This window comes from Micromonospora sp. NRRL B-16802 (genome assembly GCF_001279555.1).
GTDB lineage: Bacteria > Actinomycetota > Actinomycetes > Mycobacteriales > Micromonosporaceae > Micromonospora > Micromonospora profundi.
On sequence record NZ_LGEB01000086.1, the window covers coordinates 279902 to 336054 of the forward strand.

At 71.6% G+C, this 56153-nt stretch carries 57 protein-coding genes, 2 tRNA genes and 2 pseudogenes (1 of these 61 cut by a window edge); 43 read left to right on the forward strand and 18 right to left on the reverse strand.

What is annotated here, in order from left to right:
- Nucleotides 1-363: a thioredoxin gene (gene trxA, locus ADK66_RS24465; protein ID WP_030329190.1), complete on the reverse strand. Its 363-nt coding sequence runs from the start codon at nt 361-363 to the stop codon at nt 1-3.
- Between the two features lie 551 nt (nt 364-914).
- On the opposite strand from trxA, the gene ADK66_RS24470 reads away from it, so the two are divergent.
- The 11 genes from ADK66_RS24470 (at nt 915) to ADK66_RS24515 (ending at nt 9506) form a co-directional block, all read left to right on the forward strand.
- Entirely contained in the window at nt 915-1430 is a 516-nt protein-coding gene (locus ADK66_RS24470; RefSeq protein WP_053659194.1) for a MaoC family dehydratase, read from the forward strand.
- Between the two features lie 111 nt (nt 1431-1541).
- A complete protein-coding gene (locus ADK66_RS24475) occupies nt 1542-2045 on the forward strand; it encodes a hypothetical protein (RefSeq protein ID WP_053659458.1) in 504 nt (167 codons plus the stop codon).
- An 86-nt stretch (nt 2046-2131) separates the two neighbouring features.
- Complete coding sequence (locus tag ADK66_RS24480) at nt 2132-2755, forward strand: RNA methyltransferase (protein ID WP_053659460.1); 624 nt, start codon at nt 2132-2134, stop codon at nt 2753-2755.
- An 82-nt stretch (nt 2756-2837) separates the two neighbouring features.
- Entirely contained in the window at nt 2838-3515 is a 678-nt protein-coding gene (locus ADK66_RS24485) for a DUF6758 family protein (RefSeq protein WP_334548377.1), read from the forward strand.
- A gap of 116 nt (nt 3516-3631) precedes the next feature.
- Nucleotides 3632-3790, forward strand: a complete 159-nt coding sequence (locus ADK66_RS31990) for a hypothetical protein (RefSeq protein ID WP_007455302.1) — start codon at nt 3632-3634, stop codon at nt 3788-3790.
- 6 nt (nt 3791-3796) lie between these two features.
- A complete protein-coding gene (locus ADK66_RS24490; protein WP_053659197.1) occupies nt 3797-4672 on the forward strand; it encodes a PH domain-containing protein in 876 nt (291 codons plus the stop codon).
- 104 nt (nt 4673-4776) lie between these two features.
- Nucleotides 4777-5601, forward strand: a complete 825-nt coding sequence (locus ADK66_RS24495; protein WP_053659462.1) for a SigE family RNA polymerase sigma factor — start codon at nt 4777-4779, stop codon at nt 5599-5601.
- A complete protein-coding gene (locus ADK66_RS24500; RefSeq protein ID WP_157552886.1) occupies nt 5598-6854 on the forward strand; it encodes a hypothetical protein in 1257 nt (418 codons plus the stop codon). Before ADK66_RS24495 ends, ADK66_RS24500 begins: the two co-directional genes overlap by 4 nt.
- A gap of 160 nt (nt 6855-7014) precedes the next feature.
- Nucleotides 7015-7887, forward strand: coding sequence for a PHP domain-containing protein (locus ADK66_RS24505; protein ID WP_157552889.1), 873 nt, complete (start codon nt 7015-7017; stop codon nt 7885-7887).
- A gap of 40 nt (nt 7888-7927) precedes the next feature.
- Entirely contained in the window at nt 7928-8542 is a 615-nt protein-coding gene (locus tag ADK66_RS24510) for a MarC family protein (protein ID WP_053659201.1), read from the forward strand.
- A gap of 13 nt (nt 8543-8555) precedes the next feature.
- Nucleotides 8556-9506: a RecB family exonuclease gene (locus ADK66_RS24515; protein ID WP_369814823.1), complete on the forward strand. Its 951-nt coding sequence runs from the start codon at nt 8556-8558 to the stop codon at nt 9504-9506.
- Nucleotides 9507-9523: 17 nt separating this feature from the next.
- Here ADK66_RS24515 and ADK66_RS24520 read toward each other — a convergent pair whose 3' ends face one another.
- Both ADK66_RS24520 and ADK66_RS24525 read right to left on the reverse strand, forming a co-directional pair.
- Nucleotides 9524-10387 (reverse strand): oxygenase MpaB family protein, encoded by an 864-nt coding sequence (locus tag ADK66_RS24520; RefSeq protein WP_053659203.1) that lies wholly within the window; start codon nt 10385-10387, stop codon nt 9524-9526.
- Nucleotides 10388-10454: 67 nt separating this feature from the next.
- Nucleotides 10455-10883 (reverse strand): Fur family transcriptional regulator, encoded by a 429-nt coding sequence (locus ADK66_RS24525; protein WP_053659205.1) that lies wholly within the window; start codon nt 10881-10883, stop codon nt 10455-10457.
- A 201-nt stretch (nt 10884-11084) separates the two neighbouring features.
- Between ADK66_RS24525 and ADK66_RS24530 the strand changes: the two genes are divergently transcribed.
- A complete protein-coding gene (locus tag ADK66_RS24530; RefSeq protein WP_053659468.1) occupies nt 11085-11567 on the forward strand; it encodes a DUF2231 domain-containing protein in 483 nt (160 codons plus the stop codon).
- A gap of 72 nt (nt 11568-11639) precedes the next feature.
- Here ADK66_RS24530 and ADK66_RS24535 read toward each other — a convergent pair whose 3' ends face one another.
- Nucleotides 11640-11972 (reverse strand): hypothetical protein, encoded by a 333-nt coding sequence (locus ADK66_RS24535; protein ID WP_053659470.1) that lies wholly within the window; start codon nt 11970-11972, stop codon nt 11640-11642.
- 185 nt (nt 11973-12157) lie between these two features.
- Here ADK66_RS24535 and ADK66_RS24540 point away from each other — a divergent pair, with 185 nt between their 5' ends.
- Nucleotides 12158-12346, forward strand: a complete 189-nt coding sequence (locus tag ADK66_RS24540) for a hypothetical protein (protein ID WP_053659207.1) — start codon at nt 12158-12160, stop codon at nt 12344-12346.
- Nucleotides 12347-12436: 90 nt separating this feature from the next.
- Here the strand turns inward: ADK66_RS24540 and ADK66_RS32415 are convergent, their stop codons facing one another.
- Nucleotides 12437-13144, reverse strand: coding sequence for a hypothetical protein (locus ADK66_RS32415; RefSeq protein ID WP_231640174.1), 708 nt, complete (start codon nt 13142-13144; stop codon nt 12437-12439).
- Nucleotides 13145-13203: 59 nt separating this feature from the next.
- On the opposite strand from ADK66_RS32415, the gene ADK66_RS32420 reads away from it, so the two are divergent.
- On the forward strand, nt 13204-13737 hold the full coding sequence (locus tag ADK66_RS32420; RefSeq protein WP_231640189.1) for a hypothetical protein: 534 nt from the start codon (nt 13204-13206) through the stop codon (nt 13735-13737).
- A 62-nt stretch (nt 13738-13799) separates the two neighbouring features.
- Here the strand turns inward: ADK66_RS32420 and ADK66_RS32590 are convergent.
- Nucleotides 13800-13928 (reverse strand): annotated as a pseudogene (locus ADK66_RS32590) (FmdB family zinc ribbon protein); the annotation flags it as partial.
- 27 nt (nt 13929-13955) lie between these two features.
- Entirely contained in the window at nt 13956-14633 is a 678-nt protein-coding gene (locus ADK66_RS24555; protein WP_053659211.1) for a 5-formyltetrahydrofolate cyclo-ligase, read from the reverse strand.
- A gap of 85 nt (nt 14634-14718) precedes the next feature.
- Between ADK66_RS24555 and ADK66_RS24560 the strand changes: the two genes are divergently transcribed.
- From ADK66_RS24560 to ADK66_RS24595, 8 genes are all read left to right on the forward strand, one after another.
- Nucleotides 14719-17151, forward strand: coding sequence for a diguanylate cyclase (locus ADK66_RS24560; RefSeq protein WP_053659213.1), 2433 nt, complete (start codon nt 14719-14721; stop codon nt 17149-17151).
- Nucleotides 17152-17160: 9 nt separating this feature from the next.
- Nucleotides 17161-18123 (forward strand): UTP--glucose-1-phosphate uridylyltransferase, encoded by a 963-nt coding sequence (locus ADK66_RS24565; protein ID WP_053659215.1) that lies wholly within the window; start codon nt 17161-17163, stop codon nt 18121-18123.
- Entirely contained in the window at nt 18120-19433 is a 1314-nt protein-coding gene (gene glp, locus ADK66_RS24570) for a gephyrin-like molybdotransferase Glp (RefSeq protein WP_053659217.1), read from the forward strand. Before ADK66_RS24565 ends, glp begins: the two co-directional genes overlap by 4 nt.
- 106 nt (nt 19434-19539) lie before the next feature.
- Nucleotides 19540-20190 (forward strand): GNAT family N-acetyltransferase, encoded by a 651-nt coding sequence (locus ADK66_RS24575; RefSeq protein WP_053659219.1) that lies wholly within the window; start codon nt 19540-19542, stop codon nt 20188-20190.
- A gap of 177 nt (nt 20191-20367) precedes the next feature.
- Complete coding sequence (locus tag ADK66_RS24580; RefSeq protein ID WP_197281626.1) at nt 20368-21150, forward strand: hypothetical protein; 783 nt, start codon at nt 20368-20370, stop codon at nt 21148-21150.
- Between the two features lie 245 nt (nt 21151-21395).
- Nucleotides 21396-21472: transfer RNA gene (locus ADK66_RS24585), tRNA-Ala, on the forward strand.
- A 246-nt stretch (nt 21473-21718) separates the two neighbouring features.
- On the forward strand, nt 21719-22039 hold the full coding sequence (locus tag ADK66_RS24590; RefSeq protein WP_197281627.1) for a helix-turn-helix transcriptional regulator: 321 nt from the start codon (nt 21719-21721) through the stop codon (nt 22037-22039).
- The gene (locus ADK66_RS24595; RefSeq protein WP_053659223.1) at nt 22036-22518 is read left to right on the forward strand and encodes an SRPBCC family protein; all 483 of its coding nucleotides are present in this window, start codon (nt 22036-22038) and stop codon (nt 22516-22518) included. Before ADK66_RS24590 ends, ADK66_RS24595 begins: the two co-directional genes overlap by 4 nt.
- 245 nt (nt 22519-22763) lie before the next feature.
- On the opposite strand, the gene ADK66_RS32635 is transcribed toward ADK66_RS24595, so the two are convergent.
- The gene (locus tag ADK66_RS32635; RefSeq protein WP_082377640.1) at nt 22764-23939 is read right to left on the reverse strand and encodes a DUF4352 domain-containing protein; all 1176 of its coding nucleotides are present in this window, start codon (nt 23937-23939) and stop codon (nt 22764-22766) included.
- Between the two features lie 122 nt (nt 23940-24061).
- Nucleotides 24062-24718, reverse strand: coding sequence for a 4'-phosphopantetheinyl transferase (locus tag ADK66_RS24605; protein WP_053659227.1), 657 nt, complete (start codon nt 24716-24718; stop codon nt 24062-24064).
- A 210-nt stretch (nt 24719-24928) separates the two neighbouring features.
- Here ADK66_RS24605 and ADK66_RS24610 point away from each other — a divergent pair, with 210 nt between their 5' ends.
- Nucleotides 24929-25189 (forward strand): hypothetical protein, encoded by a 261-nt coding sequence (locus tag ADK66_RS24610; protein ID WP_053659229.1) that lies wholly within the window; start codon nt 24929-24931, stop codon nt 25187-25189.
- Nucleotides 25190-25265: 76 nt separating this feature from the next.
- On the opposite strand, the gene ADK66_RS24615 is transcribed toward ADK66_RS24610, so the two are convergent.
- The 4 genes from ADK66_RS24615 to ADK66_RS24630 all read right to left on the reverse strand — a co-directional run bounded on the left by ADK66_RS24615 (nt 25266) and on the right by ADK66_RS24630 (nt 29854).
- A complete protein-coding gene (locus ADK66_RS24615) occupies nt 25266-26048 on the reverse strand; it encodes a hypothetical protein (protein WP_053659475.1) in 783 nt (260 codons plus the stop codon).
- Nucleotides 26048-27331 carry a VWA domain-containing protein gene (locus ADK66_RS24620; RefSeq protein WP_053659477.1) on the reverse strand — a complete coding sequence of 428 codons (1284 nt, stop codon included), beginning with the start codon at nt 27329-27331 and terminating at the stop codon, nt 26048-26050. The genes ADK66_RS24615 and ADK66_RS24620 overlap by 1 nt, the downstream gene beginning before the upstream one ends.
- Nucleotides 27332-27407: 76 nt before the next feature.
- Nucleotides 27408-27863, reverse strand: a complete 456-nt coding sequence (locus tag ADK66_RS24625) for an MmcQ/YjbR family DNA-binding protein (protein WP_231640175.1) — start codon at nt 27861-27863, stop codon at nt 27408-27410.
- Nucleotides 27864-28138: 275 nt separating this feature from the next.
- On the reverse strand, nt 28139-29854 hold the full coding sequence (locus ADK66_RS24630; protein ID WP_053659233.1) for a phospholipid carrier-dependent glycosyltransferase: 1716 nt from the start codon (nt 29852-29854) through the stop codon (nt 28139-28141).
- A gap of 93 nt (nt 29855-29947) precedes the next feature.
- Between ADK66_RS24630 and rsmI the strand changes: the two genes are divergently transcribed.
- A complete protein-coding gene (rsmI, locus tag ADK66_RS24635; protein ID WP_053659235.1) occupies nt 29948-30787 on the forward strand; it encodes a 16S rRNA (cytidine(1402)-2'-O)-methyltransferase in 840 nt (279 codons plus the stop codon).
- An 87-nt stretch (nt 30788-30874) separates the two neighbouring features.
- Here rsmI and ADK66_RS24640 read toward each other — a convergent pair whose 3' ends face one another.
- Nucleotides 30875-31861: a hypothetical protein gene (locus ADK66_RS24640; RefSeq protein ID WP_231640176.1), complete on the reverse strand. Its 987-nt coding sequence runs from the start codon at nt 31859-31861 to the stop codon at nt 30875-30877.
- Between the two features lie 158 nt (nt 31862-32019).
- Between ADK66_RS24640 and metG the strand changes: the two genes are divergently transcribed.
- The 7 genes from metG to ADK66_RS24675 all read left to right on the forward strand — a co-directional run bounded on the left by metG (nt 32020) and on the right by ADK66_RS24675 (nt 40110).
- Nucleotides 32020-33822 (forward strand): methionine--tRNA ligase, encoded by a 1803-nt coding sequence (gene metG / locus ADK66_RS24645; RefSeq protein WP_053659481.1) that lies wholly within the window; start codon nt 32020-32022, stop codon nt 33820-33822.
- A gap of 107 nt (nt 33823-33929) precedes the next feature.
- Nucleotides 33930-34829 (forward strand): TatD family hydrolase, encoded by a 900-nt coding sequence (locus tag ADK66_RS24650; RefSeq protein WP_053659236.1) that lies wholly within the window; start codon nt 33930-33932, stop codon nt 34827-34829.
- 46 nt (nt 34830-34875) lie between these two features.
- Nucleotides 34876-35745 (forward strand): 16S rRNA (adenine(1518)-N(6)/adenine(1519)-N(6))-dimethyltransferase RsmA, encoded by an 870-nt coding sequence (gene rsmA / locus ADK66_RS24655; protein ID WP_053659238.1) that lies wholly within the window; start codon nt 34876-34878, stop codon nt 35743-35745.
- Between the two features lie 95 nt (nt 35746-35840).
- Nucleotides 35841-36791 carry a 4-(cytidine 5'-diphospho)-2-C-methyl-D-erythritol kinase gene (locus ADK66_RS24660; protein WP_053659240.1) on the forward strand — a complete coding sequence of 317 codons (951 nt, stop codon included), beginning with the start codon at nt 35841-35843 and terminating at the stop codon, nt 36789-36791.
- A gap of 226 nt (nt 36792-37017) precedes the next feature.
- The gene (locus ADK66_RS24665; protein ID WP_053659242.1) at nt 37018-38823 is read left to right on the forward strand and encodes an ABC-F family ATP-binding cassette domain-containing protein; all 1806 of its coding nucleotides are present in this window, start codon (nt 37018-37020) and stop codon (nt 38821-38823) included.
- 101 nt (nt 38824-38924) lie between these two features.
- Nucleotides 38925-39380, forward strand: coding sequence for a DUF4383 domain-containing protein (locus ADK66_RS24670; protein WP_053659244.1), 456 nt, complete (start codon nt 38925-38927; stop codon nt 39378-39380).
- Between the two features lie 253 nt (nt 39381-39633).
- Nucleotides 39634-40110 (forward strand): DUF4383 domain-containing protein, encoded by a 477-nt coding sequence (locus ADK66_RS24675; protein WP_053659246.1) that lies wholly within the window; start codon nt 39634-39636, stop codon nt 40108-40110.
- A gap of 31 nt (nt 40111-40141) precedes the next feature.
- Here ADK66_RS24675 and ADK66_RS24680 read toward each other — a convergent pair whose 3' ends face one another.
- On the reverse strand, nt 40142-40822 hold the full coding sequence (locus ADK66_RS24680) for a TetR/AcrR family transcriptional regulator (RefSeq protein WP_053659483.1): 681 nt from the start codon (nt 40820-40822) through the stop codon (nt 40142-40144).
- A gap of 220 nt (nt 40823-41042) precedes the next feature.
- Nucleotides 41043-42008 carry an acyl-CoA desaturase gene (locus ADK66_RS24685; protein ID WP_053659249.1) on the reverse strand — a complete coding sequence of 322 codons (966 nt, stop codon included), beginning with the start codon at nt 42006-42008 and terminating at the stop codon, nt 41043-41045.
- Nucleotides 42009-42275: 267 nt separating this feature from the next.
- Here ADK66_RS24685 and ADK66_RS24690 point away from each other — a divergent pair.
- The 8 genes from ADK66_RS24690 (at nt 42276) to ADK66_RS24725 (ending at nt 50019) form a co-directional block, all read left to right on the forward strand.
- A tRNA-Gln gene (locus ADK66_RS24690) sits at nt 42276-42347 on the forward strand.
- A gap of 110 nt (nt 42348-42457) precedes the next feature.
- Entirely contained in the window at nt 42458-43990 is a 1533-nt protein-coding gene (gene glmU / locus ADK66_RS24695) for a bifunctional UDP-N-acetylglucosamine diphosphorylase/glucosamine-1-phosphate N-acetyltransferase GlmU (RefSeq protein ID WP_082377641.1), read from the forward strand.
- A gap of 57 nt (nt 43991-44047) precedes the next feature.
- On the forward strand, nt 44048-45028 hold the full coding sequence (locus ADK66_RS24700) for a ribose-phosphate diphosphokinase (RefSeq protein WP_053659251.1): 981 nt from the start codon (nt 44048-44050) through the stop codon (nt 45026-45028).
- A gap of 347 nt (nt 45029-45375) precedes the next feature.
- Nucleotides 45376-46074 carry a 50S ribosomal protein L25/general stress protein Ctc gene (locus ADK66_RS24705; protein WP_053659253.1) on the forward strand — a complete coding sequence of 233 codons (699 nt, stop codon included), beginning with the start codon at nt 45376-45378 and terminating at the stop codon, nt 46072-46074.
- A 94-nt stretch (nt 46075-46168) separates the two neighbouring features.
- Nucleotides 46169-46759, forward strand: a complete 591-nt coding sequence (pth, locus tag ADK66_RS24710; protein ID WP_053659255.1) for an aminoacyl-tRNA hydrolase — start codon at nt 46169-46171, stop codon at nt 46757-46759.
- A 133-nt stretch (nt 46760-46892) separates the two neighbouring features.
- A complete protein-coding gene (locus ADK66_RS24715; RefSeq protein ID WP_053659257.1) occupies nt 46893-47723 on the forward strand; it encodes an inositol monophosphatase family protein in 831 nt (276 codons plus the stop codon).
- Between the two features lie 74 nt (nt 47724-47797).
- Nucleotides 47798-48709, forward strand: coding sequence for a sulfate adenylyltransferase subunit CysD (cysD, locus tag ADK66_RS24720; RefSeq protein ID WP_053659260.1), 912 nt, complete (start codon nt 47798-47800; stop codon nt 48707-48709).
- Nucleotides 48709-50019 (forward strand): sulfate adenylyltransferase subunit 1, encoded by a 1311-nt coding sequence (locus ADK66_RS24725; protein ID WP_053659262.1) that lies wholly within the window; start codon nt 48709-48711, stop codon nt 50017-50019. The genes cysD and ADK66_RS24725 overlap by 1 nt, the downstream gene beginning before the upstream one ends.
- A gap of 179 nt (nt 50020-50198) precedes the next feature.
- Here ADK66_RS24725 and galK read toward each other — a convergent pair whose 3' ends face one another.
- Both galK and galE read right to left on the reverse strand, forming a co-directional pair.
- Nucleotides 50199-51359 (reverse strand): galactokinase, encoded by a 1161-nt coding sequence (galK, locus tag ADK66_RS24730; protein WP_053659264.1) that lies wholly within the window; start codon nt 51357-51359, stop codon nt 50199-50201.
- The gene (galE, locus tag ADK66_RS24735; protein ID WP_053659487.1) at nt 51356-52342 is read right to left on the reverse strand and encodes a UDP-glucose 4-epimerase GalE; all 987 of its coding nucleotides are present in this window, start codon (nt 52340-52342) and stop codon (nt 51356-51358) included. Before galE ends, galK begins: the two co-directional genes overlap by 4 nt.
- 187 nt (nt 52343-52529) lie before the next feature.
- Here galE and ADK66_RS24740 point away from each other — a divergent pair.
- From ADK66_RS24740 to ADK66_RS24755, 4 genes and pseudogenes are all read left to right on the forward strand, one after another.
- A pseudogene (locus ADK66_RS24740) lies at nt 52530-53504 on the forward strand (hemolysin family protein); the annotation flags it as partial.
- A gap of 231 nt (nt 53505-53735) precedes the next feature.
- Complete coding sequence (trpS, locus tag ADK66_RS24745; RefSeq protein WP_053659268.1) at nt 53736-54761, forward strand: tryptophan--tRNA ligase; 1026 nt, start codon at nt 53736-53738, stop codon at nt 54759-54761.
- A 70-nt stretch (nt 54762-54831) separates the two neighbouring features.
- Nucleotides 54832-55356, forward strand: a complete 525-nt coding sequence (locus tag ADK66_RS24750) for a 2'-5' RNA ligase family protein (protein ID WP_082377642.1) — start codon at nt 54832-54834, stop codon at nt 55354-55356.
- 79 nt (nt 55357-55435) lie between these two features.
- A protein-coding gene (locus ADK66_RS24755) for a YihY/virulence factor BrkB family protein (RefSeq protein ID WP_053659272.1) crosses the window boundary here: on the forward strand, nt 55436-56153 show its 5' portion. Its footprint extends 206 nt past the window's final position; the window shows 718 of its 924 coding nt (coding positions 1-718); the start codon lies at nt 55436-55438; its stop codon lies beyond the right edge, outside the window.

Sequence of the window (56153 nt, forward strand, 5' to 3'; positions counted from 1 at the left end):
TCAGTGGTTGTGCTCGGCCAGCTGCTTGCGGACGTCGTCCATGTCCAGCGCCTCGACCTGCTCGATCAGGTTTTCCAGCGCGGACTCGGGCAGAGCGCCCGGCTGGGCGAAGACGATGACGCCGTCACGGATCGCCATGATCGTCGGGATCGATCGGATGTCGAACTTCGCGCCCAGCTCCTGCTGAGCCTCGGTGTCGACCTTTCCGAAGACGATGTTCTGGTGCTTCTCCGAGGAACGCTCGTAGACCGGGGCGAACCGCTTGCACGGACCACACCAGTCGGCCCAGAAGTCGACCAGGACGATGCCGTCGTTGCCGGTCACCTCGTCGAAGTTCGCCGAGGTCAGCTCAACGGTTGCCATTGCACTCTCCGATCACCGCGGTTTACCTACGTCCCGTAGAACCAGGGCTGACCGTATCGAATTCCCGGGCGGTGGGGCACGAAACGTGCTCCGGGCTACCCCGGGATCACGAAGGGTCATCGACAAACATCTGTTCATCTCGGTCCTGGCGGATCGCAAGTGCACGGTGCACTTGCGTGACCTGCCGTGATGGGAGCGTTTCCAGAGAGATCCACTCGATTGAGCTCTACGAATCGGTAACTTGAGCTCTGACGAGGACGTATCCAGCCTGCGGAGATCGCTGATCAACCCACATTTCATCACCCACAGTAATGTTACGAAAAGATAAATGTGACCTCGATCTCTGTCGGACCTACGCCACCGTAGGGCAGAATTCACCGCATCAGAGCGTGGGCGGCGGGTGCCGGGGAGGGCCCCGCCGCTCATTGCGTCTCCCCCCGTGCGAGTGACCGGTGTGACATTTCCGCCGAGGTCGCGCCCCGCCGGTCGCCTTAACCACCGGTAAGGCATGCTGTCCCGAACTCCATCGCCGCCCGTCGGAGGGGACCAGCATGCAGTTCGGCCGCTACTACGAGGAGTTCGAGGTCGGCGCGGTCTACCGGCACTGGCCGGGCAAGACCGTCACCGAGTACGACGACCACCTCTTCTGCCTGCTCACCATGAACCACCACCCGCTGCACATGGACGCGCACTACGCCGAGACGGCCAGCCAGTTCAAGCGCAACGTCGTGGTCGGCAACTACATCTACTCGCTCCTGCTCGGCATGTCGGTGCCGGACGTCAGCGGCAAGGCCATCGCCAACCTGGAGGTCGAGTCGCTGCGGCACGTGGCGCCCACCTTCCACGGCGACACCATCTACGGCGAGACCACAGTCCTGGACAAGCGGGAGTCCGGCTCCAAGCCCGACCGGGGCGTGGTGTCGGTGGAGACCCGCGGCTACAACCAGGACGGCACCATGGTCTGCGTCTTCCGCCGCAAGGTCATGGTCCCCAAGCGGGAGTACGCGGCGAGCGCCGTCGCCGAGGGAGTGGACCCGGAGCGGCCCAGCTTCCCCGACCCGCGCTGAGCATCGAAGCGGAGCCACTCCGCCGAGCAGGGCCTCTTTCCGGCAGCAGTATCTGTTGGGGAAAGGGGCCCTGCTCCCGTTTCGCGGCTTATGCTGACGCCGGAGGTGCCGATGAGCCACTCCGTCGCCGGAGAGCCGCCAGCAACCGGGCGCCGCGCCGCGCCGTTGACCACCGCTGTCTACTCCGCCGCCGAATGGGACCTGCTCACCGGCCTGCCCGGTCGCGTCCTCGTGGCCGCCACGGCACCCGGTCCCGGCCGTCCCGAACGCGGGGTGCAGGCGGGCCTGGCCGGCCTCGACGCCGTGGCCGCCGGCCGTGGGTTCGACAGCGATCTGGTCCGGGCGGTCGTCGCCGCCATCTACGCCCGCCACGACGGCGCACCTGCGCCCACCGAACGCCTCACCGACATGGTGGATCTGCTGGCCGCTTGCCGGGCTGCGGTGCGGGTCCTCCAGCGGCGCGCCGACCCGGCCGACTCGGCCGCGTACCGCCAGTGGGTGCAGTCCGTCGCGGGCCGCGTCTGCCGGGCCGCGCCCGCGCCCGACGGCGTTGCGGCCAGCCCGGCGGACCGGCGCTTCCTGGACCGGCTCGGTGGCGCGCTCGGACTGGGCTGACCGGCCGGCTCTCCCGCCGGACCCTCGCCCCGGGCCGGGCAGGCCGTCGCGGTGGTCGCCGCGCGGGGCCGTACCCTCTGATGACCGTGACCGACGACCAGCTTGAGGTGGGTGTGGGTCCCTGGCCGGGGGACCCGCCGCAGGACCCGCTCTACGACCCGCAGTTGCTGGCCGAGGGGGACCGGCGCAACGTGGTCGACCGCTACCGCTACTGGCGGCACGAGGCGATCGTCGCCGACCTGGACCAGCACCGGCACGGCTTCCACGTCGCCATCGAGAACTGGCAGCACGACTTCAACATCGGCACCGTGGTGCGCAACGCCAACGCCTTCAACGCCGCCGAGGTGCACATCGTCGGACGGCGACGGTGGAACCGGCGCGGCGCGATGGTGACCGACCGCTACCAGCACGTGCGGCACCACGAGACGATCGAGGAGTTCGTCGACTGGGCCGCCGGACGGCGGCTGCCCGTGGTCGGCATCGACAACCTGCCCGGCTCCCGGCCGCTGGAGACGGGCACCCTGCCGCGGGAGTGCGTACTGCTGTTCGGTCAGGAGGGACCCGGCCTCTCCGAACCCGCGCGCCACGCGTGCGACCAGCTCTACTCCATCGCCCAGTACGGCTCGACAAGGTCGATCAACGCGGGGGTGGCGAGCGGCATCGCCATGCACGCGTGGATCCGTACCCACGCTGGGCCGCCGCCGGACTGAAACCGCGCCACGCCGACGCAATCGGACGATCCGACTTGACGTGCCGACGGTCCGGGGTGACGGTGGGGATGTGAGTGTCGCGGTGAGTTGTCCGAGATGCGGAGGCCCGGTACGGGCGCCGGATCTGATGCACACCGAGTCGAGGTGCCTGCGCTGTGGCCCGGTGCCGCCACTGCACGTACCCGAGCACATCGGAGCGGAGATCGTCGCGAGCGTGGTGGAGCGGATCACCGCGACAGCCGGTCCACCCGGGACGCCGCTGTGGTGCCCGTGGCCGCTGCCGCCAGGCTGGACTCTCACCGGAGTGGCGTACGCCGGGGACGACCGCACCGGAGTGCGGGCGACGGCGGTGGCCTGCGCCGGCCCCGCGCCGCTCGGTGGTGGGCCGGCGGACCTTGTCTTCGTGGCCGAGGAGCCCGGCGTCGGCCTGGGCACCAGACTTGCCGGTCTGTCCGGGCCGGACCCGGGGCCGGAGTTGGCCGACGCGTTGAGCGACCCCGGGCCGGGGCATCCGGAGCATGTTGGGCAGGCCAGGATCCGTGTGGGCGGTCATCCGACTCCACTGTGGTTGGTCAATTCGCCGACGGATCGAAGTGCGTACGCCGGCGAAGCTCGGGGAATGTGGCTGCATGCGATAGCCTGGCCGGCGAGTGCGGGTCACCTGCTCGCGGAAGAAGTCGTGCTACACGACCTGACCGAGTGGACTCCCCCCGAGCTCGTGTACGGCGCACCGTCCCCGTACCTACCCGGCAGGGCTTGACAACCCCTACGGATTGACGGAGAACGGACGCAGATATTCACTGTACGACACCACACTGATACTCTGGGTGCCGCTGCGGTAATGGGACCCGGCGCCGCGCGAGAGGATGGCCCGCCATGGTCAAGAAGGTCCTCACCTGGGCCGGAATCGCATTCTTGATCTTCTTCGTCGCCTATAGGCCAAACTCTGCGGCTGACGTGTTCAAGTCGCTGGGCGGCGGGATCATGGACATCGCCCAGGGGTTCGGCGACTTCTTCACCAGCCTCGTCGCCTAGCCGTCGATGGGAAGCCCCTCCGGACCACCCTTCGACCCGGACGACCCTGACCGGGAACGCCGCGAGCGCGACACCGAGCCGATCCCGCGGATCGACCCCGATGACGGCCCGGGCTACGGAGCTGGCCCTGGCCTGTCGGACGGTCCGTCCCTTTCGGACGACGTCGGCTACGGCGCTGGGCCCGGCTATGCCGGCGAAGGTCGGTCCGGTCGGGCCTGGATCCGTGATCCGGAGGCTGCCTATCAGCCACCCCAGATCTCCGAGGACGAGCTAGCGGGGCTGCGTGCCGACGCGACCGGCTCGACCCCCCGTCGGGTCCTTCCGCTGGAGGACGAGCCCAGCTCACTTGTCGCCCGTTACCTCTTCCCCACCGAGCGTTACCGGGGTGAGTGGAAGCGGCACTGGATCCACCTCACCACCCCGCTGTTGATCGGCATCGGGGCGACCTTCGTGCTCGGCTACCTGTCCGGTTTCCTCGCCGGGCAAAATGTGGGCGCATTGACCACCATCGCCGTGCTGCTCTGGTTCGCGGTGATGGGATGGGTGGCCTGGAAGGTCGCCGACTGGTGGTATGACCGTTTCATCCTGACCAACAAGCGGGTCATGGTGGTCAACGGCATCATCACCCGGCGGGTCGCCATGATGCCGCTGGTCCGGGTCACCGACATGAAGTACGAGCAGAGTCCGACCGGTCGCGCGCTCAACTACGGCACCTTCGTGCTGGAGTCCGCGGGCCAGGAGCAGGCGCTGCGCGAGATCAAGAATCTGCCCAACCCGAACGAGCTCTACCTGCGCGTCGTCGAAGAGATGTACGAGCCGCAGGCAGTCGAGGCGCGGCTCGGCAAGGAGGCCGACGAGGCCAAGGCCGACGACGGGGCGTGAAAGTTTTCGTCCGAACATCGGAGGAAGTGCGCACCTTTCGTCATGGACCGGAACGCCTCTGACGTGGCACTCTGCCAGGACAGCTTTGGGCGCGGAGGTGCGTGGTGGCGAGCAGGGACCCGTTGGAGGAGGAGTTTCGCGAGTTCGTCGCGGCTCGCTCCGCCGCCCTGCTCCGCACCGCCTATCTGCTCACCGGCGACTGGGCCACGGCCGAGGATCTGCTCCAGACCGCACTGACAAAGACCTACCTCGCGTGGAAGCGGCTCGGCGGAATCGAGGCCGTCGAGCCGTACGCCAGGCGTGTGATGGTCAACACGTCCACGAGCTGGTGGCGGCGTCGCTGGCACGGTGAACGCCCCACCGAGGTGCTGCCGGAGCGGGCCGGCGTCGACGAGATCGAGCAGCAACTCGACCGCGATCTGCTCTGGCGACACCTCAAGGAGCTGCCCAACCGGCAGCGGGCGGTGCTCGTGCTGCGCTACTACGAGGACATGTCGGAGGCTCAGACCGCCGCGATGCTGGACATCTCGCCCGGCACCGTGAAGAGCCAGGCATCCCGGGCGCTTGCCACGCTGCGCCGGCGGATCGGTTCCGCCACACCCGATCTGGTCGACGACGCTGCCAGGCAGGCTCAGGGCGACGCTGCCAGGCCGGCTCGGGGCGAGGCTGCCGGCACCGGCCGTACGGCCCGCACCGGCACCGGCCGTACGGGTGGCGGGGATGCCCCGGGCAGGCGGATTCCCGCAGCGACGCCAAGAGTTGACGCGGCAGCCCGGTCCAGAGCCGACGCGGCAGCCCGACCTCGGCCCGACGCGATCGACCGGGCTGCGCCCCGCCCGGCCGTACCCCGTCCGGCCGCCCTGGCCGCCGACCTGCCCACCGCCCCGGCAGCCGTGCCCGTCGGCACCGGCCCCGGGGACCGGCAGTGAGCGCATTCCCCCGCTCGTCGGACAACCTGAACGGCGGGCCGGAGCGTCCTAACCAGGTGCGACGTGACGAGCTGGAAGGTGCGGTGCGGGAGACCCTCTCGCACCAGGTCGCTGTCGCCCACCCACTCAGCGCCGACCCCGCCGGGCAGGCCATCCGCCGGGCGAACCGGATCCGGCGGCGGCGTGCAGGTGTCGGTCTCGCCCTCGGGGTCGCCACCACAGTGCTGATCAGCAGCGGCATGGCGCAGCTCGCCGAGGACACCAGCCGGCAGGGTCCACCCATCGTCGTTATCGGCGACCCCGACCCGTCGGACCGGTCGATCCCCTCGGCCACCCCCGTTGCCCCCACCACCGCACCGTCCGCTGGTCGGCTCCTCGCCGGGGTCCTGATCACCGCGGACGGGAAGCGGCTGGCCCAGCACACCGTCGGCCCGGCGGAACGGGCCCACCCGCTGCCGAACGGCGGGGGTCTGCTTGTGGTCGGCGCGGAAACCACAGCGGGCCGTTCCCTGTGGGTCACCCAGAACGACGGGCTGGTGCAGGTGCTGCTGGCCGGCGCGAGCCAGATCGTCCTGGCACCCGACGGCACCCAGGTCGCCTGGCGCGACGGCGCAGACCTGCTGGTGGCGGGCGTGGTCGGCACCCAGCTCATCGGGACGGTGCGCACTCCCGCACCGGACGGCGCGGAGCCCGTCCGGTTCGTCGGCGACCACGTCCTGGTCCGGCTCGACCCGAGCAGTCCCGGCCACGTCCTGTGGCGCCCCGGCACCGGCGACCTGGTTGTGGGCTCCGAGCGGAGCACCCTGAACGTCTACGGCGCGCTGCCGGACGGACGGCTGGTCGGTCAGGTCACCACGAGTGACCCGCGCGGCGCCTGCCTGGCCGTGCTCGACCCGGACCGGGGCCTGAAGCCGGTACGAACCGCCTGTGGCCCGCAGTTGAGCCGGGACGGCGTCGGCGAAATCTCCGCCGATGCGCGATGGCTGCTGGTGAACGGGTCGCTCGGCAAGACCGACAAGGCGCTCCTTGTCGACCTGCACCGGCTCGAGACGCCACTGACCGTCGTGCCAGCCGGCCCGCCGGCAACCGGTGCTGTCGCCTGGCGCACCGAATCGGAAGCTTCCTACGTCGACAGCTCCGGAAACCTCGTCCGGGTCGACGTGAAACGGGCGTTGGCCGGAAAGTCGGCCGAGACGAGTCCCGTGCCCGGCCTGCAACCCGGCGACCGGCCGGTCCTGGTCACCGGCTCCTGACCGTACGTCTCGGTCGCGCTACCTTGCCTGTTCGCGACGTACCGGTGCTGCTGACCCTTTGCGGTGACCGGGAGGGCGGTCGCCTGCCGGGAGTCGCGCGGGGCCGGCCGATCGGCGGGCCTGGCGACCGCGGCCGGCGGTCCTCGGTAGCGTCGGGGTGGTGACCTCGCGTACCGGCCCCGCGCCACGAATCGACCTGCACACCCACTCCACTGCCAGCGACGGCACGATGAGCCCGGCGGAGCTGGTCCGCGCCGCCGCCGACGCGAGGCTGGACGTGGTGGCCATCACCGACCACGACACCACCGCCGGCTGGGCGTCGGCCCTGCGGGCGCTGCCCCCGAGGCTGTGCCTGGTCCGGGGCGCGGAACTCTCCTGCCGTTGGACCGGCGCGCATCGGGAGGTGTCCCTGCACCTGCTGGCCTACCTGTTCGACCCGGACCACCCGGAGCTGGTCGCCGAGCTGACCCGGCTGCGCGCTGCCCGGGAGGAGCGCGGCGAGCGGATCGTGACGTTGCTGCGCGCCGACGGCGTCGACGTGAGCTGGACCGAGATCCTCTCCGGCGCGGGCGGCGGCACGGTGGGGCGTCCGCACATCGCGCAGGCGTTGATCCGGGCCGGTCTGGTCGGCAGCACCCGGGAGGCGTTCGGCCCGGACTGGCTGGGCGAGCGCTACCGGCTGCCGAAGGAGGACATCGACATCTTCCGGGCGATCCGGCTGGTCCGGGCGGCCGGCGGCGTACCGGTCTTCGCCCATCCCCGCGCCAGCCGGCGCGGGCCGATCGTTTCCGACGAGCTGATCGCCGAGCTGGCCACAGCCGGGCTGGCCGGGCTGGAGGCCGACCACGAGGACCACAGCCCCGCCGAGCGCTCGCACGTCCGGGCGCTCGCCGGCGAACTGGGGCTGCTGGTAACCGGTTCCTCGGACTTCCACGGCACCCACAAGACCGTCGGGCTCGGCGCGTTCACCACAAGCGTCGAGGCGTACGAGCGGATCGTGGCCGAGGGGGTGACGGATGTCGCTTCGATCTGATCCGAGGTTCGGCCCGCATCGGCAGGGCTAGGTTGATCACGTGGATCTGAAGCTGTTCGGCGAGGTTTTCGTGACCCTGCTGGTGATCACCGACCCGCCGGGCATGATGCCGATCTTCCTGGCGCTGACCGGCCCCCTGCCCGCCCGCGACCGCCACCGGGCGGCCTGGCAAGCCGTCGCGCTGGCGCTCGGCGTCATCGTGATCTTCGCGGTGGCCGGGCAGACCCTGCTCGACTACCTGCACGTCGACCTGCCAGCCCTCCAGGCCGCGGGTGGCCTGCTGCTCGTGCTGGTTGCCCTGGAACTGCTCACCGGCAAGGCCGACGACCCCAGCAAACAGGTCACCTCGAACATCGCGCTGGTGCCGCTGGGTACCCCACTGCTGGCCGGCCCGGGCGCCATCGTGGCCACAATGCTCTTCGTCCAGCAGGCCGACGGGATTGGCGACTTCAGCGCCATCGCCGCCGCGATCCTCGCCGTGATGGTCACTGTCTGGATCGTGCTGCGTTTCTCCGGCGGCATCGTGAAGGTCCTGCGCCCCGGCGGCATCGAGGTGCTGACCCGGATCGCCGGCCTGCTGCTCGCCGCGATCGCCGTGCAGCTCATCGCCGACGCGGTGGCCGCCTTCGTCAGGCAGTACGTGAACATGGCCTGACCGGTACCTCCGGATGTCGGAGGTGGATGGCAGGATCGCAGGCGTGCGACGAGCCTCTTCAGCCGGACGACCCGCCGCAGGCGGCAGGGCCCCCCGACAACGCCCGGGTGGCGCCGAGCAGCTCGGCTTCGAGGGCATGCCGGAGCGGCTGTTCGTCTGCACGCCGAGCAAACTCGGCGCGTACGCCGACTGCCCCCGCCGCTATCGCTACTCCTACGTCGACCGGCCCGCCCCGCCGAAGGGCCCGCCGTGGGCGCACAACTCGCTCGGCGCCAGCGTGCACACCGCCCTGAAGAACTGGTACGCGCTGCCCGCCGACCGCCGCCGCCCCGAGGCGCTGGCCGTCCTGCTCAAGGGCACCTGGGTCCGCGAGGGCTACCGCGACGACGAGCAGGAGCGGGCCGCCTACCGGCGGGCGTTGGGCTGGCTGGAGTCGTACGTCGAGACGCTGGAGCCGGACGCCGACCCGCTCGGTGTGGAGCGGGTGGTGGCGGTCAAGACCGCCGTTCTCGCCTTCAACGGCCGGGCCGACCGCATCGACTCCCGCCCCGGTCCGGACGGTCCGGAGCTGGTCATCGTCGACTACAAGACCGGCCGCACCGGGCTCGACACCGACGACGCCCGAGGCTCGCAGGCGCTGGCGCTCTACGCGTACGCGGCCGAGCGGGTTTTCCGCAGGCCGTGCCGACGGGTGGAGCTGCACCACCTGCCGACCGGCACGGTCGCCGGCCACGACCACACAGTCGAGTCGCTGGCCCGGCAGCTGACCCGTGCGGAAGAGACAGCACGCGACATCATGGCCGCCGAGCGGGTGGTCGCCGACGGCGGCGACGCCGACGAGGCGTTTCCGGTGGCGCCCGGCCCGCGCTGCGGCTGGTGCGACTTCCGGCGGCACTGCCCGACAGGGGCGCAAACGCCGGGCAAGGAGCCGTGGGCGGCCGTGGACCGGCCGGCCGAAGGCTGACCCGGCGGCCGTCGTGGTCAGCCGGCCTGCGACGTCACTGGGAGCCGTGCCGCCCGCTCCTTGGCGGCCTGCAACAGCGGCCCCTCCAGATAGCGGCGGGGCACCGCGCCGAGCCCCAGCCTCAGGGCGCGCACGGTCAGATCCGCCGACAGCGCGGTGGTCGGCAGCCCCAAGCCGCCGTACAACCGGCGGGCCCACGCCGGCAGCAGGGCCAGCGCGGTGCCGGCGATCCCCAGGTACGCCCAGCGCGGTGGACCCAGTGTCAGCCCCAGCCGGGCCGGCAGGCTGAGCTTCCACGGCAGCGGCGGTGCGGTGAGGAACAGCGCCGTCTCGGCGGCCTCCCGGGTCATCCGCAGCTCCGGCCGTACCTCTTGGTAGTACGCCTCCACCTCGGCGGCCGTTCCCGGCACAGTGGCCGGGTCCAGGCCGACGAGAGCGGCCGAGCGGCGCTGCTCGGTGTAGTAGCCGTCCACCTCGTCGTCGGTGAGCGGCAGGCCCGCCCGCCGGGCGGTGCTGAGGAACGACTCGACCTCGGTGACGTGCACCCAGCGCAGCAGGTCAGGTTCGTCGACCCGGAACTCCTCGCCGGTGAGCTGGTCGGTGGCCCGCATCCGGGCGTGCAGCCGGCGCAGCCGCGCCCCGGCGGCCTCCGCCTCGGCAGTCGTCCCGTAGACGGTGGTCGCCACGTAGGTGGCAGTGCGGACCAGACGTCCCCAGGCGTCGGTGCGGTAGTTGCTGTTCTGCGCGACCCCGGCCATGGCTCGGGGGTGCAACGCCTGGAGGTAGAGCGAGCGCAGGCCGGCGACGATCAGGATCGGCTCCTCGTGCACCTTCCACGTGACCGAACCCGGACCGAAGAGGCCGAGGTCATCGGAGTCCACCGACCAAGAGTGCCACGGCCCGCCCGACGGTGCCCCTCGCGCGGAGGTGGAGGCGGGTGGTCGCCTGTCAGCTGTCGGCGGAGCGGCGGGACTGGCAGGCCGGGCAGAGACCCCAGAAGGTCACCTCCGCCTCGTCCACCTCGAAGGCGTGTGCGACGCCCGGCTCCAGGCACGGCGCGCTGCCCACCGCGCAATCGACGTCGGCGATCTCGCCACAGCCCCGGCAGACCACGTGGTGGTGGTTGTCGCCGGCACGTGCCTCGTACCGGGCCGGACTGCCAGCCGGCTCGATCCGGCGGGACAGGCCCGCCCTCGACAGCGCCCCCAGCACGTCGTACACCGCCTGGGTGGAGACGGAGTCGAGGCGTTCGCGGACCCGCCGCGTGATCTCGTCGACGTCCAGGTGACCACCACCGGCGAGCACGTCGAGCACCGCGAGGCGCGGTCGGGTGACCCGCAGACCCTTCGATCGCAGTTGCTCCTCGGCACCGGACATGAGCCCAATGACAGCACGCGCGGTCGGCATCGACAACCGTCCGCCCGTCGCCGTGGTCACCGACACAACCTGGGATTCCCGGCGCAGGACCATGTCGCGCTGAACCCGATGGCCGCACCGCACGTGTCCTTCAGAAGAGAGCCCGGGAACAACCCGCGGTCCGTTTGCGGTCCCGTGACCGTGATTCACCAGGAGGAGTCGATGTTCGAGGAGATCCTGGGTCTACCGGCTCACGTCCTCGTCGTACACGCGGTGGTCGTCTTCGTACCGCTGCTCGCGGTGCTGGCCATCGGGTACGTGGGACTGCCGCGTTGGCGGCACCGGTTGGACTGGGCGCTGGGCATCCTCGCCGTGACCGCGCCGGTGACCGCCTTCGTGGCCGTCAAGTCCGGCGAGGCGTTCACCGATGCGCTGGTGGCCCGCGGTTACCAGGGCCAGATTCTCAACCAGATCTTCGAGCACTCCCGGTACGGCGACATCCTGTTCCGCATCGTTCTGCCGCTCGGGATCGTGGCCATCCTGCTGCTCGTGGTGACCAGCGGGCATCCCCGGGTGCCGCAGCTGCCGAACCTGGTGACGCCGGTGCTCGCGGTGGCGGTGGTCGCGTTGTCCATCGGCGCCCTGGTGTACGTCTACCTGACCGGCCACTCGGGCGCCGAGGCGGTCTGGGGCACGACCCTCTGATCGGCCCTGCTCTTTGGCTGGGCCGTGGTGCCGGGCTGCCTCCTCGGGCGCGGTGGCGGCGCGGCCAGGGGATCAGAAGATGACCCGCGAGCAGAGCAGGCAGACGAGTACCACAAGCACCACGCCGGCCGCCGCGCCGAAGCCGTAGGTGACCCGCTGCGAGCGCTGCTCGGCGGCGTCCAGGTCGGCCATGTCCTGCTGAGGCAGCCGTCGGGGCGGTGCCGGCTGAAGGTGAACGGGAGGGCGCCAGCCAGCCGGAGGCGGCACGCTCGGCGGTGGCCCCGGGTAGGCGCTCGGGGAGGCACTGGCGGGCGCGGCGGGTGGTCGGCCCGTCTGTTCGCCGTCACCGGTTTCGGGTCGACGCCAGTAGTCGTCCGGAGTGCTGCCACCGCTGGGGGTCGTCACGCCGTCCGACGCTACCAACGTGGCGGTCGGTCCGGTCACTTCTGGCCGGTGTGGCCCGCTTGGTCCGGTTGCCCGTTGGAGTGCCTCCGCTGACCGGGCCTCGTGCCTCCGCGCCCATTGGTCCGTTGCTTCCTGGTCAGCGCGGATGTCGGCGTACGGTTCGCTGCCCGCCGGCTGCGCTAGTCTTGCCGCTCGTGAGCACCGACCCCGGTACGCAGGGCACGCGCGGCGACGACGACCGCACTGTCGACCTGAGCGACGACTTCGTGGTGCTGCCCGAGCAGACCTCGGACGACACCGATCAGGGCTGGGGCGAGCGGGCCAGCGGCAACGACGACTGGCTTCTCGCGCAGCGCCCCCCGCACTGGGACTGACTCCCGCCTTTCCGCCAGCCGCTGCCGCCGGCTTGTGGTCAGCACCCGGTTCGGCGTCCGTCTACCTCGGGCCTCGTTCGAGCTGTGCGGTCAGCCGCGTACGACGATCGCGAAGCGGCTGCCCTCGGGCAACCCGACAGCGCGTTGTGCCTGGTCGGGGCGAAGTGCCAAATACAGCGCAGCGGAGCCGTCGGTCGCACCGGCACCCAGTACGTCCAGGACCAGGGCACCCGGTGCCAGCACTGTCGCCTCGGCGGCACCAGCCCCGCCGGGCGGCGCGGCCAGCAGGTCGACCCGGGCACCGGGCCGGACCACTGCCAGGGCTGCCGGCTCGGCCAGCCGGATCGGTACCCCTACCGCGCCGCTGGGCAGCGGTAGGGGACCCGAGGACGGGTGCGTGCCGCCCTCGGCAGTGCCGCTCCGCCCCTGCCCGGAGCCGGTTTGCCCGGTGCCGTTCTGATCCGTGCCGTTCTGTTCTGTTCCGGGCTGCCCAGTGCCGGTCTGACCGTTCCCGTTCTGGTCGGTGCCGGGCTGGTCGTCACCCGTACCGGCCCGGCCGTGGCCCGTGCCGGCCGGCCCGTTCGACGAGAGTGGTCCCGCGTTGGCCCCGCCGGAGCGCCCTGGGGACCGGTCGGCGGCATCGGTTGGCGGGCAGGTGGGCGGGGTGTGCAGGACGGCGGCGGCCAAGCCCAGCAGCGCGGCGACGAGCGCGGCCCGGAGCAGGGTACGCCCGCCGGGTAGGGCCAGCCGACGCAGCGGGCGCAGTGCCCGCGCCGAACCCGGATCGCCTGTCGCCATCTGGCGCCTCCCGTCCCGGGCGCCGCGGTGGCACCCGTGGACGGCAGGTTAGGCCGGTCGTGGCCGCCAGATCCGCCCCTGCGCGGGTGCCTGTGGATAACCCGCCGGCCTGTGGACAACGCCCATCCAACGGCCAGACCTGCTATGGCGCGAGAAGCTCCGCCGGCGCTGATCCACTCGGGTTCCTGGAAATCGGGGTATCCGAGCGGCTCGGAAAGGCCGCTTTCCAGGAACCCGAGTCGATCAAGAGGCTGGTGCGCCTGAAGAGGTTCGCGCGCCTCAAGAGGTTCGCGCCTCAAGAGGTTCGCGTGACTCGCGTGGGTCAGGAGGCGGAGCTGCCCGCCGGGGCCTTCCCGCCACTCGACCCGCCGGACGAAGACGACCCGGACGAGGAAGACGATCCGGACGAAGACCCGCCAGACGAAGACGATCCGGACGAGGACCCGCCAGACGAGGACCCGGACGACGACGCGCCCGAGGACGAGCTCGACGAGCCGGAATCCCCACCCGAGGTCGACGAGGACGACTCGGTCTTGCTCGCCGTGCCGGCGGTCGCACCTTCGGAGCCGGCCGCGCGGGAGTCGGTGCGGTAGAAGCCCGAGCCCTTGAAGACGATGCCGACGGAGTTGAAGACCTTGCGCAGCCGCCCCTGGCACGTCGGGCACTCGGTCAGCGGCTCGTCGGAGAAGGACTGCACCGCCTCGAGTTGGTGACCGCACGCGGTGCAGGCGTACTGGTACGTAGGCACGTTCTCCTCCGGTATCGGGCTCGGGCCAGTTGGCACTCGACGTATTCGAGTGCCAATGGTGCGTCATTCGCCCCGGGTTCGTCCAGCGGACGTGTGGGGCGCGACACCATGCGCTCTACCCGGGCCGTCATCAAGCGTACGCACCCCGTCGGCCGGGGTGACGACCGCTCGGACCGGAAGGTCGTGCGCCTCGGCGGGAATCGTCTCGACCAGCTCTCCGTCGTGCAGTGGCACAACGGTCAGCGCGGTGGTCGGCACCCGTGCCAGCGCCCTGTCGTACGAGCCGCCGCCCCGGCCCAGCCGCCGGCCGCGCAGGTCGACGGCGAGCGCCGGTACGACCACCAGCTCCGCGCGGGCCACCGCGTCCACCCCGAGCCGTGGCCCGACCGGCTCGCGGATGCCCCGGCCGGCCGCCACCAGAGCGTCGGGCCCGGTGTACGCCGCCCAGTCCAGATCCAGGTCGTCGCGGAGCACCGGCAGCAGCAACTCTGCGTCGGCGGGCAGCGCCGCCCGCAGCACCTCCGGCAGGTCGGCGCCGCCCGGCTCGGAGCCGACCGGCACGTACGCCGTCATCCGGTGGGGGCGCAGCCGGCGTACCAGTGTGACCAGTTCAGCCTGGACGCGCCCGGCTGCGGCGGCCCGCGTCGGACCGGGCAGGGTCCGGCGGCGGGCGAGCAGGTCGACGCGGGTCTTCCGCTTGGCCTCTCGGGCCGCTTCCGCTTCATCCGAAAATTCCGGCACGCAACACTCCTGACGCAACACCACTACCACGGTCGCTCTGTGTCAGCATCGCAAGCAACGGAGGCGGAACTTCCGGGGGGACCGAGTGACGCTACGCGGACGGCTGACGGGAGCCTTCCTCGTTGTGGTGCTCGGACCGGTCCTGCTCGGGGCCTTCTTCGTCGCCTCCACCGTCGCGACCGTCGACCACAGTCGATCAATTGAGCGCCTCGCGGTCGCCGCATCCACGGTGCGTACCTCGGTCGACGCCCTCTGCCAGCAGCTACGTGCCACGGCCGACGCGGTCGCCCTCACCGGCGAACCCGCCGTCGCCGCCGGCCAGCTCGTCGGCCGAGGACTGGCCGCCGCCGTCCTGATCACCGACGTGACCGGTCAGGTCACCTACGCCTCACCAGGCGCGCCGCCGATGCCGTGGCGGGACTGCTCCGGCCCGGCCGCCGCGTCGCCCGGCCCGGTCCGCGCGCTGGCCGCCCGGGTCGACCTGCACGACCGGGCCGGGGCCCTTGTGGGTACGGTGGCCGCCGCGCAGCTGGTCGACCCCGCCTTCGTGGCCCGGCTCGCGGCGGTCACCGGGGTGGCCGTCACGCTGCTCGACGGGGGTGCGAGTGCCGCCAGGTTCACCCACACCACCGAGTCCCGCGAGGTACGCGACGCGGTGCTTGCCGCCGCCAACGCCACCCACGGCGAACGGGTCACGGAGACCACCGACGGTCGGTACGTGCGGCGGATCGGGCCGTCCAGCGGGCAGCCGCTGCCGTTGGTGCTCTCGGTGCCCAGCGAGCGGCCACCCGGTCTGCCCGCCACGCTTGCCGGCGCGGTCGTGCTGGCCGGGCTGCTCGCCGTGCTGGCCGCCTGGCGACTCGCCCGGGTGACCACCCGACCGCTTGTGGAGCTGGCCGGTGCCGTGGACCGGGTGGCGCACGGAGACCTGACCGCCCGGGTGCCGGTGCGCAGCCGGGACGAACTGGGCCGCCTGGCCGTCGCGTTCAACCGGATGACCCGGGAGACCGGGTCGTACGTCGCGGCGCTCACCAGCAGCCGCGACCAGTTACGCGGGCACCTGGCGGTGCTCGGCGACACCCTGGCCAGCACCCATGACCTGCAACGCATCCTGCGGGTGATCCTGCACAGCGCCATCGCGGCCACCGGTGCGCGGGCCGGCGCGGTGCTGCTTGTGGAGTCCGGCGGGGTGCTCGTCGCGCAGTGCAGCGAAGGGCTGGACGGGCGCTGGCCGGCGGGGGACCAGGACGGCCCGGAGCCGCTGCGGGTGCCGGTGGGCGTCGGCGTGGTGGGCGCGGTGGCCGCAACCGGTGTGCCGCAGCGGGGACGCGTGGAGGCGACGGAGATCCCGACGGGGGAGCCACGCTGCCGCACGTACGTCGCGGTGCCGTTCGCCACCCCCGGCGGCGGACCAGCAACCCCCGGCGGCACGACCGCCGTGGGCGGCGGCACAGTCATCCCCGGTGGCGGCACAGCGACCCTCGGCGGCAGCGGGACCGCCGTGGGCGGCGGGACCACTGCCGGTTCGGGTGGAACGGCGGAGGCCGACGAGGCCGGCGCGCCGGCGGCGGCGCTGGGAGTGCTGGCCCTCTACGACCGGCTGGGCGCCGACGAGTTCGACGACGACGACCTCGTCACCCTGCGGACCTTCGCCGGGCACGCGGCAGTGGCGGTGGACAACGTCCGGGTGCACGAGGAGGCGCAGCGGCTCTCCCTCACCGACCCGCTCACGGGGCTGTGGAACTACCGCTACCTGAGCGAGTCGATCCGGCGGGAGGTGGAGAGGGCCAGCCGGTTCGGCCGGATGCTCAGCGTGCTCGCCCTCGACCTGGATCGCTTCAAGGACGTCAACGACACGTACGGGCACGCGGCCGGGGACACGGTGCTCGCCGAGTTCGCCCAGCGGATGCGCGGCGAGATCCGCGAGGTGGACCTCGCCTTTCGCCAGGGCGGCGAGGAGTTCGTGCTGCTCCTGCCGGAGACCGACGCCCGGGGCGCGGCGATCGTCGCGGAACGGCTGGGCGCGGCGGTACGGGAGACGCCGGTGGTCGTCGAGGCGTACGCCGGGCCGATCGTGGTGACCGTGTCGGTGGGCATCGCCGTCTACCCGCACCACGGCACCACCGGCCGGGAGGTGCTGGAAGCCGCCGACGACGCCCTCTACGCGGCCAAGGCGGCCGGTCGGGACACCTATCGGGTCGCCGAGATCCGCCCCGACGTGCCGATGTGCGAGATCCCGGTGCCCTCGGGTGCCGTCAGCCCACCCGACGGGCTGCCGCGCGCCGGCCGGCCCGTGCACGCCCAACGGGAGCCGGGCGGGCCCGCCCGGTCGGAGTCGGCTGCGGGCGTACCCGAATCGGACCCGCCGGGGCCGGCGCACGCCCGGCCGGAGCCGACCGACGACGCGGCCGCCACCACCGGGGACGGCTCGCGGGCCGGCCCGGACGCCGGGCGGCCGGGGCCGGGCGGCGGCGCGTCTTCTGGGCCACACCCGCCGCGGCAGAGCCGTGGCCGATAGTCTCGCGGCATGTCGGAGCACTCAGCGAACCCCTCATCGACGGTCGCCGCAACCGGCCGTCCCCTGGCGGTCAAGGCCGTCATCCCGGCCGCCGGACTGGCCACCCGCTTCCTGCCGGCCACCAAGGCGGTGCCCAAGGAACTGCTACCGGTGGTGGACCGGCCGGTGTTGCAGTACATCGTCGAGGAGGCGACCCAGGCCGGCATCGGCGACGTGTTGCTGATCACCGGACGGGGTAAGACGTCGATGGTGGACCACTTCGACCGTCGCCCCGACCTGGAGGCCAGGCTTGAGGAGAAGGGCGACGCCGAGCGGTTGGCCGCCGTACGCCGGCCCAGTGAGCTGGCCGAGATCTACACCGTCCGGCAGCCGGAGCAGCTCGGGCTCGGTCACGCCGTCGGGTATGCCGAGTCGCACGTCGGCGACCAGCCGTTCGCTGTGTTGCTCGGCGACGAGTTCGTCAAGCCGTCCGAGCCGCTGCTGCCGGCCATGTTGGAGTTGCAGGCCCGCACCGGCGGCGTGGTGCTCGCCTTCTTCGAGGTCGACCCGGCCGACACCAAGCGGTACGGCATCGCCTCCGTCGAGCCCGCCGAGTCGGAGCTCACCGACATCGGCGAGGTCGTCAAGGTGACGGGCATGGTGGAGAAGCCGCAGCCGGAGGACGCCCCGAGCAACCTCGCCGTGCTCGGCCGGTACGTCCTGCCGGGGAAGATCTTCGACGCGATCCGGCGGACCAAGCCGGGCAGCGGCGGCGAGATCCAGCTGACCGACGCCATGGAGTTGCTGCGTACCGAGGGCACGCCGGTGCACGCGATCGTCTACCGGGGCACCCGCTACGACACCGGCATGCCGCTCGGCTACCTCCAGACGGTCGTGCAGATCGCCGCCGAGCGCGAGGACCTCGGCACCGAGTTCCGTTCCTGGCTGGCCGAGTTCGTGAAGGCCGACGCGGCAGGCGGATCTGGTACATGACAGCTACGGCCGACGCCGAGGCGGCCGCGAACGAGTTGACGCCGCTCGCCGACTACCTGGGCAGCGTGCTGCGCAGGTTACGAGCGCTGCCGCCACTCGACCTCGACCTCACCCAGGCGCACGGCAACGTCCTCGCCGAGGACGTCGTCGCGCCGCACGCCTTCCCGGCCTTCGATCAGGCGGCCGTGGACGGGTACGCGGCACGCTGGGAGGACATCTCCGGAGGGGGCCGGGGCCCGAGCTACGTCCCGGCCCCATCGGGTACGCCCGGTGGGCGGACCATCCGGCTCAACGTGGTGGGCGACCTGGGCGCGGCGAGTTGGCGACCGGTGCGGCTCACCCCGGGCTCGTGCTTCTCGGTGGCCGCCGGGGCGCCGCTGCCGGTCGCCGCCGACGTCGTGGTCCCTGTCGAATGGACCGACCAGGGCATGGCCGCCGTGGAGATCTTCCGCGCCCCCAAGCGGGGGTACGGGGTGCGCCGCGCCGGTGAGGAGTTGGCCGTCGGCACCCTGCTCGCCCGTGCCGGCACATACGTCTCCCCGGCGCTGGTCGCCGTCTTCGCCGCCACTGGCATCGGGCACGTGGTGGTCCGGCCCAGCCCACGGGTCGTCATCGTGGCCACCGGCGACGAACTTGTCGACGTCGGCCGGGGCAGCCAGCCTGGGCAGGTGGTGGACGCCAACTCGCACGCCTTGACCGCAGCCGCGGCCGAGGTGGGCGCGCTGGCGTACCGGGTGGGTATCTGCGACGACGACCCGGAAGGGCTGCGCGGGCTTCTGGAGGACCAGACCCTGCGCGCCGACCTGATCATCACGACGGGCGGTACCGGCACCGGCCCCGGCGACATGGTGCGCCGGATCCTGTCCCGCCGCGAGGGCGGCCGGGCCGGCCCGGTCACCTTCACCGATGTGGCGCTCTACCCGGGCACCGCGCTCGGCTTCGGCACTGTCGGCGCCGAGGAGGTGCCGGTGGTCTGCCTGCCCGGCGATCCCGGTGCCGCGCTGATCGGCTTCGAGGTGCTGGCGCGTCCCGCCATCCAACTGCTTGCCGGCGCCGAGCCGGTGTTCCGTCCCAGCGTCCGCGCGCACCTGTTGGAGACCGTGTCGTCCCCGGGCGGGCTGCGGGAGTTCCGGCCCGCGCACGTCGCCGAGCGGCGTGGCGGCGGGTACACGGTGCAGCCGCTCAGCGGCGGGCCGTTCACCCTGTCCGGACTGGCCGAGGCGAACGGGCTGCTGGTGCTCGGGGAGCGGGTCACCACCGCCGCCGCCGGCTCCACCGTGGACGTACTGCTGCTCGACCGCCGTCGGTGACGGTTGCCCTATCTGCCCGCTCGCGGTCCGCTCCCACGATGGGCGGTCAGCGGTTCATCGCGGGTCTACTTGCGCGCGACAGGGTCCCGCGCGGGAGACTGTGCGTGTGAGTCTCTTCGGACCCGTGCGGGCACCCGGCTGGCCGGCGGTGCTGGCCGACGGCCCGGTGCTGCTGCGTCCCTACCGGCGCTCCGACGCGGCGGCCTGGTCTGAGGTACGCCGGGCCAACCGGGCCTGGCTGGCGCCCTGGGAGTCGTCGCTGCCCGGAAGTTGGGACGAGCTGAACTCGCCTGCCGCGTTCCGCTGGGTGCACCGCGACCAGCGCCGGTCCGCCCGGGAGGGCGAAGGCATGCCGTTCGCGGTCTGTCTGCGTGAGGGCGACCGGGATCGACTGGTCGGGCACATCAACGTTGGCAGCATCGTCCGGCGTGCCTTCTGCTCCGGATACGTCGGCTACTGGGTGGACGCCCGGGTCGCCGGTCAGGGCGTGATCCCGACGGCGCTGGCGCTCGCCGTGGACCACGCGTTCGGGCCGGGCGGGCTGCACCGGGTGGAGGTCAACATCCGACCGGAGAACCGGCCCTCCCGGCGGGTTGTGGAAAAACTCGGCTTCCGCGAGGAGGCGTACCACGTGCGCTACATGCACATCGACGGCGCCTGGCGGGACCACATCGGATACGCGATGACGAGCGAGGAGATCGCCGCCGAGGGCGGTCTTTTGGCCCGCTGGCATCGGGTACGCGCAAACGCCCGGTGAGCCGTCCCACGCACGGGATCGGCGCGGCGCGGTGGCATCCCGGTCGGCGAGCCGTAACCTCAAGTAACTGCAAGCTGTGGCAAGCGTTCCCCCACCCGGACGATCTACGCACCCAGGCGCGATCGGTGGAAGATCCTGCGGTCGGGTGGCGGTTGCTCCGAATTGGTGACGGGAGGGGTGAGGGTGCCGACCTCGGTGCTCCTCGCCGTCCTCGCCGCCGCCGGCCTGCTCGCCCTGGCCCCGGCGCTGGTTCGCCGGTACGACGCCACCGAGCGGCTGGTGGCGGAGCGGGCGCAGTCGACGGCGCGGGTGCTCCAGCGCCGCCGACGGCGCCGCACTGTGCCCGGACGGCGACCCGTCCACCCTCCGCGCTCCCTCACCATCACCCTGAGTGAGGACGCGACTACAGGTAGGTTGGCCGCGCCGGTCTCCGCGCCCCCGGCAGCCCGCCGCTCCGGCCGGCTGCGCGCCGTACCGCCGGCCCCCAAGCGGTCCCGTCGCCGCCCGCCGCCGCGCCGACAGCACACCCCCGCCGTGTACCGCCGCCGCCGCGTACTCGCCGCCCTGCTGCTGCTCAACTTCGTCGAGTTGATCGGCGTGCTGTTCGTCAGCCCCGGCTTCTGGATCAGCTTCTCGGTCACCTTCCTGCTGCTTGCCATGTACGTCGTCCACCTGCGCGGTCAGGCCCTGGCCGGTCGCCGCCGACGCCGCGCCCGGGCCCGCGAAGCGGCCTGGTTGGCCGCCCGCCAGGCCGAGGTCCGCCGTGAACAGGCCCGCCGTGCCGCTGCCCGCCGCGAGGCGCAACGCCGCCTGGCGGCCCAGCGCGAAGGGGTACGCCGAGCCGCCATGGGCCTCGACCGCCCCGGAGACCTGCCGGCGGCCGTCAACGGTGGCTCGGTGTCGTACCGACGCTCCGGCGGGCTACGTGGCCGCCCCTATGAGGCGGGCCGAGGAGCCTGAGGCTCTTGGTCGGGCGGCGCTTGCTCTTGATCGACTCGGTTTCCTGGAAATCGCGGTGTCGTGGCGTCCCGGATGCCCCGGTTTCAAGGAAGCCGAGTCGATCTTCGGTGCGGCGTTGGCGCGGCGTCGGCTTGATGGCGGCGCGGCGGCGGGGGCGGATTCGCGGTGGAGGCCGGCGACCTGTTAGCCTTGCTGCCGGCCCGCCCGGTGTAAGCCGGGTGGGACCGAAGCCGGTTCGCCGGTGGGGGGCTGTGGCGCAGACTGGTAGCGCACCTCGTTCGCATCGAGGGGGTCAGGGGTTCAAATCCCCTCAGCTCCACCAGCAACACGTACGACCAGGGGGGCCCGCAGGCAAGATCAGCGGGCGCAGATCAGCGAGAATCCAGGGCCTTCGGGCCCTGTTTTCGTTTGGGCGCGCGTATCGCGGAGCGCCGCTGATGATTGCCCCTCAGGGCCATTCTTCGGCCACCAGTAGCGCGCCGGTTTCAGGTGATCCGCAGGCTGTCGGGGCGTCGAGGCGTTCAATTCTCGCCTTGACGCCAGCATCGGTAAGTCGTAGCTTACGTTCGTGGTGACTTACGGAGTGCATCCAGGCTGGGAGGCGCTGGGTGATCCCAGCAGGCTCGCCATCGTTCAGCGCCTGGCCGAGAGACCCTGCGCCGTGGGGGAGCTGGCAGACGAGCTGCCCATCAGTCGACCAGCCGTGTCGCAGCACCTCAAGGTGCTCAAGAGCGCGGGCCTGGTGGTCGACCACCCGATGGGAACCCGTCGCGTCTACCGGCTGAGTCCGGATGGGCTGGCCGCACTACGGGACCAGCTCGACACGTTCTGGCGACGGGCGCTGGACGGCTATCAGGACATCGTCGAAGAGACCGAGGAGCGTCCATGACGCAAGCAGCTACGGCGGTGGTGCGCCGGCAAATCGTCGTCGATGCGCCCATCGAGCAGGCTTTCACCGTATTCGTCGAGCGGTTCGGCGACTTCAAGCCCCGCGAGCACAACCTGCTCACGGTCCCCATCGCCGCGACAGTGTTCGAGCCGAGGGTCGGCGGGCACATCTACGACCGGGGTGTCGACGGCAGTGAATGCCGGTGGGCGCGCATCCTCGCGTACGAGCCGCCGACCCGCGTCGTCTTCAGCTGGGACATCGGGCCGACCTGGCAACCCGAACCCGACCCGGACCTCGCCAGCGAGGTCGAAGTCGCCTTCATCGTCGAGGCACCGGGCCGGACCCGGATCGAGCTGGAACACCGGCATCTTGAGCGGCACGGCCCTGGCTGGGAGTCCGTTCGAGACGGAGTCGACAGCGACGCCGGATGGTCGCTCTATCTCGGCCGCTATCTCTCCCTCTTCGGCGGCGACAGCTAGCGCGCGACAAGGCCGCCAAAGGGTGCCGGCACGGCGGCGGAGCCGGGCGGCCGCGCCCTCCAGTTGGTAGGGCTTGGTGACCACCGGGAACGACTGCCTGCTCGGGCCGAAGTCGGCGCGGGGAGTACGGCAGGCTGCTTGGGCCGAAGTCGGCGCGGGGAGTACGGCAGTCGGGCCGCCGGGACGAGGCGGCCAACCTGTTCGAGCTGGGGCCGGCCCCGACGGGCCGGCCCCACGTCACAGCGTCACGGCTTCCAGCTGGCGGCGGTCCTGAACCTGTGCTGGTACTCCAGGGTGCCGTTGGTGTCTGGCACGTTGAATACGATGGTGCCGGTGTGGGTGGTGCCGGCGGGCAGGTTGGTGCCGGCCCGCAGCGACGTACCGCAGCCGGACAGGACCCCGGCGATCGCGCTGGTCTTGGTGCCGTCGGCGGCGATCCACCAGAAGTACAGCTGGTTGATCGTGCCGGTGCCCTCGACGATCGACACGGTCACGTCGGCGATCAGGTACATACCCTTGTCGGGCTTGAGGCCGCTCGTCCTGCACGGTTCGGTGGCGGTGCTGAACTTGGTCACGGTGACCTTCATGACGCCCCGGTCGTCGTCGATCTGCGCGGAGTTCCCCGCCGGCATGTTCATCGACGGGCCGCCGGTGGACGACGGGGCGGGCGCCGGCCCCCCGAGTTCGGGTATGGACTCGATCGTCTCGTTCGCGGTGCGGTTCGCACCGACGACCATCGTCACGATGCCGCCCACGCAGCACAGCAGGGCGAGCACGGCTGCGATGACCACGATGATCAGCACGGTCTTCGTGGAGTTCGCCCCCGTCGCGGGCGGCGGCATGCCGGGCGGATAGCCCGGCCCGGTCGGCGGCGGGTAGCCCGGCCCGGCCGGCGGCGGATAACCACCGCCGCCGGCGGGCGGGTACCCACCGGCTGCGAACGGCGCCTGCTGCTGCCAGTGCGGACCCGGCGGGGACGAGTACGGCGGGGAGGAGTACGGCGGGGTCGGCTGCGGTGCGCCGGTGAACGGCGGCTGGTCGCTAGCGAACGGCGGCTGCGGTGCGCCGGTGAACGGCGGCTGCGGCGGGCTCGAGAACGGCGGTGGCTGCTGGTCGCTGGCGAACGGCGGCTGCGGTGCGCTGGAGAACGGCGGGGGCTGCTCGCTGACGGACGGCTGCTGCGGCTCACCGCCGTGGGAGGGCTGGGGCGCGGCAGGCTGCTGCGCGCCGAACACCAGCGGTGGAGGTGGCGACCACGGGCTGGGCGATTCGGGCGCCGTCGGGGCGGTCGGCTCGGCGGCGGTCTGCGGAGGTGTCGCCGGGTTCGGCTGGGCCGGTGGCTCCGGGTTCGGCTGGGGCGGCGGCTCCGGGTTCGGCTGTTGAGGGTCCTGCGGCCCGCTGGGGGGCTGGGGGTGGGTCAACGTACTCCTTGGCACCTCGTCAGTTGCGGCTTCGGGAACCCGCCGACGTTACCGTGCCCTGTCGAGGGTCCTGTCGATGCGCCGGACCGGCACTTCCGTCCGACCAGTGTGGACGACGCGACTCAGCTGAGCGGGAGGACGGCGGCGGTACGGACCAGGCCGTCGGCGACAACGAACCGCCCGGCGATCGTGGCGGGCGGGTCGACGACGTCGGCGGCGTCCACCCGGGAGGGTGCGATCCGTGCGGTGAACGTACCGGCGTCCGGGTCGATGCTCAGGTGGGCGTCGTGGAAGTCCAACCAGCTGCCGACGACCGGGTACCAGACCTTGTAGACGGTCTCCTTGGCGCTGAAGTAGACGACCGGCCAGGAGGTGCCGGCGGGCAGCCGGGCGCAGTTCTCCTCCTCCTCGGGCAGCAGCACGAGTCGGCGTACCCCGGTGTTGATTTCGCGGTGCCGCTCGGCGTCCATACCGACGGACCGGAGGTCGGTGGCGCGGGCTGCGGCGGCGGCGCAGTAGCCGCTGGTGTGGGTGATGCTGCCGACGACGCCGGCAGGCCAGACGGGCGCGCGGTCGGCGGCGGCCGGTACCGCCGTCGCCGGCAGGCCGAGGTCGGTCAGTGCCCGGCGGGCGCAGACGCGGCCGGCGGTGAAGTCCCGGCGACGGGCCTGTACCGCCCGTTCGCCGAGGCATTCCTGCTCGGCGGCGAGCAGCTTCCCGGCCCAGTCGTCGGGGCCGGCGACGGCCACGGCCACCGTCGGGGGCAGCAGGTCACGCATCGTTGTCGCCTACCAATCGGTAGAAACGGACGTTGAGCGCCGATAACCGGCCGACCGTCAACTTTCTGACTCTCACGAGGGGAGAAGGTACCGCAAAGATGTATCACCGGAGGGACGCGTCGCTCCCTCCCTGATGGCTCCGGAGGGACCACCATCAAAGCTGGCCGCGCGCGGCCGCCAGTCCCGTGGACATCTGGAGAGGACTATGCGATGACCGATGGTGCGGAACGGCCGGGAGTGCGGGCTGACGAGCATGCCCCGACGACCCCTGGCTGGAATTGCGGTTCCTGCGGTGAGGAGTGGCCGTGCGCGACGAAACGCGGCCGGCTGCTGGCGGAGTACGGGGGTGACCGGGCGATGCTGAGCGTCTACCTGGGTTCGTGCCTCGCCGCCGCCACGGAGGATCTGCGTACCGCCCCGGTCATGTCCCTCCAGGATCGCTTCATCGGCTGGATCCCGCGCCGCAGGTGAACGGCCGGGCCGCCGAAAATGCCCCGCAGTCGGTGGCCCCGCCCGACGGCGGGACCACCGACTTGTCGCGCGGGTTTCAGGCGCGTCGGGGACGCCGCGTCAGGGCGAAGCCGACCACGCCGGCCACGGCGGCGAGCACGCCGCCCACGCCGGTCCAGATCCAGCGCGAGCCGAGATCCGGCAGCCAGGCCGCCAGCGAGTCACCTTCGTCGTCGGCCTCCGGGTCCTCCGTGGGTACGGCGGTGAGCACTGTCCCCGCCTTGGTGTTCGCCACAAGTGGCGCGGCCAGCTCACCGTCCTCGGCCGAGGAGCCCCGGTCGGCGACGACTCCGACGAGCAGGTCCACGTCGATGGGCGCGCCGAGGTCCGGCTCGGGCAGTTCCACAACGGAGAGCCGGACGACGTACGTGCCGGGCAGCGGGTCGGCCGACCACGGCTCCGCCCAGGGCCGCACCTCGCGCAGTGTGCAGCCCAGCGCCACGCTCGACGCCTTCGCGTCCACCGTCGGGGACTGCGCCCCGGCGGTGCAGGCCTGCCGCCGCCGCAGCCCGTCGAAGACGTCGACGGTCCAGGTGGACGCGCCGGAGCGTGCCTTCGGGAAGGTGACGGTGGCACTGATCTCGTGCACCTGCCCGGCGGTGGCAGGGAACGACCAGTACAGGTGGTCGCCGACCGAGGCGTCCACCCGTACCGGCTGCCCGGCGGTGATCGGGGTGGCGGTGAGGAACGAGGTGCCGGCGCGGGTCACCGGGGTGGCGCCCGGCGACGGCGTGGGGGCGGCGGCGGCCGCCGCGGGCAGCAGCGTGGCCCCACCGGCGGCGAGCAGCGCGACGAGCGAGCGGAACAGCGGTGTACGCATCAGTTCTCCCTCCAGGTGGCGACCCACCAGCGGGTGAGCAGACCGGCGATCAGGCCGGTGAGCAGTCCGGCGACGGTGAGCAGGGCGAGCAGCACCCAGCCCCGGCCGAGGTCGGGGCCGTCCGGGCCGGGAGCGGCGGCGACCACGTCGATGGTCAGCTCCACAGGCATGCCGGGCGTCGCGGCCGTTCCGGGGCGGGGGGCGAACGAATTGCTCACCACAAGGCAGACGGTGGTGGGCTCGACGACGGGCGCCGCACTCTGCTCGGCCACCGTGTCGTCCTCGTCGTCGGCGGTGGCCGACCAGCGCAGCCCGGCGGAGAGCACGTCGGCGCGTCCGCTGCCGGCGTCGGCGCCCCGGACGAGTTCCCGGCCGTCGGAGGCGGTGGCCCGCAGCAGCACCCCGTAGTCCCGGTTCACGGGCCGGTCCAGCGCCATGCTCACCGAGGCACGCAGCTCCTGCCCGGGGCGTACCGGAACGCGGTAGTAGCGGTGCTCGGAGAACGCCTCCCGGTCTGCGTAGACACCGGGGGCGAGCAGCGGTGCCGAGTCACAGGCGCTGGTACCGCCGACGACTGTCGGTGCCCGCGTGTGGGTGTCGGCGGCCCGCTCGACGAGCTGCTTGATCCGTCCGGTCAGCTCTTCAGCGCTCTGCGCCGCGGTGTACGTGCCGCCGGTCGCGCTGGCGATGCACAGCAGTTGCCGGCGGACCTTCTCGTCGGGCGCGAGACCGAGCGTGTCGACGACGAGGCTGGTGCCCTGCGCGGCCAACTCCCGGGCCACCTCGCACGGGTCCGGCGGGGCGCAGGTGTCCTCCCCGTCGGTGATCAGCACGATGCGTCGGGTGGTGGAACCGCTGCCCAGATCCTGCGCGGCGGAGCGCAGGGCGAGCCCGACCGGCGTGAACCCGGTCGGACGGAGTGTCGCCACCGCGTCCTTGGCCCGGGCACGGTCCACCGGCCCGACAGGCACGATCTGCTGGGTGTCCTGGCAGCCGACCTTCTTGTCCTTGCCCCGGTAGGTCGCGCCGAGCACCCGGATGCCGAGCTGCGTCTCCTCCGGCAGCGCGTCCACCACCTCGTTGAACGCCTGCTGGGCTACCGAGATCCGACTGCGTCCGTCGATGTCGGCGGCGCGCATCGAGCCGCTCACGTCGAGCACGAGTTCGACGCGGGGAGGTTCGGTCACCGGCTCCTCGCCGGCTCTCGCCGGGACCGGCCCGGTCAGCGCGGTGGTCGCCAGCAGTCCAAGGAGGACGGCCGTCGATCGTCTGAAGTTGATCACGGCCCGCAGTGTAGTGAGATCCACTTTGGACGATCATCCGGGTGACCGCCCGATGATCACCGCGGCGGGACGGGGGTCAGGCGGACGCGTCGAGCAGGGCGACAAGCCCCTTCGGCGCGATCTCCCGGTAAGCGTCCCGGCACAACTCGTCGATCTCGACCCAGTCGACCGTGCCGTCGAGCCGTACGCCGAGCCACCCCCGACCACCCACGTAGGGAGGGCGGAAGAAGCGTTCCGGGTCGGCGGCGGTCAGCTCCGCCTGCGCGCCCGGCGGGGCCGCGCACCAGAGGTGTGGGAAGTCGTTCTGGTGGTGCCCGTCGGCGTGCAGGGTGACGAAGACGCTCTTGTCCCGGACGAACCAGGTCGGTGACCCGTGACTGGGTCGCTCGGTCACCTCGGGCAGGGCCAGGCAGATCTCCCGGACCCGGGCCAGTAACTCCACAGCGCCCCGCCTCCTGTCACGATCGCCGCACAGGCCCGGTGCGGCACGGAACTGGACGCCCGCGTCAGCCGCGCGGCGTCGCATGAACATCGAAGCAGCCCATCGAGGCGCAGGGTCCACGACGGGTCACCCTCGGTCAACTATCGAAGGAATGTGCTGGACGCGGTGAGTATGGTCGGGAATCTGACCCAAGTCGACCCGTTGTGCCGGTGGTGCGGGGTGGTTAAGCTCTTCATGCGCGCCCCAATCGCCCGCTTCCCCCGTGGCAGGCGATCGGGGCGCGCGCCTTTGTCCAGACGGGCCCGCACGCTTCAAGCGTGCGGGCCCGTCTGCGTCGCGCTGTGCGGCGCGTCGCCTGCCGGTGCCTATATCCACCGACCGTCGAGCCACATTCGCGACAGCCAATCCGAGTACGGAATCACCTTGCCCACGAAAATCGGATAGAAGTACGCGAAGCACAGCCCCACCAGCAGCACGTAGGCGCCGGCCGCGACACTGCCCACCAGCCGCCGCTCGTACGCCGGGTCGCCGGGCGTCAGCCGAGTCACCTCGCCCACCTCGCCCCCGGCCGGTGCGATGAGCGCACCCAGCACGTAGACCACGGCCAGCACCAGGAAGGGCAGCACCGGCGCGGTGTAGAACGAGAACATCGTCCGGCCGTCGAGGGCGAGCACGAACCAGGGCAGCAGCCCGGCCGCCACGCTGAGCAGGATCGCGCCGGCCCGCCAGTCGCGCCGTGCCACACCCAGCCACACCAGCGCCACCAGGGCGGGCAGGAACGACCACCACAGCAGCGGGGTGCCCAGCAGCAGGATCTCCGAGGCGCAGCTCGGTGCGCCGCACGCCCCGTCGGTCGCGTAGTGGAACGCCACCGGACGGCCGAGCAGCAGCCACTGCCACGGCCACGACTGGTACTTGTGGGGATCGTCGAGTTGGGCGTGGAAGCCGTACGCAGCGCGGTGGTATTCGAAGAGGTTGATCAGCGGGCCGATCACCGGGGCCTCACTGAGCTTGTCGGTCGGGTACGCCGTCGACGACGCCAGCCGGTAGTAGCCGTCGTCGGAGAGCAGCCACCCCGACCAGGTGGCGATGTAGGTGACCACGATCAGCACGCCGGCCAGCACCAGCCACGGCAGCTCGTCGAGCACGGTGTCCCGCCAGGGCCGGCGGACGCCCGCGGACCGGCGGACCCCGACCTCCCAGAGGATCACCAGCAGCGCGAACGCGGGCACGAAGTAGACAGCGCTCCACTTCACCGCGCAGGCGCAGCCGATCAGCACCCCGGCGGCCAGGCGCCACCACGGCCACGTACGCCAGCCCGTCGGCGGTCGGCCGGCCCGACCCGGCCGGCTCGTGTCGAGCCCGTCGTCGAGAGCGCGCGCCCAGCGTCGGCGGCTGGCGTCGCGGTCGAGCACCAACGCGCCGAACGCGGCAAGCACGAAGAACAGCAGGAAGATGTCGAGCAGCGCCGCGCGGGACAGCACCAGGTGGAAGCCGTCCAGGGCGAGCAGCAGACCGGCAGCGCACCCCAGGACCGTCGAGCGGAACATCCGTCGGCCGATCCGGACCAGCAGGAGCACCGACAGGGTGCCGATGACGGCCGCCGAGAACCGCCAGCCGAACTCCGGCGAGGTGGTGATCAGGTGCCCGGGAACGGAGACCTTCGAATCGGCGTCCTGATAGCCGAAGGCCCACTCGCCGAGGCCGATCAACCACTTGCCCAGCGGCGGGTGCACCACGTACGAGGCGACGTTGTCCTTGTAGTTCCACTCGACGCCGCGGCTGATCAGCCCGTACGCGTCCTTGGCGTAGTACGTCTCGTCGAAGATCTTGCCGCCGGGGCTGGACAGGCCGAGGAAACGTAGGATCGCCGCGATGGCCACCACGACTGCTGTGGCGAGCCACGAGAACCGGTCCGCCCGGGCGTCGACTGTGGCGAACCGGCGGCGGATCACAGCGGCAGCGCCGCCGCCCTCCACGCGGGGTGCCGGTGGATCCGCCGTGGGGCCGGGCTCGCCGGTCACCTCGACCGTGTCTGCCGGGTCGGCGCTCGGGCTCTGCGCTGTCGACGCACTCGTCACCCGGCGATCGTAGGCTGCCAAGGTGCCCGGTGGCGCCCGTCGTCCCCGATAGCGGTATGGATTGTCGATGAAGGAGACGATGTCGTGGGTGAAATGTCCGAGGCTGGGCGCCTCATTCTGCTCGGTGCCCCGCTCGGAAACCCCGCCGACGCGTCGGCCCGGCTCCGGGAGGTACTGGCCAGCGCCGATGTGGTGGCCGCCGAGGACACGCGCCGCCTGACCCGGCTGGCCCGTGACCTCGACATCACCGTCGGTGGTCGGATCGTGTCGTATTTCGAGGGCAACGAGGAGCGCCGGACCCCGGAACTGGTCGAGGTGATCCTCGGCGGCTACACGGTTGCTCTGGTCACCGACGGAGGCATGCCGAGCGTCTCCGACCCCGGCTACCGACTGGTCAGGGCCGCGCTGGACGCCGGGGCGCCGGTCACCGTCGCCCCCGGGCCCAGCGCGGTCACCACCGCCCTCGCCGTCTCCGGGCTGCCCTGCGACCGGTTCTGCTTCGAGGGGTTCCTACCTCGGACGCCCGGCGCTCGCCGGTCCCGTCTGCGGGCGCTCGCCGCCGAGGAACGCACCCTCGTCTTCTTCGAGGCCCCACACCGGATCGGCGCGGCGCTCACCGACCTGGCCGAGACGTTCGGCGCGGATCGGCCGGCCGCGCTCTGCCGGGAGCTCACGAAGACCTACGAGGAGGTGCTCCGCCGCCCTCTCGGTGAACTGGCCCGCTGGGCCGCCGATGGCGACCCGCGCGGGGAGATCACCCTTGTGGTCGCCGGGGCGCCGGTGACCGCAGCGGAACGTCCCGACGACGACACACTGCGCGCGGCGGTCGCCGAGCGGGAGGCGGCCGGCCTGTCCCGCCGGGACGCGATCACCGAGGTCGCCACCGAGTACGCCCTACGCCGCCGCGACGTCTACACGATCGTGCACAGCTGAACCGGCCCGCCGACTCCTCCGCGCGGCGCTGGGCTCACCACGCGGCGGTGGAATCACCACGCGCAGATTCACCACGAGGCGGTGGATTCACCACGCGGCGGCGAGGAAACCGATGGTGATCAGCGCCGGGCCGGCAAGTGCGGCGGTGACCGCCCAGAGGCGGTGCCTCCGGCCGGGCAACCGGGTCGCGCCGGTCCAGCGGGCGATGCCGGCCGCGCAGCCGGCCACCACCAGCAGGCCTGGCAGCCAGCGCAGGTGTCGGCCGGCACCGGTGTCGGCGTACGCGGTGCCGCTGTCCGGGCCGGTCATCCGAGCGGGCAGCGTCGTCCCCCGCGCGTCCCGTCCGGCCGGTACACCGCTGACCCGTACGCCATGGGCCAGGAACTGCCCGTCGTCCGCGCTGAAGACGCCCCGGCACCGCTGGGTGAGCCCGTCGCCGGTGCACTCGTCGATCACCACTGTGCCGGTGCGGGCGTGCCCGACCGCGAGCCAGAACGGCCCCGCGCTGACCCAGGCGAAGAAGGCCGTGACCAGGCTCAGCAGCACCAGCGCGGCAAGCCCGGGCAGCGGGTCCGGCAGCGCTGCCGTCCGGGGCGGGGCGCGGCGTGCGACCCGCCGGTCGCGCTGGGGCTCGGTGTCCTGCCGGACCGGGGTGCCGTCCCAGTGCACCTGCTCGATCGGCGCCCAGAAGGCACCGTCCTCGTCGTCAGGCGCGTCGGCGTCGAGCCGCCGGGCACCTCGGTGCCAGCGGCTCTGCTGGCGGACCGGCACCCGTCGTGGCACCGCGTCCACAGGCGCCCCGGTGGTCGGCTCCACCTCGACTGGCGCTGCGCCGGCCGGCTCCGGGTCGTCCGCCGGCCCGTGAACCGGCTCCACATCGAGCGCCGCGCCGTTGGCCGGCCCCCTGCCGACGCCCGGCACCGGCCGGGGCTGCGGCGCGACCCCGGCACCCCGGGACGCGCCAGGTGCCACCCGGGCGCCTCGGGCCGGGTCAGGCGTCTGGACGGGCTCGTCGCCGGCCACCGGCCCGGTGGGACGGTCGTCGTGGTCCCGCGCCGTTCGTCTGCCAGTCACGACGACCATTGCACACCGGTCACGGGGGCGGAACGGGCAGGTCGACAGCGTGTCGGGAACAAATCGGACCAATGGCCGGGGTGGTCGGCCCAGTCCGCCGGGCCGGCACCCCCTATTGGTTCGCGGGGCTCCCGGACGGGTCACTAGGCTTGCTGCTCATGAGTCACGTTCTCGCGGCAGTGGCCTGGCCGTACGCCAACGGCCCCCGCCACATCGGCCACGTCTCCGGTTTCGGCGTTCCCTCCGACGTCTTCGCCCGGTACATGCGGATGGCCGGCCACGACGTGCTCATGGTCTCCGGCACCGACGAGCACGGCACCCCCATCCAGGTGCAGGCCGACGCCGACGGGGTCACCCCGCGCGAGCTGGCCGACCGGTACAACAGGGTGATCGTCGAGGACCTGCACGGCCTCGGGCTCTCCTACGACCTGTTCACCCGCACCACCACCCGCAACCACTACGCGGTGGTGCAGGAACTGTTCGAGGGGATGTACCGCAACGGCTACATCGTGCCGAAGACCACCATGGGCGCCATCTCGCCGTCCACCGGGCGCACCCTTCCCGACCGCTACATCGAGGGCACCTGCCCGATCTGCGGGTACGACAGCGCGCGCGGCGACCAGTGCGACAACTGCGGCAACCAGCTCGACCCGATCGACCTGATCGACCCGAAGTCGCGGATCAACGGGGAAACCCCGAAGTTCGTCGAGACCGAGCACTTCTTCCTGGACCTGCCCGCGCTGGCCGAGGTGCTGCGGCAGTGGCTGGACACCCGCGACGGGTGGCGGCCCAACGTGCTGCGGTTCTCCCGCAACCTGCTCGACGACCTCCAGCCGCGGGCGATCACCCGGGACCTGGAGTGGGGCGTACCCATTCCGTTGGACGACTGGCGGGACCGGCCCGACAAGCGGATCTACGTCTGGTTCGACGCGGTGATCGGTTACCTGTCCGCCTCGATCGAGTGGGCCCGCCGCTCCGGCGACCCGGAGGCGTGGCGCAGGTGGTGGTCGACCGACGGCGAGGGCAAGGACGCGCGGTCGTACTACTTCATGGGCAAGGACAACATCGTCTTCCACTCGGTGATCTGGCCGGCGCTGCTCTCCGGCTACTCCGGCGAGGGCTCCCGCGACGGTGAGCCCGGCCAGCTGGGCCGGCTCAACCTGCCCACCGAGGTGGTCTCCAGCGAGTACCTGACCATGGAGGGGCGCAAGTTCTCCTCGTCCCGCAAGGTGGTCATCTACGTCCGCGACTTCCTGGAGCGCTACGACGCCGACGCGCTGCGCTACTTCATCGCCGCCGCCGGCCCGGAGAGCAACGACACGGACTTCACCTGGGCCGAGTTCCTCCGCCGCAACAACGACGAGCTGGTCGCCGGCTGGGGCAACCTGGTCAACAGGTCCGTCTCGATGGCGGCGAAGAACTTCGGCGCCATCCCGCCGGTCGACCCGGCAGGACTCACCGAGGCCGACGAGGCGCTGCTCGCGGTGGCCCGGGCCGGCTTCGCCACGGTCGGTGACCTGATCGGCCGGCACCGGCAGAAGCAGGCCATCGGCGAGGCCATGAAGGTGGTCGCCGAGGCCAACAGGTACCTGTCCGAGCAGGCGCCGTGGAAGCTCAAGACCGAGGCCGACAAGCCCCGCCAGGGCACCATCCTGCACGTCGCCCTTCAGGTGGTCAGCGACGCCAACACGCTGCTCACCCCGTTCCTGCCGCACTCCGCGCAGCAGGTGCACGAGCTGCTGGGCGGCACCGGCGTACACGCGCCCATGCCGGTCATCGAGCAGGTCGACGACCTGGACGGCGGTCCGTCGTACCCGGTGCTGACCGGGGACTACACCCTCGGCGCGCGCTGGGAGTCGGTGCCGCTGGAGGCCGGCCGGCCGCTGGCACCGCCGAAGCCGGTGTTCCGCAAGCTCGACCCGTCGATCGTCGACGAGGAGCTGGCCCGCCTGGCCGAGTGACCGTCCGGGCCGGGCTTCGAACGCCGCGCGGCGACGGTGGGCCGCCGCCGCGCGGTGTAGTCGAGGTGAACGCCGGGTGGCGGGCGGATGGACAGCCCCGGTGTGTGATGCTGTCGCTGATGAGCGAGCCCACTGAAACCCGCCGCGAGCGTGCCGCCCGGAGGGCCGGAGAGTTCCCACCCGCCCCCGAACCACTGCCCCGGCCGGTGCTGGACAGCCACACCCACCTGGACATCACCGTCAGCGAGGCCGGCGTACCCGGCGGAGGGTCGACCGACGACCCGATCGGCTCGGCGGTCGCCGTGGCCGCCGAGGTCGGCGTGGATCGGCTGGTCCAGGTCGGCGTCGACGTGGCGTCCTCAGTGTGGGGCGCGGACGTCGCCGAGCGTCACCCGGCCGTGCTGGCCACCGTGGCGCTGCACCCCAACGAGGCACCCCGGTTGGCCGACCTCGACGAGGCGCTTCGGGAGATCGAGTCGTTGGCCGCCCGGGAACGGGTCCGGGGGATCGGCGAGACCGGGATGGACTTCTTCCGTACCGGCGACGAGGGGCGCGCCGCGCAGGAGGAGAGCTTCCGGGCGCACATCGCCATCGCCAAGCGGCACGGCAAGGCGCTCGTCGTCCACGACCGGGACGCACACGCCGACGTGCTGCGGATCCTCGACGACGAGGGCGCACCGGACACGGTGGTGTTGCACTGCTTCTCCGGCGACGCCGACTTCGCCCGCGAGTGCGTCCGCCGTGGCTTCCTGCTCAGCTTCGCCGGCACCGTCACGTTCGGCAGCGCGGGTGCCCTGCGCGAGGCGGCCGCGCTGACCCCGGTGGACCAGATCCTTGTGGAAACCGACGCGCCCTACCTCACCCCGATGCCGCACCGGGGCCGGCCGAACGCCTCGTACCTGATCCCGCTCACCGTCCGCTCGCTCGCCGCTACCACCGGCACCGACCTGGACGAGCTGTGCACGGCCATCTCCGCCACCGGCGACCGGGTCTTCGGCCCGTGGTGAGCCCGGCCGCACGGACGGTCCCGACGTCGCCGTTACGCTGCCAGCCATGACCGGTCTCCTCGGCCCGGCGGAGATCCGGGAACTCGCCGCCCGGCTGGGCGTCGCGCCCACCAAGAAGCTGGGCCAGAACTTCGTGCACGACCCGAACACAGTGCGTCGGATCGTCACGGCCGCCGGTCTGAGCCCCGACGACGTGGCCCTGGAGGTCGGCCCCGGGCTCGGCTCGCTCACACTGGGGCTGCTGCCCGTCGCCGGGCACGTGCACGCCGTCGAGATCGACACGGTGCTCGCCGGGGCGCTGCCGGACACCGCCGCGCGGTACGCCGGCCCGGACGCCGACAGGCTCACCGTGCATCGGGCCGACGCGCTGCGCATCCGCGCCGACGAACTCGCCGACCCCGCGCCGACCGCGCTGGTGGCGAACCTGCCCTACAACGTGGCAGTGCCTGTGGTGCTGCACCTGCTCGCCGAGCTGCCGAGCCTGCGCCATGGCCTCGTGATGGTGCAGAAGGAGGTCGCCGACCGGCTGGTCGCCGGTCCCGGCTCCAAGGTGTACGGCATTCCGTCGGTAAAGCTCGCCTGGTATGCCCAGGCCCGAGGTGCCGGTCGGGTGCCGCCGAACGTGTTCTGGCCGGTACCCAACGTCGACTCCGGCCTGGTCGCCTTCACGTGCCGCCAGCCACCGCGCGCCGACGTACCCCGGGAACGGGTTTTCGCAGTGGTGGACGCGGCCTTCGCGCAGCGTCGCAAGACCCTGCGCGCCGCGCTGGCCGGTTGGGCCGGCGGCGCGGACCGGGCCGCGGCCGCGCTCACTGCCGCGGGTGTCGACCCCGGCGCCCGGGGCGAGTCGCTGACCGTGGAGCAGTTCGCCGCGATCGCCGCGTCGGCTCCGGTCGGTACGCCGGCCGCGAAGTAGGCTGACGCGATGCCCGCCCACTCCGCTCACTCCGTCGAGGTGCTGATCGTGGCCAAGCCATTCGACATCCGCCTGCGTACGCGGACCGGCACCCCGTGACCGAGGCCTGGCGACCGGACGACGAGGACGAGCGGCGTGGTGCCCTCGGGCCGGTCAAGGTGCGAGTCCCCGCGAAGATCAACCTGCACCTCGGGGTGGGCCCGCTGCGCCGCGACGGCTACCACGAGCTGAACACCGTCTACCACGCGATCTCGATCTACGACGAGCTGACCGCGCGCCGGGGCGACACCCTCGCGCTCACCATGGAGGGCGAGGGCACCGGCGAGCTGGCGCTGGACGACACGAACCTCGTGATCCGCGCAGCGCACGCCCTCGCCGGGTACGCGGGAGTGTTGCCGCACGCCCGGCTGCACCTGCGCAAGCAGATCCCGCTCGCCGGTGGTCTGGCCGGCGGCAGCGCCGACGCGGCCGCCGCGCTTGTGGCCTGCGACGCGCTGTGGGGCACCGGGCTGTCCCGTGACGAGTTGGCCGGGATCGCCGCCGACCTCGGCTCCGACGTGCCGTTTTTGATCTACGGCGGCACGGCGCTGGGCACCGGCCGGGGCGAGGCCGTCAGCCCCGTGCTGGCCCGACCGACGTCCTGGCACTGGGTCGTGGCGATCGCCGACGTTGGCCTGTCCACCCCGGCTGCCTACCGCGAGCTGGACCGGCTCCGCGACACCGGCGCGGCCGGCACTCCGCTGGGCAGCACCGATGCCCTGCTCGGCGCGCTGCGTCAACGCGACCCCCGGGTCCTCGCCCGTACGCTGGGCAACGACCTTCAGGACGCCGCACTGGCCATGCGCCCGGCACTGGCGGACACGCTCAAGGCTGGCGAGGCGGCCGGCGCGCTCGCCGGCATCGTCTCCGGCTCCGGCCCGACCTGCGTCTTCCTCGCCGCCGACGCGGCAAACGCGGAACGGATCGCCGCCGACCTGGCCGCCGCCGGCGTGTGCAGACTGGCGCGGGTCGCGCACGGCCCGGTCGCCGGCGCCCGGGTCGGCTGACCTCTCGCCCGGCTGCCGCGTCGGCTGACCTCTCGCGTCCGGCGGCCCGTCGGTCGGCTGCGGCGCTCCGACCTGCGGTTTGTCGGTTGCCCGCGGCGGGTCAACCCTGTGGTCCATCGGTCGGCCGCGGGCGCGCGGCGAAGCTCTCGCGGACGTCCGCGTACCCTTGGGACAGGCGTCCAGGTGCCCGCCGGCACCGGGACGCCTTGATCATGAAGGGTGGAACGTGGCGAACATCGTCAATCTGGACCGGGTGTCCAAGGGGTACGGCGCCGCCGGCCGGCTGCTCACGGACGTCTCACTCGGTCTGGACGACGCCGACCGGATCGGCGTGGTCGGCCTCAACGGCGCCGGAAAGTCCACCCTGCTGCGGCTGCTCACCAAGCAGGAGGACCCCGACGACGGCCGGGTGACCCACCGCCGCGACCTGCGCGTGCTCTGGCTGCCGCAGCAGCTCACCCTCGCCCCCGACTCCACGGTGCGGGACGTCGTGCTCGGCACCGCCTGGCTCGACGAGGGCATGGGCGCCGAACACGAGTGGGCCGGCGACGCCGGAGTGCGCGCCATCCTCGACGGCCTCGGCATGCCACACCTCGGCCTCGACCAGCCGGTCGGCCCGATGTCCGGTGGCGAGCGTCGCCGGGTGGCGCTCGCCGCGCTGCTCGTCCGCGACTCCGACCTGCTGATTCTCGACGAGCCCACCAACCACCTCGACGTCGCAGGTGTCGACTGGCTGGCCCGGCACCTGGTCGGCCGCAAGGGCTCCCTCGTGGTGGTCACCCACGACCGGTGGTTCCTGGACGCGGTCTGCACGAACACCTGGGAGGTCGCCGACCAGACCGTCCGGGCGTACGAGGGTGGGTTCGCCGCCTGGATCCTCGCCCGCGCCGAGCGTGAACGCGTCGCCGCCGCCACCGAGGCCCGCCGGCAGAACCTGCTCCGCAAGGAGATCGCCTGGCTGCGCCGTGGCCCGCCCGCCCGCACCTCGAAGCCGCAGTTCCGCATCGACGCCGCGAACGCCCTGATCGCCGACGTGCCGCCGGCCCGCGACACCATGTCGTTGCAGCGCATGGCCACCTCCCGGCTCGGCAAGCAGGTGTACGACCTGGAGAACGTCGAGCTGCGCGCCGGCCCCAAGGAGATCCTGCGCGACGTCACGTGGCAGGTCGGCCCCGGCGACCGGATCGCCATCCTCGGCGCCAACGGCGCCGGCAAGACCACGCTGCTGCGGCTGCTCGCCGGCATCACCCGACCCGATGGTGGCCGCCTCAACACGGGCTCCACTGTCAAGCCCGCGTTCCTGTCCCAGGAGCTCGCCGAACTGCCCGGGCACCTGCGCGTCCTCGAGGCCGTCGAGGAGGTCGCCCGCCGGGTCCAGCTCGGCGACCGGGAGGTCTCCGCGGCCCAGCTCGCCGAGGTCTTCGGCTTCGACGACCGCCGCCTCTGGACGCCCGTCAGCGACCTGTCCGGCGGCGAGCGCCGCCGGTTGCAGATGCTGCGGCTGCTCGCCGGTGAGCCCAACGTGCTGCTCTTCGACGAGCCCACGAACGACCTGGACACCGACACGCTGGCCGCGCTGGAGGACCTGCTCGACTCGTGGCCCGGCACGATCGTCGTGGCCAGCCACGACCGCTACCTCATCGAGCGTGTCACCGAGACAGCGTTCGGGATGTTCGGCGACGGCCGGCTCGTGCACCTGCCCGGCGGCATCGACGAGTACCTTGCCCGGACTGCCGAGCGGGCGGGCGCGCCCCGGGCAGCTGCCACCTCGACCACAGCGTCCGCCGGCCCCTCCGCCGGAGGCATGTCCGCCGCCGAGGTACGCCAGGCGCGCAAGGAGCTGACCCGGCTGGAACGGCAGCTCGGCAAGCTCGACCAGCGCGAGACGACCCTGCTCGACCAGCTCGCCACCGACGCCACCGACTACGCCAAGGTCGCCGAACTGGACACCCAGCTCAAGGACCTGCGCGCCGAACGGGAGCGGATCGAGGAGACCTGGATGACCCTCGCCGAGGACCTGCCCGAGAGCTGACCGGGGTGGGAGACGCCGGCCCGGGGGCCGTGTGCGGCGTCACACCACCACATGCGGGACAATCGTCGGCGACACCTCACCCACGGCGTTGGAGATCAGACATGGCCCACACCCCCGTCAACCACCCCGCGCGGCCGATCTACCGGGCGATCGGCGGGCTGACCGGTCTGTACCTGGTGGTCTTCGGTGTGCTCGGCATCATCACGACCGCCGGCGACGAGCTCTTCGCGCAGGACGACACCCACGTGCTCGGTCAGGGCACGAACTTCGGGTTCTCGCTGCTCAGCGTCCTTCTGGGGATCGTCGTGCTGGTCGGCACCGTGCTCGGCCGCAACATCGACGTGGCGATCAACCAGTGGCTCGCGTACGCCCTCATGGCGATCGGCCTGGGCAGCCTGGCGTTCATCCGGACCGATGCCAACATCTTCAACTTCAGCGTCTTCACCGTGATCGTCATGCTGACGGTCTCGATGGTGCTGCTCATGGCCGGCATGTACGGCAAGGTCGGGTCGGAGGAGGAGGCGGAGGCGTTCCAGAAGGCTCGCCTCGTGCTCTGAGTTCCTTTGGTCGCTTCTCTTGGTTGCGGCCGTGGGTTTTCGCCGGAGCCCGACCTTGCTCGCTGTTGTGGTTTTCGCCGGAGCCCGAGCTGCTCCGGGCGGTCAGGCTTGATCCCTGCGCAGCTCGGGCTCCGGCGAGAACCTGACCTGGTCCTGCCTTTCGGCGGACCTTCCGCTTTGGCTGTTCAGCGGACAGCTTCTGTCGCGTCGGGTGACAATCCTCCTGAAACGGTCGATTCAGGGGGTTCGAGGCATGGCGCACTTTCCGGTGAACCATCCGGCACGGCCGCTCTACCGGGTCCTCGCCGGTCTGATCGGCCTCTACATCCTGGTCTTCGGCGTGTGGGGTGTCGCCGAGACGCTCGGTGACCCGCTTTTCGACAGGGGCAGCCACTGGGCGCTCGGCCTGCGCACCAACCTGGCCTTCTCGCTCGCCTCGGTGATCTTCGGAGTTGTCCTGATCATCGGGGCGTCCCGGCGCACCAACCTCGGCCACTACATGAACCTCACCGCCGGCGCGGTGTTCCTCGTGACGAGCATCCTCATGATGTCGGTGCTGCAGACCGAGGCGAACTTCCTCAACTTCTCGATGTCCACAGTGATCGTGTCGATGGTGTTCGGCCTGATCCTGCTGGGCACCGGCCTCTACGACAAGGTCGGGTCCGAGGAGCACGCCGAGACGGAACGCCAGAGGCGTAGCCACCCGGTGGCCGAGGTGCACCGCCGCTGACCTCTCGGGTCAGCAGCCCTCGCCGACCCGGTCAGCGACGCCGCGCGGTGATCAGGCCCGGCTTGGCCTCCAGGTGCGACAAGCCGTTCCAGGCCAGGTTGACCAGGTGCGCCGCCACCATCTCCTTGCGCGGCTTACGAACCTCCATCCACCAGCGGCCGGTCAACGCGACCATGCCCACAAGCGCCTGGGAGTACAACTCGGCCAACTTCGGGTCGTAGCCCCGGCTCTTGAACTCGGCACCCAGTATGTGCTCGACCTGGTGGGCCACGTCGTTCATCACGCTGCTGAAGTTGGCAGTGCCGGACATCAGCGGCGACTCGCGGACCAGCACCCGGAAACCGCTTGTCTCTTCCTCGATGTAGCCCAGCAGGGCCATCGCCGCCTGCTCCAGCAACTCACGCGGATGCCCTGCGGTGAGCGCCGTGGTGATCCGGTCCAGCAGGGCCCGGACCTCCCGGTCCACCACCACCGCGTAGAGCCCTTCCTTGCCGCCGAAGTGCTCGTACACGACAGGCTTCGAGACCTTGGCGCGGGCCGCCACCTCCTCGATGGAGGTGGCGTCGAATCCGCGTTCGGCGAACAGTTGACGGCCCGTCGCGATCAACTGCTCCCGCCGTTGGGCCGCCGACATGCGTACCCGGGAGGCGGGTTTGGGTTTGGGCGCGGGAGCCGCGCGCCGGCCCCCGGCATCGTCGCTTACCTCAGGCATGTCGCCACCTCGCTGGCGCTCGGTGACGCCCTGCCGTGGGATGGACCCTCCGTTGTGCCCGTTCACATCGTCGCCTCACTGGCGGGCGGCTTCGCCGCCCGCCGTGCCGTGCGACCGTACCCGGAGCGGGCCCGGCCCTGTCCGCCGAGCCGCCCGGTCCCCCCGCTTGGCTCGGTCACCCGGCCATCCTGCCAGGCGCCTCCCCGGAGTACCGCCCGCTTTACTGCGGTGGGACAGGCTTCACGAGCTTCGCCGCGATGCGTTCCGGCTTCGGCCAGCGGACCTGCGATGCCGCTCCGGTCTTCTCGAACAGCCAGATGACGCGTGCGGAGATGTCCACCTGACCGCGCAGGACGCCGTGCCGCGCGCTGGTGGGGTCGGCGTGGTGCAGGTTGTGCCAGCTCTCGCCGAACGACAGGATCGCCAGCGGCCAGAAGTTCGACGCCCGGTCGCCCTGACGCATGGCGAACGGACGCTCGCCGTAGACGTGGCAGACCGAGTTGATCGCCCAGGTGACGTGGTGCAGCAGGCCGATGCGGACCAGCCCGGCCCAGAAGAACGCGGTGAGCGCGCCCTGCCACGACCAGGTCACCAGGCCGCCGATCACTGCCGGGCCGAGCAGCGACACCATCACCAGCACCGGGAACAGCCGGTCCACCCGGCTGATGTCACGGTCGGCGATCAGGTCGGGCGCGAACCGCGCCCGGTTGGACAACTCCCGGCGGAACAACCAGCCGACGTGGGCGTGGAACAGGCCCCGGGTCAGTGCCCAGAAGCTGGTGCCGAAGCGCCACGGGGAGTGCGGGTCACCCTCCAGGTCGGAGAAGGCGTGGTGCCGCCGGTGGTCGGCCACCCACTGGATGATCTCGCCCTGCACCGCAAGGGAACCCGCTACCGCCAGGGAGACGCGCAGCCACCGCTTGGCCTTGAACGAGCCGTGCGTGAAGTAGCGGTGGAAGCCGACGGTGATGCCGAGTCCGCTGACCACGTAGAAGACCAGGCCGATGATCACGTCGGTCCAGCCCAGCCAGCCACCCCAGGCCAGCGGGACGGCGACCAGCAGGGCCACGAAGGGGATCACCACGAAGGCATAGAGGGCGGCCAGGATTCCGGGGGACTGGCTGCCGTCGGTGAGCGGTTTCGGGCCGGGACCGGCAGTGTTCGGTTCAAGCAGAGCGGTCGACATTGCACCTCGCAGAGGGGGACGAAAAGATCACTAAGCTACGCCTACGTCACCGTAACTTACGGCACCGTAGATCGCACGAGGAAGTTTCGGAAAGCCAGGTCAGAGGTGTCGCCGCCGGGGCATCGCGCCGCCGCGCGGGGTTGGGCTCAGGGCCGTTGGAGGCGGGCCGGGGACTGCGGGTGCGGCACCGACGCCCGATCGGCGATGGCGCTGGGCGACAGGGACGCTAAGGTGTAGCGGCGGGATGCGATGCGCTCGCGTCGATGATCGGCCGTGGTGTAATTGGCAACACCCGGGTCTTTGGTACCCGTATTTCAGGTTCGAACCCTGGCGGCCGAGCTGCCCAGTTTGGCCCGTTCTGAGGTCGGCTGGGGGTAAGAGGGAACATGGCCGGACCCCGCGGTTAGCATGACCGCGAGAGTGTCCGCCGTCCCGACGGGAGCCACGTCGTGCCCCAGCCCCACCTTCGAACCGTCGTCGTGCTCGCCGCCGGTGAGGGCAAGCGGATGAAGTCGACACTGCCAAAGGTGCTGCACCCCCTGCTCGGTCGTACGCTGCTCGGCCACGTTCTGAGCGCGGCCGCGCCGCTGGCCGCCGACCGCACGGTCGTCGTGGTCGGGCACGGCGCCGACCAGGTCCGCGCCCACCTCACCGATGTCGCCCCGGACGCCACGCCCGTGCTCCAGGCCGAGCAACTCGGCACCGGGCACGCCGTCCGCATCGCCCTGGAGGCCGTACCGGACGGGGCCGGCACCGTCGTGGTGATCAACGGGGACGTGCCGCTGCTGCGCCCGGAGACCGTCGGCGCGCTTGTCACCGCGCACGAGCAGGCCAGCGCCGCGGCCACAGTGCTGGCCGCCGAGGTCCCGGACCCGACAGGGCTCGGCCGGATCGTCCGGGACGCCGACGGGCGCCTGGAGCAGATCGTCGAGGAGCGCGACGCCGACGCCACGCAGCGCGCCATCCGGGAGATCAACGCCGGCATCTACGCGTTCGACGCGATGCGGCTGCGCGACGCGCTGGGCAAGCTCTCCACCGACAACGACCAGGGCGAGGAATACCTGACCGACGTGTTCGGGCTGCTCCGCTCGTCCGGCGAGCCGGTCGCCGTGCACGTCGCAGACGACCACGTGGAGACGTTGGGCTGCAACGACCGGGTGGAGCTGGCGACGCTGCGCCGCCTGCTGCGCGACAGGGTCAACGAGGCATGGATGCGCACCGGCGTCAGCCTGCTCGACCCCGCTACCACCTGGATCGACGTGACAGTGGCGCTGGACCGCGACGCGGTCGTCGACCAGAACACGCAGCTGCGCGGCAGCACAGTGGTCGGCGCGGGCGCGCTCATCGGGCCGGACGTCACGCTCGTCGACACGATCGTTGGCCCGGCCGCCTCGGTGGTGCGCAGCCACGCGGTGGGCGCCGAGGTGGGCGCGGGCGCCAGCGTGGGCCCGTACGCCTACCTGCGGCCGGCTGCTCGACTCGCCGACAAGGCGAAGGTCGGCACGTTCGTCGAGGTGAAGAACTCGGAGATCGGTGCCGGCTCCAAGGTGCCGCACCTGACGTACGTGGGTGACGCGACGATCGGCGAGCAGAGCAACATCGGGGCGGCGTCGGTCTTCGTCAACTACGACGGGGTCAACAAGCACCGCACGGTGATCGGCAGCCACGCACGGACCGGCGCGGACAACATGTTCGTGGCGCCGGTCGAGGTGGGCGACGGCGCGTACACGGCGGCGGGCTCGGTCATCGTGGATGACGTGCCGGCCGGTGCCATGGGTGTCGCCCGTGCCCGCCAGCGCAACATCGAAGGCTGGGTGGTGAAGCGGCGGGCCGGCACTGCTGCGGCCCAGGCGGCTGAGCGGGCGGGTGCGGTGCAGGGTGCGCCCAATGGTGCCGGTGCCGCAAGTGACAGTGAGGCAATGCACGGGCCGGGCGAGACGGTGGGCGGGCCGTCCGGCGCGGGAGATACTGCAACCGAATAGTCTCCGACCCACCATCACCGGGCCGGGTATCGCCGACAAACGGGAGCAGACGGGCCCATGGGCAGCATCGTCGCCGAAAACCGCAAAAGCCTGATGCTCTTTTCCGGACGAGGGTTTCCGGAGTTGGCCAAGGAGATCGGCGAGGTGCTCGGCGTGGCGCCGACGCCCTCCGACGCGTACGAGTTCGCCAACGGCGAGATCTTCGTACGGTTCAAGGACTCGGTACGTGGTTCGGACGCCTTCGTGGTGCAGTCCGTGACGCACGGGGTGAACACCTGGGTCATGGAGACCCTGATCATGGTGGACGCGCTGAAGCGGGGTTCCGCCAAGCGGATCACCGTCGTGCTGCCGTTCTATCCGTACGCGCGGCAGGACAAGAAGCACCGGGGTCGCGAGCCGATCTCGGCGCGGCTGGTCGCGGACCTGCTGAAGACCGCGGGCGCGAACCGGATCCTCACCGTCGACCTGCACACCGCGCAGATCCAGGGCTTCTTCGACGGCCCGGTGGACCACCTCTTCGCGATGGACATCCTCGCCGAGTACGTGGAGCACAAGTACGCGGGCCGGCCGATGACGGTGGTGGCACCGGACTCGGGCCGGGTACGGGTGGCCGAGCGGTGGACCGACCGGCTGGGCGGGTGCCCGCTGGCGTTCATCCACAAGACCCGCGACCCGATGAAGCCGAACCAGGTCGTGGCGAACCGGGTTGTCGGTGAGGTGGAGGGCCGGGTCTGCCTGATCGTCGACGACATGATCGACACCGGCGGCACGATCACGAAGGCCGCTGACATCCTCAAGGAGTCGGGCGCGGCGGAGATCGTGGTGGCGTCCACCCACGCGCTGCTGTCGGACCCGGCCACCGAGCGGCTGAAGAACAGCTCGATCAGCGAGATCGTGGTCACCAACACGCTGCCGCTGCCGCCGGAGAAGCAACTGGACAAGCTGACGGTGCTGTCGATCGCGCCGCTGCTGGCGCGGGCGATCCGGGAGGTCTTCGACGACGGTTCGGTGACCACCCTCTTCGGCGGGCTGAGCTGATCGTTTCCTGACCCGGGCGAGCCCTGTTTCGCCGTTTGACGCGCCGGCGGGTCCGAAGCTGGCAAGCTGATGCGAAACAGGGCTGGCACGCTGGCGGGAGAGCCGTCGGTGGGCCGGCTCGCGGCGGTGACCGGGGACTGCCGTGAGCCGCGGAATCACCTCGGGTAGACTGGTGCGGTTGCCACGGCGAGGGTGCCCGGCGGGCCGCTGAAAGAGCGCCGCACGGAGGCACCGTCATCGACGCGGTGCTCCGGGCAGTCGTTCATGACGCATGAGCCCCAGCGAGCCCCTCGCCCCAGCACCGCCAGACGACAAGCCGCCGCAGCGAAAGTATCAGGAGTTTCCCCGTGTCCGAGGTAAAGATCAGCGCCGAGCCCCGCACCGAGTTCGGCAAGGGTGGTGCCCGCCGTACCCGCCGGGCCGGCAAGGTGCCAGCCGTGCTGTACGGCCACGGCGAGAAGCCCAAGCACATCGCGCTGCCGTCGCGGGAGTTCGCCGCGGCCATCCGTAAGGGTGGCGCCAACCAGCTCTTCGCGATCGACATCACCGACGGCACCCAGGTGCTGGCGCTGCCGAAGGCGATCCAGCGTGACCCGATCCGGGACAGCTTCGAGCACGTGGACCTCATCCTGGTCCGTCGGGGCGAGAAGGTCACCGTGGAGGTCCCGATCCAGCTGACCGGCGAGGCCGCCCGGGACACCCTGATCGTGCACGACCACGACACCCTCTCGGTGACCGCCGACGCCACCAAGGTGCCGGACCACCTCGAGGCTTCGATCGAGGGCCTGGAGGCGGGTTCCCAGGTGACCGCCGGCGACGTCGAGCTGCCGAGCGGTGTCGAGCTGGCTGTCGACCCGTCGCTGCCGGTCGCCGCGGTGACCGCCGCACCGACCGCCGAGCAGCTCGAGGCGACGCTGCCCGACGTCGAGGAGGCCACCGAGGAGGCTGACGCCGAGGTCGGCGAGGTCACCGAGGGCTCCGAGGGCGCGGACGCCGCTCCGGCCGCCGAGGGCGCGGAGAACACCGAGGCGCGCACCGAGGCCTGATCGGTTCGTACGATGCGGCAGGCGTCCCCGAGGATTCGGGGGCGCCTGCTGGCGTGTCGGGGTCGGTCGGGCGGAACTGCGAAGGGATCAGGTCGTGACGGACGAGGCGGGGCCGTGGCTTGTGGTCGGCCTGGGCAACCCCGGTCGGGAGTACGCCGGGAACCGGCACAACGTCGGGTTCATGGTGGCCGACCTGCTGGCCGGGCGGGTGGGAGCGCGGTTCGGCCGCCACAAGCGGGCTGTGGCTGAGGTCGCCGAGGGGCGGCTGGGGTTCGGCGGGCCGAAGCTGGTGCTTGCCAAGCCGCTGACGTACATGAACCTTTCGGGTGGGCCGGTCGCGGCGTTGTCGCAGTTCTACAAGGTGCCTCCGGCGCAGGTGATCGCGGTGCACGACGAGCTGGACATCGGTTTCGGCCAGGTGCGGATCAAGTGCGGCGGCGGCGAGGGCGGGCACAACGGCCTGCGGTCGATGTCGAAGTCGTTGGGCACGAAGGACTACGTCCGGGTGCGGTTCGGTGTCGGCCGCCCGCCGGGTCGGCAGGATCCTGCGGATTATGTGCTGTCGGATTTCGGCGCGGCGGAGCGCAAGGAGTTGGATTTCCTGGTGGACAGGGCCGCCGACGTGGTGGAGTCAGTGATCCACAAGGGCGTGGAGCCCACCCAGAACCTCTACCACGGCGGTTGAGCCGGGCGGGCCGTACCTGATCGGAAATGGTGGGCCGGTAGTCTGCGCCTTCGGGGTGCCGCGACAAGCGCAGCGGGTCGTGGCCAATCGGTCCGTGCGGTGCGGGACGCGGGCGAGGCGACGGGAGCGTCAGATGGGCAGTCCTCCGATGATCGACGGCGCGTTCGCCAGGTGGTTGGCTTCCCGGGCGGGCCAGGCGCTGCTCGCCCTGCGTGAGGAGTTGGGTTTCGCGGACGCGGGCGCCCTGAAGTCGGCCGGTGACAAGGTGTCGCACGACCTGATCCGCACGGAGTTGGCGAAGTGGCGGCCTGGGGACGCGGTGCTGTCCGAGGAGGACGAGGGCTCGCGGCTGGCCTGGGCGGCCGAGGTGAACGCCGAAGCGGTGTCCCGGCTGGCCGCCGACCGGGTGTGGATCATCGACCCGTTGGACGGCACCCGGGAGTTCTCCGAGGAGGGCCGCTCGGACTGGGCGGTGCACATCGCCCTCTGGGCGCGCAACGCGCCGAGCGGGCACGGGCTGGTCGCCGGGGCGGTGGGGCTGCCGGCGCAGCACCGGGTGCTGGGCACCGACTACCCGCCGGCGTACCCGCCGATGACTGTGGAGGCGGCGACGGCCGGCGAGCGGAAGATCCGCCTTGCGGCGAGCCGGAGCCGTCCGCCGGTGTTCCTCACCGACCTGGCCGAGGACGTGGGTGCGCACCTGGTGCCGATGGGTTCGGCCGGCGCGAAGATCGCCGCGGTGGTGACCGGCGAGGTGGACGCGTACATCCACGCCGGCGGGCAGTACGAGTGGGACTCGGCTGCTCCGGTCGCTGTGGCGACGGCCACCGGCCTGCACGCTTCCCGGATCGACGGTTCTGCGCTTCGATACAACGAGGCGGATCCGCGCCTTCCGGACCTGCTGGTCTGTCGCAAAGATCTCGCCAGTCGGTTGCTTGCAGCGTTGCAGAGGCATTCCGGGTAGCCTGAGCGGACTTCTTGACATGCCCGACCGGAAAGGTCTGGAAATCGGATGAGCAAGCGAATCGAGCCGCGGTCATGAGCGCCCCCGCCGCCTACCGGGTCTCCCACCTGGACGCCCTTGAGGCGGAGAGCATCTTCGTGATGCGCGAGGTGGTCGCCGAGATGGAACGCCCGGTGCTGCTCTTCTCCGGCGGCAAGGACTCGATCGTCATGCTGCGGCTGGCGCAGAAGGCGTTCGCCCCGGCCAACATCCCCTTTCCCGTGATGCACGTCGACACCGGGCACAACTTCCCCGAGGTCCTCGAATACCGCGACCAGCGGGTCGCCGAGCTGGGGTTGCAGCTCGTGGTGGCAAGCGTGCCGGAGGCGCTGGCCAGTGGGCTGGTCCGGGAGTCCGGCGACGGGATGCGCAACCGGATCCAGACGCCGGTGCTGTTGGAGGCGGTGGAGAAGCACCGCTTCGACGCGCTGTTCGGTGGCGCCCGCCGGGACGAGGAGAAGGCCCGGGCGAAGGAGCGGGTGTTCAGCTTCCGCGACGAGTTCGGCCAGTGGGACCCGAAGAACCAGCGGCCGGAGCTGTGGTCGCTGTACAACGGCCGGCACCACCCGGGTGAGTCGATCCGGGTCTTCCCGCTGTCCAACTGGACCGAGCTGGACGTCTGGCACTACATCGCCCGGGAACGGATTCCCCTGCCGTCGATCTACTACGCGCACGAGCGTGAGGTGATCGAGCGCGACGGCATGGTCTACGCCGTGAACGAGTTCTTCCGCCCCCGGGCGGGCGAGGAGCGGTTCAAGGCGCAGGTGCGCTACCGCACCGTCGGTGATGCCTCCTGCACCGCCGCCGTCAGGTCGGACGCGGACACCGTGGAGAAGGTCATCGAGGAGGTGGCGGCCACCCGGATCACCGAGCGTGGCGCGACCCGTGGTGACGACCGGGTCAGCGAGGCCGCCATGGAGGACCGCAAGCGGGAGGGGTACTTCTGATGACCACCGAGATCGTGGCCCCGGCCGCCGCCGAGACCACATCGGAGGCGCGGCCGATGGACCTGCTGCGGTTCGCCACCGCCGGCAGCGTGGACGACGGCAAGTCGACGCTGATCGGGCGGCTGCTCTACGACACCAAGTCGCTCTTCACCGACCAGCTCGCCGCCGTGGAGGCGGTAAGCGCTGCCCGTGGCGACGAGTACACCAACCTGGCGTTGCTCACCGACGGTCTGCGGGCCGAGCGGGAACAGGGCATCACCATCGACGTGGCGTACCGGTACTTCGCCACACCACGGCGCAAGTTCATCATCGCCGACACCCCCGGGCACATCCAGTACACCCGCAACATGGTCACCGGGGCCTCCACGGCCGACCTGGCGCTGATCCTGGTGGACGCCCGCAAGGGCCTTGTCGAGCAGTCCCGCCGGCACGCGTTCCTCTGCTCGCTGCTGCGGGTGCCGCACCTGGTGCTGTGTGTCAACAAGATGGACCTGGTGGACTGGTCGCAGGAGGTCTTCGAGCGGATCGCCGACGAGTTCACGGCGTTCGCCGCGAAGCTCGACGTACCGGACCTGACGGTGGTGCCGGTCTCCGCGCTGCGCGGCGACAACATCGTGTCCCGGTCGGAGAACATGCAGTGGTACGAGGGCCCGTCGCTGCTGCACCACCTGGAACGGGTGCACATCGCCAGCGACCGCAACCTTGTCGACGTGCGGTTCCCCGTGCAGTACGTGATCCGGCCGCAGTCCACCACTGTCACCGACTACCGCGGCTACGCCGGCCAGGTCGCCTCTGGTGTGCTCAAGCCCGGCGACGAGGTGATGGTGCTGCCGTCCGGCTTCACCAGCCGGATCGCGGCCGTGGAGACCGCCGACGGGCCCGTCGCGGAGGCGTTCCCGCCGATGTCGGTGACGGTACGCCTGGCCGACGAGATCGACATCTCCCGGGGCGACATGATCTGCCGGCCGAACAACGCGCCAGCGGTCGCCCAGGACATCGAGGCGATGGTCTGCTGGATGGACGAGACCCGTCCGTTGCGGGTCGGCGGCCGGTACGCGATCAAGCACACCACCCGTTCGGCGCGGGCGATCGTGCGTGGGCTGCACTACCGGCTGGACATCAACTCGCTGCACCGTGACGAGTCGGCCGACGAGCTGCGCCTCAACGAGATCGGTCGTGTACGGCTGCGCACCACGGTGCCGCTGCTGGCCGACGAGTACCGCCGCAACCGCACCACCGGAGGCTTCGTCATCATCGACGAGGCCACCAACCGCACGGTGGGCGCGGCAATGATCGTCGAAGCGGCCTAACACCCGCACCCGCCGCTCCCGCTCCGCGCCCGCCTCCCGCTGCCACTCCCGCCGCTGCCGCTCCCGCCCTTCGCGATCTTGCAGTTTTGGTCGCCGTTCTGCCCCCTTGTAGGGGAATTGTCGCGGCAGAAACTGCAAGATCGCCGGGGTGCGGGGTGCGGGGTGCTGCAGGTCGGGGGTTAGTCGAGGCGGGTTGCGCCGGGGGCGGGGAGGACCGTCAGAGTGTTGGGGGCGGTGAAGCCGCGCTCGGCGTAGGCCGTCCTGACGGCGGTCGCCACCGCTTCGGCGCGGTCCGCCTCGATGAGGGCCAGGACGCACCCGCCGAAGCCGCCGCCGGTCATCCGGGCGCCGAGCGCGCCTGCCGCCAGCGCCGCCTCGACGGCCGTGTCGATCTCCGGCACGGTGATCTCGAAGTCGTCGCGCATCGAGACGTGCGAGGCGGTGAGCAGCGGGCCGATGTCCCGGGCCCGGCCCGCGCGGAGCAGTGCGACAGTGTCGAGCACACGCTGGTCCTCGGTGACCACGTGCCGGACCCGCCGCCGGGTCACCTCGTCGTCGAGGCGGGCCAGCGCGGCGTCGAGCTGGTCGACGGTCACGTCGCGCAGCGCGGGAACACCGAGCGCCTTGGCCGCCGCCTCGCAGGACCGGCGGCGGTCGGCGTACTCGCCGTCGGCGTGCCGGTGCGGCGCCCGGCTGTCGATGACGAGCACAGCCAGCCCGGCGGCGTCCAGATCGAACGGGATGTGCTCGACGGACTCGTCGCGGCAGTCGAGGAAGAGCGCGTGCCCGGCCCGGCAGCGGATCACCGCGGACTGATCCATGATGCCTGTTGGCGCGCCGACGTAGACGTTCTCCGCGCGCTGCGCCAGCCGTGGCTGCCGTTCGGCAGGCAACTCCAACCCGCCGAGGTCGAGCAGGGCGGCGAGCACTGCTGCCTCCAGCGCCGCCGACGAGGAGAGCCCCGAGCCCAGCGGCACGTCGGAGGCGATCGCCAGCCGGGCACCGGGCACCGGATGGCCGGCGTCGCGCAACGCCCACACCACCCCCGCCACGTACGCGCCCCAGCCGGTCACCCGGCCCGGCTCGGCCACGTCGTCCGCGCCGAAGGTGATGGTCTCGCCGGAGAGCTCGGACCAGACCGTCCAACTTTCGTCGGCCTGCCGGTCGGCGGCTACGACGGTACGCAGCGGCAACGCGAAGGGCAGCACGAACCCGTCGTTGTAGTCGGTGTGCTCGCCGATCAGGTTCACCCGACCCGGTGCTGCCCAACGGCCGGCCGGCTCGACGCCGTACAGCTCGGTGAAGCCTGCGGCGGCCCGCTCGGCCACGTCACCGGTCATTGGTGCTGCTCCAGGATGTGCGCGCGGTAGAACGCCCAGGCGTCGCCGATCATGTCGTGCAGGGTCGGCTTCTGCGGCTCCCAGCCCAGTTCGTCGCGGGCCAGCGCGGAGGAGGCGACAAGCTCGGCGGGATCGCCCTCGCGGCGCGGCGCGACCTCGACCGGCACCGGGTGGCCGGTGACCTCGCGGACCACGTCGACGACCTGCCGGTTGGTGAAGCCGTTGCCGTTGCCCAGGTTGTAGACGCGGTGCTGGCCGGCGGTGGCGGCGTCAAGCGCCAGCAGGTGGGCACGGGCCAGGTCGGCGACGTGGATGTAGTCGCGGACGCAGGTGCCGTCCACGGTGGGGTAGTCGTCGCCGAAGAGCTGGAGCTTCTCCCGCCGGCCGGCGGCGACCTCCAACGCGATGGGGATGAGGTGCGTCTCCGGGTCGTGTCGCTCGCCCAGCGCGACATCGCCGGTGAGGTGGGCGCCCGCGACGTTGAAGTAGCGCAGCGAGACGGCGGCCAGCCCGTGCGCGATGGCCTCGGAGGTGAGTGCCATGTCGACGGCGAGCTTCGTGGCGCCGTACGTGTTCGTGGGCGCCTTGACCGCTGTCTCCGGAATGGGGAGTTCGGTGGGGTTGCCGTAGACGGCCGCGGTGGAGGAGAAGACCATCCGGGGCACCCCGGCGGCCCGGACCGCGTCGATCAGGGCGAGCGTGCCGACTGTGTTGTTCTGCCAGTACAGCTCAGGCTTGACCATCGACTCACCGGCGGCGATCAGGGCGGCGAAGTGCAGCACCCCGTCGAACCCGGCGTCGGGAGTGACGACCTGGGCGGCGTCGTGGATGGACGCCTCGACGTGGGTGGCGTCCGGAGCGAGTGCCTCGCGATGACCGGTGCGCAGGTCGTCCAGGACGACGACCTGGTGCCCGGCGTCGAGCAGCATCCGGGTCACGACGCTGCCGATGAAGCCGGCGCCCCCGGTGACGAGCAGTTTCACGTCGTTGCCTCCTGCCTGGCCCGCCGGGACGCGGTCCTTGATGATCACCCTACGGCTGCGCGTGGCACCTCGACCGGCCGCGCCGCCAACCCATTCCATCATAATCTCTCACGTCTAAACAGAGCCGAACATGCCGGCTCTCCCTGATGCCACGTGCGACGGGCCAACGGTGTCTACCATCTCTGTCATGCGGGATGTGGCCCGTGCCGGGCTCCGGCGACGCGCGCGGGGGCGACCCCGCCGCGACCCCGGCCCGCTCGCCAGGGCCGTCGCCCGGGTGCTGGTCCGCGCCGCGGACGGTGCCAGCCGCCTCGTCACCGACCTCCTCGGAGCCGGCCCGGCGGCCGGCCGGGAGCGCATCTCCGAAGCCGACCTGCGCGACCTGGTCGCGGCGAACACGGTGCTCGATCCGGACGAGCGACGGATCATCGACGAGGTCCTGGCGGCCGGTGCCAGCCTGGTGCGCGAGGTGATGATGCCCCGCACCGAGGTGGTCTTCCTGCCGGCCCGGCTGACCATCGCCGAGGCGGCCCGACTGGTCCGCGCCGAGACGCACACCCGCTACCCGGTCACCGACGGCACCCATGACGACGTGGTCGGTTTCGTGCACCTGCGCGACGTGCTGCTGCGCCCGGACACCGACCCCTGCGCCACCGTCGGTGAGCTGACCCGCGAGGTCAAGCGGCTGCCCGGCAGCAAACGGGTGCTGGCCGCGCTCACCGAGATGCGCCGGGAGCGTCACCACCTGGCGGTGGTGATCGACGAGTACGGCGGCACCGCCGGGATCGTCACGCTGGAGGACCTGATCGAGGAACTCGTCGGGGAGATCCACGACGAGTACGACACGGCGCCGGACCCGGTGCACGGCGGCCTTCCGGCGGTGGTGGACGGCAGGCTCAACCTCGCCGACTTCGCCGAGCGGACCGGGGTGGTTCTGCCCGACGGGCCGTACGAGACGGTCGGCGGGTACGTGATGGCAGCGCTGGGCCGACTGCCGGTGACCGGCGACGAGGTGACGGTGCCCGCCGGGCCGGCCGACGACGGCGGGCTCGATCCGGGCGACCCGCCCGGCGGCTGGCTGCTGCGCGTGCTGGCACTTGACGGGCGCCGGGTGGCCCGGCTCGCGGTCTCGGCGGTGCGCATGCCGGACCAGCGCCGCGACGCTGCCGCCTCGCGCGCGGTCGGCGGCGTCGATGAAGGGTCGGCCCGCGACGGTGGGACGGCGCCGCTTCGGGAGAGCTACGCCGCGCGGCAGGGCGGACCCGCAGCCGCGTCGACACGACGTTTCGGGGCGGGGGAGCCGGGCGAGGTCAACGCCCCGGCAGCGGCGGGCCGTGGCCGACCCGCCGGCCCGTCATGACGCACCCGGTCGCTTGCTGACAGAATTGTCGCCATGCCCGACGTCTCCGCCCGCCCGCGCGTCTTCTCCGGCATCCAGCCGACGGCCGACTCGTTCCACCTCGGCAACTACCTGGGGGCCGTGCGGCACTGGGTGGCGTTGCAGGAGACGCACGACGCGTTCTACTGCGTCGTGGACCTGCACGCCATCACCGCGGGCCACGATCCGGCGGTGCTGCGCCAGCGGACCAGGGTGGCGGCCGCCCAGCTCTTCGCCGTCGGTCTCGACCCGGACCGCAGCACCCTGTTCGTGCAGTCGCAGGTGCCCGAGCACCCGCAGCTGGCCTGGGTGCTGGGCTGCATCACCGGCTTCGGCGAGGCCAGCCGGATGACCCAGTTCAAGGACAAGTCGCAGAAGCAGGGCAACGAGCGGGCGAGCGTCGGCCTGTTCACCTACCCCGTCCTCCAGGCCGCCGACATCCTGCTCTACCAGGCCAACGCGGTGCCGGTCGGCGAGGACCAGCGGCAGCACCTGGAGCTGTCCCGGGATCTGGCTCAGCGGTTCAACTCGCTGTTCGGCGCGACGTTCACAGTCCCCGCGCCGCACATTGTCAAGGACACCGCGAAGATCACCGACCTGCAGGACCCGACAGCGAAGATGTCCAAGTCGTCGTCCTCGCCGGCAGGCATCATCGACCTCCTGGAAGACCCGGCCCGTTCGGCCAAGAAGATCCGCTCCGCGGTGACCGACACCGGCCGGGAGATCGTCTTCGACGCCGAGACCAAGCCCGGCGTGTCCAACCTGCTGACCATCCACTCAGCGCTCAGCGGTCGCAGCATCGACGAGCTGGTCGCCGCGTACGCCGGTCGTGGTTACGGGGATCTGAAGAAGGACCTGGCCGAGGTGGTGGCCGACTTCGTCCGCCCGATCCAGGAGCGCACCCGCACCTACCTCGACGACCCGGCGCAGCTGGACAAGCTGCTCGCCGCCGGCGCGGAGAAGGCCCGGTCGGTGGCAGGGGCGACGCTGCGGTCCGCGTACGAGCGGGTCGGGTTCTTCCCGCCGGTGCGCGGCGAATAGCGCCGCGGGACAGGTGGGCGGGTCGGTGGCGCAAGAGGCGGCGCGGAGCGTGGATCGCAGTGGCGGGGTGATGCCGTCGGGCGACACCATCCAGATCGGCATCGCGGTGGACATCCCCGAGCCCTGGGGGAGTCAGCTCACCCGGCGGCGGGTCGAGGCCGGTGACGCCCTCGCGGTGCCGGCCCACGTGACGCTGCTCGGCCCGACCGAGATCCCGACCGCCAGCCTCCCGGCTGTCGAACGGCACCTCGGCGACGTGGCCGCCGCGCACCCGCCGTTCGCGCTGCACCTGCGCGGCACCGGCACCTTCCGCCCGGTGACCCAGGTGGTGTTCGTGACGGTCGCCGCCGGGATCAGCGAGTGCGAGTTGCTTGCCGCGGCCATCGCCGCCGTGCCGGACGTGCACCGCGAGCTGCGCTTCCCCTACCACCCGCACGTCACGGTGGCGCAGGACGTGTCGCCGGAGGCACTGGACAAGGTGTACGAGGATCTGGCCGACTTCTCCGCGATGTTCCAGGTCGACGCGTTCACCCTCTTTTCACACAGCGGGGCGGCCCGGTGGCAACCCCGCCGGGACTTCCGCCTCGGCAACTGACCGTCGCCGACGCGCCGGCCGGCGAGCATTCGGAGCCGGTTGCCACAGCGGCGGTGGGAGATCGGCGAGGATGACCCGCGTGAACGTGTTCGGAGCCATCGAGGCGGGCATCGACCGCTGGGTGACCGCCGCGCGCCGCCGGTCGGGGCTCTTCGATCACGTGTGGCGTGCCGGAGCGCTCTACGCCGAGGTGCTGGCCGGGCGACTGGCCGCGGCGATCGCCTACTACGGGTTCTTCGCGGTCTTCGCCCTCGCCCTTGTCGCGTACTCCATCTTCGGCGCGATCCTTGAGGACAACGACGAGGTCAGCGAGGCGGCGGCCGATTTCCTGAAGGAGAACCTGCCGTTCCTGGACGCGCAGCAGATCGCCAACTCCAGCGGCACCGTCGGCGTGGTCGGCCTGATCATCCTGGTGTTCACCGGCATCGGTTGGGTGGAGTCGATCCGCTCCTCGCAGCGGCTGATGTACGCGCTCAACCAGCAGCCGGGCAACCTTGTGGTCCGGCGGCTGGTCGACCTCGGCGTGATGATCGGCGTCTTCGTGCTGCTCGGCGTGTCGGTGGCGGCGGTGGACGCGCTGGAGTCGCTGTTGCGCTTTCTGCTGCGCAGCACCGGCTCGGTCGGCCTCACCACGATCAGCGCGGCCCTCAGCGTGCTGTTCAACGCGGTGCTCGCCGTCGCGCTGCTTGTCGCGGTGCCCCGGCTGCGGATGAGCCGGTCCCGGCTGCGCCCGGTGGTGGTGCTTGTCGCGATCGGCATCACACTGCTCAACACCGTCGGCCGGTACTACGTGGTGC

Bases quoted from the DNA above. Each gene is read 5' to 3' on its own strand.
- trxA (WP_030329190.1), bottom strand. From the start codon at position 363: ATGGCAACCGTTGAGCTGACCTCGGCGAACTTCGACGAGGTGACCGGC.
- ADK66_RS24470 (WP_053659194.1), top strand. From the start codon at position 915: ATGCAGTTCGGCCGCTACTACGAGGAGTTCGAGGTCGGCGCGGTCTAC.
- ADK66_RS24475 (WP_053659458.1), top strand. From the start codon at position 1,542: ATGAGCCACTCCGTCGCCGGAGAGCCGCCAGCAACCGGGCGCCGCGCC.
- ADK66_RS31990 (WP_007455302.1), top strand. From the start codon at position 3,632: ATGGTCAAGAAGGTCCTCACCTGGGCCGGAATCGCATTCTTGATCTTC.
- ADK66_RS24490 (WP_053659197.1), top strand. From the start codon at position 3,797: ATGGGAAGCCCCTCCGGACCACCCTTCGACCCGGACGACCCTGACCGG.
- ADK66_RS24515 (WP_369814823.1), top strand. From the start codon at position 8,556: ATGTCGGAGGTGGATGGCAGGATCGCAGGCGTGCGACGAGCCTCTTCA.
- ADK66_RS24525 (WP_053659205.1), bottom strand. From the start codon at position 10,883: ATGTCCGGTGCCGAGGAGCAACTGCGATCGAAGGGTCTGCGGGTCACC.
- ADK66_RS24530 (WP_053659468.1), top strand. From the start codon at position 11,085: ATGTTCGAGGAGATCCTGGGTCTACCGGCTCACGTCCTCGTCGTACAC.
- ADK66_RS32415 (WP_231640174.1), bottom strand. From the start codon at position 13,144: ATGGCGACAGGCGATCCGGGTTCGGCGCGGGCACTGCGCCCGCTGCGT.
- ADK66_RS24565 (WP_053659215.1), top strand. From the start codon at position 17,161: ATGTCGGAGCACTCAGCGAACCCCTCATCGACGGTCGCCGCAACCGGC.
- glp (WP_053659217.1), top strand. From the start codon at position 18,120: ATGACAGCTACGGCCGACGCCGAGGCGGCCGCGAACGAGTTGACGCCG.
- ADK66_RS24595 (WP_053659223.1), top strand. From the start codon at position 22,036: ATGACGCAAGCAGCTACGGCGGTGGTGCGCCGGCAAATCGTCGTCGAT.
- ADK66_RS24605 (WP_053659227.1), bottom strand. From the start codon at position 24,718: ATGCGTGACCTGCTGCCCCCGACGGTGGCCGTGGCCGTCGCCGGCCCC.
- ADK66_RS24610 (WP_053659229.1), top strand. From the start codon at position 24,929: ATGACCGATGGTGCGGAACGGCCGGGAGTGCGGGCTGACGAGCATGCC.
- ADK66_RS24615 (WP_053659475.1), bottom strand. From the start codon at position 26,048: ATGCGTACACCGCTGTTCCGCTCGCTCGTCGCGCTGCTCGCCGCCGGT.
- ADK66_RS24625 (WP_231640175.1), bottom strand. From the start codon at position 27,863: ATGTTCATGCGACGCCGCGCGGCTGACGCGGGCGTCCAGTTCCGTGCC.
- rsmI (WP_053659235.1), top strand. From the start codon at position 29,948: ATGTCCGAGGCTGGGCGCCTCATTCTGCTCGGTGCCCCGCTCGGAAAC.
- metG (WP_053659481.1), top strand. From the start codon at position 32,020: ATGAGTCACGTTCTCGCGGCAGTGGCCTGGCCGTACGCCAACGGCCCC.
- ADK66_RS24650 (WP_053659236.1), top strand. From the start codon at position 33,930: ATGCTGTCGCTGATGAGCGAGCCCACTGAAACCCGCCGCGAGCGTGCC.
- rsmA (WP_053659238.1), top strand. From the start codon at position 34,876: ATGACCGGTCTCCTCGGCCCGGCGGAGATCCGGGAACTCGCCGCCCGG.
- ADK66_RS24670 (WP_053659244.1), top strand. From the start codon at position 38,925: ATGGCCCACACCCCCGTCAACCACCCCGCGCGGCCGATCTACCGGGCG.
- ADK66_RS24675 (WP_053659246.1), top strand. From the start codon at position 39,634: ATGGCGCACTTTCCGGTGAACCATCCGGCACGGCCGCTCTACCGGGTC.
- ADK66_RS24680 (WP_053659483.1), bottom strand. From the start codon at position 40,822: ATGCCTGAGGTAAGCGACGATGCCGGGGGCCGGCGCGCGGCTCCCGCG.
- ADK66_RS24685 (WP_053659249.1), bottom strand. From the start codon at position 42,008: ATGTCGACCGCTCTGCTTGAACCGAACACTGCCGGTCCCGGCCCGAAA.
- ADK66_RS24700 (WP_053659251.1), top strand. From the start codon at position 44,048: ATGGGCAGCATCGTCGCCGAAAACCGCAAAAGCCTGATGCTCTTTTCC.
- ADK66_RS24715 (WP_053659257.1), top strand. From the start codon at position 46,893: ATGGGCAGTCCTCCGATGATCGACGGCGCGTTCGCCAGGTGGTTGGCT.
- cysD (WP_053659260.1), top strand. From the start codon at position 47,798: ATGAGCGCCCCCGCCGCCTACCGGGTCTCCCACCTGGACGCCCTTGAG.
- ADK66_RS24725 (WP_053659262.1), top strand. From the start codon at position 48,709: ATGACCACCGAGATCGTGGCCCCGGCCGCCGCCGAGACCACATCGGAG.
- galK (WP_053659264.1), bottom strand. From the start codon at position 51,359: ATGACCGGTGACGTGGCCGAGCGGGCCGCCGCAGGCTTCACCGAGCTG.
- trpS (WP_053659268.1), top strand. From the start codon at position 53,736: ATGCCCGACGTCTCCGCCCGCCCGCGCGTCTTCTCCGGCATCCAGCCG.
- ADK66_RS24750 (WP_082377642.1), top strand. From the start codon at position 54,832: ATGCCGTCGGGCGACACCATCCAGATCGGCATCGCGGTGGACATCCCC.